We start from the raw sequence: 56,622 nt of genomic DNA, 5'->3' as shown, positions 1-56,622 counted from the left end.
GGAGTATGGGCATGCGCACAACGAAATCCTGGACATGTGGGTCAAGCGCGGGCTACCGGGTCTGATCCTGCTGCTGGCGTTCTATGCCGTGCCTGCCGCCATTTTCTGGCCCACGCCGCGCCGCCTGGCGCTTGCCGATGCGGCTCAGCGCCCCAGGCTGCTGGCTCTGCGTGCAGCAGCCACCCTGCTGCCGCTGGCCTACTTCGGCTTTGGCTGGACCCAGGTATTCTTCGCTCACAACAGCGGAAACATGTTCTACATCTTCAGCCTGGCCGTGCTCTGGGGCGGTATCTGCAGACTGGAAGCCAGGGCTCCCGCAGCGGCTCAGTCCTGAGCCCTGCCCGGCAAACCCAGGGCCAGAGCTCCCAGAGCCCCCTGGCCCAGGGCAAAGACACCATACAAGAGCCCAACCCCGACCGCTAGTACCGCAGGCACTCCGAAGGGAGCCAGAGCTGCCACTGCAGCGGCTTCACGGGTGCCCCAGCCACCCACACTTACAGGCAGCGCAGCCATCAGAAACACAGGGGCGATGACAAAGGCCCATACGGCCAGCGGCAAATGCAGGCCCAGAGCCATGGCCCCACAGGCCAGTGCACCAGCAGACAGCAATTGCACCAATGCCGAGGATGCTGCTTGCACCCACAGTTGCAGCAGAAAGTTCGGGCTGCTTGCTGCCATGCGCACAGGCTCCAGCCATGCACCAGGCAACTTGAGCCAGTTGCTGCGCAAGCCCTGCAAAGCGACCCAAGGCAGCAGCAACCACAGCACGATGACGACAAGCAGCAGCGTGACAAAGATCGCGGTATCCATGTGCACCCAGGGGGCCAGCGTGGAAGCGCAAGCCACCGCACCCAGACCGCCGATCGCGCACAGCATCCACAGGCCGCTGACACGATCCAGAATCACCGACAGATTGCTGGCAGCCTTGGCCTGCCCGGTCTTCTGCAGCGCAATTGCACGATAGACATCGCCGCCCACGACAGCGCCCGGCAGCAGCACATTCAGGCCAATCGCCTGAAAATACCAGCGCATGCCTGAGGCCAGCGACATCTCGGCCCCAAGCCATTGGGCCATGGCACGCCAGCGCCATGCCGACACCGCATTGGAGGCAAAGGAAACCCCCAAGCCCCCCAGAAGCCACCAGGGGTTGGCCTGCTGCAGCCGGCCCCAGAGCTGGACCGGATTCGCGAGATAGACAACGGCGGCCAGCAAAGCGATGCCCATCAGGGCCCGGACAAACGCCTTACGCGCCTTGCTCACAGGAGCGCGGTCTCGGTTTTCGCGGCCTTGTCTGCAGGCTTGTATTCGACAGCGCCGTAATCCTTGGCGTGGTACTGCAGGCCGCTGCCCGACTCGTAATAGATACGCGTCAGCAGCTCGCCGATCAGGCCCGCCGCGATGAACTGCATGCCCATGAGCACCAGCATGACCCCTGCCATCAACAGGGGGCGGCCGCCAATCGCTTCACCCATGATCTTCTGCGCCAGCAGCCACAGCAGAATCAGCACGCCAGGCGTAGCCATCCACAGCCCCATGCCGCCGAAGGCATGCAGGGGACGCTGGCGAAAGCGCATGAAAAAGACAATGAAGATCAGATCCAGGATCACCCGGAAAGTGCGATCTATGCCGTATTTGGAGACACCGCGCGTGCGTGCATGGTGACGCACCGGAATCTCCGTGATGCGCGCACCGGCATCACGCGCCAGTGAGGGGATGAAACGGTGCATCTCGCCATACAGGCGGATGCGGTCGATGATTTCGCGGCGATAGGCCTTCAATGCACAGCCATAGTCGTGCAGCTGCACATTGGTGAATTTGGAAATCAGGCGGTTGGCCAGCACCGAAGGCAGGCGGCGCGACAGCGCCTTGTCCTGGCGATTCTTGCGCCAGCCCGAGATCATGTCCACATCGGGGTCGTTTTCCAGGCGCTCCAGCAGCAGCGGAATATCGCCGGGTTCGTTTTGCAGGTCGGCATCCAGCGTGACCACATAACGGCCACGCACCCGGTCAAAACCGGCTTGCAGGGCACTGGACTGGCCGTAGTTGCGCACCAGACAGACGGCGCGCACCCAGGGATGCTGTTCGGCCAGCTCGCGCAGACGCTTGGCACTGCCATCCGTCGAGCCATCGTCCACTGCAATCAGCTCGTAACTCAGTGCCTGGGTGCGCATGGCCTCGTCAATGCGGGCCACCAGATCGGGCAGATTATCGAACTCGTTATATACAGGAACAACGATGGAGACTTCGGGGTTTGAATCGTGCACGGACGTCATGCTGAATGCTTGGGGATAACAGTCACCTATACTAACTGAATACCCCATGTGCCATTTGCGCCAAGCCCATTGTTTGGCCTGCAAAGCCAAGCGCAATCGTAAGTGCGTACTATCAAAAAATGTGCACTCGCCAAATCCTATGGCATCAAACTCCTCGACTTCTATTCGCCCCGACTGGCAACAAGCCCTGTATGCCAAGCCATGGATATGGCTGGCTCTTTTAATTTGTGCCCATATCGTGTCCCGTATCAGCATTTCTGCGGGCATGAAATGGGATGAGTCCGAACAGATTCTCTGGGCCCAGCAATTGCAGCTGGGCTATGGCCCGCAGCCGCCTCTGTATACCTGGATGCAATGGGCGGCCTGCCAGATTCTCGGCCCTTCGGTGCTGGCTCTGGCTCTGCTCAAACATTTGCTGATTGCCCTGACCTATTGCCTGGCATGGCTGGCTGGCCGGCAGTTGTTGGGGCAGAAAGGGGCCTGGTGGGTTGCCGCAGGTCTGCTGCTGATGCCCCCCTTCGGCTGGGACTCGCTGCGCGACCAGACCCATACGGTGATGGTGACGGCAATGACCATGGGTCTATGGTGGGCTGTGCTGCGCCAGGTGCAAAGGCCGCAAGCCATCAATTTTGTTCTGATCGGCCTCTTCTGCGGTCTGGGCATGCTGTCCAAATACAGCTATGCCATGCTCATTGGCGCCTTGTTCCTGGCCTCCATGACGGTGGCACAGGTGCGTCGCGCCATCTTCGCCAAGGGCTGGTGGCTGGCTCCGCTGGTGGGCTTGCTGGTGTTTGCGCCCCATGGCTTCTGGCTGGCTTCGCACTGGGGCATGGCAACCACCGAAACCGTGCAGAAGATGTCAATCTCCACCGAGGCCTCGCATCTGAAGGGTCTGGGCAATCTGCTCAAGGCCCTGCTTGCGACCTTGGGCCTGTGGCTGATTGCCGTTCTGCTCAGCTACCGCTCCAGACTCTGGAGAACAGGCTGCAATGCGTCTTTGCCGGCCCAGGTCTGGGCCCGGCCTTTGCTGCGCAACTACCTGCTCATCATTGCCATCTGCCTGCTGGCCATGGTGCTGGCAGCCGATGTCACGGACTTCAAGCAGCGATGGATGCTGCCTCTGACGGCCATTGCACCCTTGGCCCTCTATGTCTGGCGTCCGACGCTTCTGGAGCAAGGCGTGGGCCGGATGTTCACCACCTTCGTCGTCGTCTTTGCGCTGATCTTTCTGATCATGGCAACACTGCGCCCCTGGCAGGGTGGTCGCAAGAACGATCCCGACGAGCTCAACCATCCGGTCAAGGCGCTGGCCCAGGAACTGCGCAAGGCCGGTTACGACGGCAAGGGAGTCATCGTGGGCTCGGACCATATGATGGCGGCCATGCTGCATTCGCAGTTCCCACAAACCTACGCCCTGGGCTGCTCTGATGGCGCACAGCTGAGGCAGTGCCTGTCTCAGGCCGACGCCGATACCGCAGGCGGTCTGCTATTGATTACACGCGCCGACAAGCCCGTCGAGGGCTGGTGGACCGGCATCTTCACCACGCAGACAAAAACCGCGGTGCAGACACTGAGCATGCCTTTCGAGAAAATGCCTGCCAGCGCAACACCTGCGCAATACCAATATCTCTGGATTGCCCCATGAATCCCGTTCTGATCACCGGCTGTGCCGGCTTTATCGGCATGCATTGCGCCAAGCGACTGCTTGAGCAAGGCGTGCCCGTGGTTGGCATCGACAACCTCAACAACTACTACGACGTGGCACTCAAGCATGCCCGCCTCGCCGAGTTGCGTCCGCATGCCCACTTCCGCTTTGTGGAGCTCGATGTGGCGGACCGGCAAGGCATGGCCGACCTGTTTGCCCAAGTGGCTCCCGCCAAGGTGCTTCATCTGGCCGCGCAGGCCGGTGTTCGCTACTCCATCGATCAGCCCGACGACTACACCGACTCGAATCTGCTGGGCTTTGGCAATATCTTGCAAGGATGCCGCAAGCACCAGGTCGGGCATCTGGTCTATGCCAGCAGTTCCAGCGTCTATGGCGGCAACACCAAGATGCCGTTTGCCGAAAGCGACGCGGTGGACCACCCCATCAGCTACTACGCAGCCACCAAGAAGGCCAATGAGCTGATGGCTCATACCTATTCGCACCTGTACGGCATACCCACCACAGGCCTGCGCTTCTTCACGGTGTACGGTCCCTGGGGCCGCCCCGACATGGCCTTGTTCAAGTTCACCAGGGCCATACTGGCGGGCGAGCGCATCGATGTTTATGGCGAAGGCAAGCTGATGCGCGACTTCACCTATATCGACGATATTGTCGAAGGCATCATGCGCGTGCTGGACAAGCCTGCCACGCCCGACGCCAGCTATGACAGCCAGAACCCCAACCCTGGCACCAGCACCGCGCCCTATCGCATCTTCAATATCGGCAACAACGCGCCCACCGTGCTGATGGACTACATCGCGGCACTGGAGGGCTCCCTGAAAATTACCGCCCGCAAGCAAATGCTGCCCATACAGCCCGGGGACATGCACAGCACCTCGGCCGACACGCGTGCCCTGCAAGCCTGGGTCGGCTTCTCGCCATCCATGCCCGTGGTCACGGGTGTGCAGCATTTTGTGGATTGGTATCGCTCTTTTTATCGCGTATGAAAGTTACTGTCTTTGGTACCGGCTATGTCGGTCTTGTGCAAGGCGCCGTGCTGGCCGACGTAGGCCACCAGGTGCTTTGCGTGGATGTGGATGAGAGGAAAGTCGCGGCACTCAAGGCCGGCCAGATCCCCATCCATGAACCTGGCCTCGATGCACTCGTCATCAACAACCAGCAGCTGGGCCGTTTGCAGTTCACCACCAATGCCGCCGAAGGCGTGGCACACAGCGAGTTGATCTTTCTGGCCGTGGGCACACCACCCGATGAAGACGGCAGCGCCGACCTGCAATATGTGCTGGCCGTTGCCCGCACCATTGCCAAGCACATGGACGGCCCGCGTATCGTCATCAACAAATCGACCGTGCCCGTGGGCACGGCGGACAAGGTCTCGGCCGTGATCGCCGAAGGCCTTGCACAACGCAATGTGCAATACCCGTTCGACGTGGTGTCCAATCCGGAGTTTCTCAAGGAAGGCGCGGCCGTGGGCGACTGCCAGCGCCCGGACCGCATCATCATCGGCACCGGCAACCCGGCTTCCGAAGCCAAGCTGCGCGAGCTCTACGCCCCCTTCAACCGCAATCGCGACAAGATCGTGATGATGGATGTCCGAAGCGCCGAGCTGACCAAATATGCAGCCAATGCCATGCTGGCGACCAAGATCAGCTTCATGAACGAGATTGCCAACTTGGCGGAAAAGCTGGGAGCCAATGTGGAGGCCGTGCGCCGTGGCATTGGCAGCGACCCGCGCATCGGCTACCACTTCATCTACCCGGGCGTGGGCTATGGCGGCAGCTGCTTTCCCAAGGATGTGAAGGCGCTGATACACACTGCCAGGGAGGTCGAGTTCGAGCCTCTGCTGCTCAATGCCGTAGAGGACCGCAACCATGCCCAGCGCAATGTGCTGTTCGAGCGCATCAGCGCCTTCTACAACGGCCAGCTGGAGGGAAAGACCATCGCCGTCTGGGGCCTGGCGTTCAAGCCCAATACCGACGATATGCGCGAAGCGCCCAGCCGCAATCTGCTGGAGTCGCTCTGGAGCGCCGGTGCCAAGGTGAAAGCCTACGACCCCGTTGCCATGAAGGAAGCCCGCCGCATCTACGGCGAGCGTGCCGACCTGGAGCTGGTGGATAGCCCCCTGGCTGCCGCGCAGGATGCAGACAGTCTGGCCATCGTGACCGAATGGCAGATCTTCCGTGCGCCGGACTTCGACCTGCTGGCTGCAACACTGCACGACAGAATGATTTTTGACGGCCGCAACCTCTACGAGCCTGCCCTGCCTGCCAGCCATGGCCTGGGCTATGTCTCCATAGGCCGTCCCGCCCAGCAGCCGCGCTGATACAAAAAAGCCCCGCGGGCCGAAACCTGCGGGGCTTTTTTCTTGGACTGCGGCTCAGGCCAATGGCAAGCTGATCACGAAACTCGCACCGCTACGGCCGTCGTTGCGTGCTTCACAGTACACCGTACCACCATGTCGCTCGGCGATCGAACGCACCAGCGACAGGCCCAGGCCCACACCACCGGATCGCTCGCTGGCCCCAGGCAGGCGATAGAATTTCTCGAAGATACGCTCGCGCTGCGCCTTGGGAACTCCAGGGCCGTGATCCTCGACACGGATCAATGCCATGCCGTCCTGCTTGGACAGGGACAGCGTGATCTCGCCCTCGCTGTAGCGGCGCGCATTCTCCAGCAGATTGCGCACTGCCCGGCGCAGCAGTTTCGCGATCCCCTGCACCTCAAGCGGGCCATCGGTCTGCATCTCCAGATCGGCATCGATGCGCGCACATTCCTCGGCTGCCAGGCCGATCAGATCGACCGACTCCACCGTGCCCACATCGACCTCGCTGGAGTCCAGCCGGCTGGCCAGCAGAATCTCGTCGACCAGTTGGTCAAGCTCGCCAATATTGCGCTGGATCTCGGCCTTGGCGCGTGCACTGGCCGGATCGTCCCCCATGAACTCCAGGCCCATGCGGATGCGCGTCAACGGCGAACGCAGCTCATGCGAGGCATTGGCCAACAGAGATTTGTGAGACGTCATCAAGGTTTCGATGCGCGCTGCAGCAGCGTTGAACTGGTGCGCCAGATCCGCCACCTCATCGTGACCATGCTCGGGGACACGCACCGACAGATCGCCCTCACCGAAGCGCTTGACACCGCGCTGCAGGTTTTCCAGTCGCTTGAGCAGACGGCGAATGATGGGAAATACGCCCACCACCACCGCCACGCCGACCAGGCCCAGCATCCACAGAAAGCCGAACGGGGGCCGCAGCCAGAAGGCGACGGCACCATCACGCGGGGGAGGGCGACCCTCACGCCACTCGCGCGGCGCCATCCATAGCTCATAGACCTGCCCGTCCCGGGCGGCAATTTCAAAGCGCACGCCATCTACGGGCGAACCGGAGATGCGGTTGCCACGCCCCTCCACCAGAACCTCCCCCTCGGGGCCTTTGAGCACCATCTCGCGCGAAGGAGGCGTGGTGCTGTTCTGGGCGCGCTGCTCTTCGGCAATATTCCAGGCCCAGGCCACGCACAGCGTGAGCACGGCCACGCCGACCACCACCGCCAGCCAGATGCGCAGATACAGGCGCTGGGAGAAAGCATGCAGCAGCTTCATCAGTCTTGTTGCTTGGCAAAAACGTAGCCCACACCACGCACGGTGAGAATGCGCTTGGGAGCCTTGGGGTCGGCCTCGATCGCGGCACGGATGCGGCCCATGTGCACGTCGATGGAGCGGTCGAACGCCTCCAGTTCGCGGCCGCGCACGGCTTCCATGATCTGATCGCGCGTCAGAACGCGACCGGCGCGCTCGGCCAGTGCCACCAGCAGGTCGAACTGGTAGGAGGTGAGGTCGGCCTGCTGCTCGCCCACCGACACGGTGCGGGCATCGCGATCGATTTCCAGACTACCGAAGCGCATGACGGCATTGGCGGGGGCCGCCTGGCTCTCGCTGCCTTTGCGACGCAGGATGGCGCGAATGCGGGCCAGCAGCTCACGCGGCTCGAAAGGCTTGGGCAGATAGTCGTCGGCGCCCAGTTCCAGACCGATGATGCGGTCCATGGGGTCGCCCTTGGCGGTCAGCATCAGCACGGGAACCTGTGCTGGAGTACCAGGCATGGAGCGTATTCGCCGGCAGACTTCAAGCCCGTCCATGTCGGGCAGCATCAGGTCCAGGATCACCAGGTCGGGCAGCTCGACCGAGCCGCCATCGCTGGGCTGCAGCTGTTCCAGGCCGCTCTTGCCGTCAGCCATATGGGTCACTTCCAGGCCGTTATTACCCAGGTAGTCGCTCACCATTTGCGCCAGGCGAACGTCGTCCTCAATCATCAGAAGTTGGTGCGTGCTCATAGGGGGCAGTGTAGTCATGCTCGCGCCTCGGTATTTCTTCAAGACGCCATGCTGCAGCACGCAGGTGACCTGCTCTTGTCTGGTGCGTAAAGTTGGGTAAACGCCGAGCCGCTCAAAAACAATAGCTGTCAGTACTTACCCATCAAGCGTCAGAGCCAATTTTCACTCTGGATGCCAGGAAAATCAGCAACAGCACGGGGAAGCCCATCAGCGCCGTGGTGTGGAAGAACGCCTCGTAACCATAAGCATCGACAAACACCCCCGAGAAGCCCGCCAGCCACTTGGGGGCCAGCAGCATCATGGAGCTGAACAGCGCATATTGCGTGGCCGAGTACTGCACATTGGTCAGGCCCGATAGATAGGCGATAAAGGCCGCCGAGGCGATCCCCCCGGCGAGATTGTCGGCACTGACCACCCAGACCAGCGCCGAGACATCGTGGCCGCGTGTGGCCAGCCAGGCAAACAGCATATTGGTGCCTGCCGACAGCACGGCGCCCAGCATCAGCACACGCATCACGCCCCAACGCACGGCCATGGTGCCGCCCACAAAGCCACCCAGCAGCGTCATGATGACGCCGAACACCTTGGTCACGGCAGCCACCTCTTCCTTGGTGTAGCCCATGTCCACATAGAACGGGTTGGCCATGATGCCCATGACCACGTCGCTCACGCGATACAGGCCGATCAGCGCCAGCAGCAGCAGCGCCTGCCACCGGTAGCGGCCGATGAAGTCGGCAAACGGTGCAATCAACGCGCCATTGATCCATTCGGCGGCATTGCGCGCCGGTGCGATGGGACGGGTTTCAGGCTCGGGCGAGAACAGCACCGTGACCATGCCCACCAGCATGCTCGCCGCCATGGCCGTATAGGCCACATGCCAGGCCTGCACCATATAGCCCTGCACATCCCCTTGCACCTGCGCCGCCACCCACAGCACGCCGGCGCCGGCCCAGATCATGGCCAGGCGATAGCCGGTCTGGTAGGTGGCCGCCAGGGCTGCCTGGTCGTCGACCTTGGCAGACTCGATGCGATAGGCATCCAGCGCAATATCCTGCGTGGCCGAGCCGAAAGCCACCAGCAGCGCGCACCACACCAGCGGCTGCAGGGACTGCTTGGGGTCCATGAACGACATGCCGAGCAGGCCCGCCACGATCAGCAGCTGCGAAAACAACAGCCAGCTGCGGCGCCGCCCCAGCATGCGCGTCAGCGCCGGCAGGGGCAGGCGATCCACCAGCGGAGACCACACCCATTTGAAGGCATAGGCCAGACCCACCCAGCTCAGGAATCCTATCGTCGTGCGATCGATATCGGCCTCGCGCAGCCAGAAGCTCAAGGTGCCAAGCACCAGCAGCAGCGGCAGGCCGGCCGAGAAACCCAGGGCCAGCATGCGCAAGCTGGTGGGCTGGGCATAGACCTTGAAGGCCTGGCTCCAGCTGCGCTTGGGCTTGATGACGACATCTGCGGAAGTGGGGCTGGTGCTTGTTTGGGACGACTCGGTCATGGTCTGGTTCTTTGAGGCAGAGGGCATTATCGGTTGCCCGCGCCAGTCGCCGGGCGCTACCATTACCGCGACCACCGTCTCTTTCTGTAAGCAGGATTGCCCCATGAGCCGTGACACCGCATCTCCGCGCCCTGTGCTTGACCAGGCACAGACCTCGGTGCGCAGCTACAGCGGCGAGCATCAGGAACATGCCCATGACTACGCCCAGATTCTGTTTGCGCTGCAGGGACGCATGGAGCTGGAGGTGGCCGGCAGACCCAGCTTTGTCGACAGCGCCTGCGGCATGGTCATCCCCGCAGGTGCCGACCATGGCTATCTGGCCACACCGCAAACCCAGGTACTGGTGATCGATGCGCCCATGGCCCAGGGGCTGGACAAGCTGCGCCGCTTTGCCGTGCCCCCGGCGCTGCGCTTTCCGCAATCGAGCCTGTCGGCCGCTGCGCAGATGGCGCTGGTGCTGCAGGCTCCCACCTTGCTGCAGCGGCGCGGCCTGGATCTGCTGCGGCTGCAGCAGCAGGTTCAGGCCGCTTTGCATGAGAGCTGGCCCACGGCCAGGCTGGCGGGCCTGATGCACCTGAGCGTGGCTCAGTTCCATGCCCGTTTTGTGGAGCTGACGGACCGCACCCCGCAGGACTGGCTGCGCGGCCTGCGCCTGGACGCTGCCGTGCTGCAGCTCAAGCAGGGGACCGCACTTGAAGCGACCGCGCTGCGCTGCGGCTACGCCTCGGCCAGCGCCCTGGCCTATGCATTGCGGCGCGAGCGCGGCGTGACGTCGCGCCAGCTGCGTCAGCCGCGCTGAGCCGCCCCCTCACTTCAAGCGTTTCTCGACAGATGCGCGGCCCGGGCCCGCGCATGATGGCTCACTCATGTCTATCACTTCTGCTATCTCTTGCTCATCGTCCCGAAGAGCCTTGGGTCCTGTCGGCCTGGTACTGGCCGCCGCCATGCTCTGGGGCACCACTGGCACGGCACAGCATTTCGCGCCCGCACAGCTCTCGCCCTACTGGGTAGGCGGCCTGCGCATGGTCATGGCCGCGCTGTTCTTTGTCGCACTGGCGATGGTGCTGGACCGAGGCCACGCGCACCAACCCATGCGCTGGGCGCGTATCGTGTTCTGCGGCCTCTGCATGGCTATCTACAACCTCAGCTTCTTTGCCGGCGTCAAGGCCAGCGGCGTGGCCCTGGGTACGGCGTTGGCCATAGGCAGCGGCCCCATCTGGGCCGGTCTGATGCAGGCCGTGGTGCAAAAGCGCATGCCCAGCCCTCAATGGTGGCTTGGCACCTGCACCGGCGTGGGCGGAGGCATTGTCATGGCACTGGCTGCCACCGACAGACAGCATCTGCCATGGGCGGGCATGGCCCTGTGCCTGCTGGCCGGTCTGTCCTATGCCGCCTACGCCCTGGTCAACCAGGCGCTGGTGCTTCAGGCGCGTGTGGCCACGGTCAATGCCTGGGTGTTTGCCTGCGCAGCCCTGCTGTCGCTGCCCGTTTCGGCCTGGCTGGGCGGGCCGCTGCAGATCAGCGCCGACGGCTGGGCCGTAGTGATCTATCTGGGCATGGTCGCCACGGGGCTTGCCTATCTGCTGTTCTCCGTGGGCCTGCGCGGCATGTCTGCCGCGACCGGCGTGGCACTGAGCAAGGCCGAGCCGATCACCGCTTTTGCACTGTCTTTGCTGGTGGTCGGCGAGCGCCCCGCCTGGTGGTCCGTGATCGGTCTGCTCGGCGTGATCGGAGGCCTGTGGCTGGTGGTGCAGGCAGAGCGCAAGACTGCAGAAAACGTCTGACCCGAGGCAGACTGCAGCTCGCATAGACTTGGCGCTCATGTACGCCCTAATCTCATCCCTGCGCCTGCCCGCCACCCGCAACTGCCTGCTGCCCGCACTGGCCTGCGCTGCGCTGATGCACGCGCCAGCGCAGGCTCAGGTGGAGGTCGGCAAGGCATCGGTCATGCGCCAGCTGGTGCCGGCCGAGACGCTGGAAAACTCTGCAACCCAGCAGTACCAGGAGCTGCTGCAAAAAGCCAAGGCTCAGGGTGCGCTGGCAGACGCCGGCAACCCGCAGCTGCAACGCCTGCGCGGCATTGCCCAGCGCCTCATTCCCTATGCCGCGCAGTGGAACCCGCGCGCCGGCCAGTGGCGCTGGGAGGTCAATCTCATAGGCAGCAAGCAGATCAACGCGTTCTGCATGCCCGGCGGCAAGATCGCCTTCTACACCGGCATCATCGACCAGCTCAAGCTGACGGACGACGAGATCGCCATGATCATGGGCCACGAGATGGCCCATGCCCTGCGCGAGCATTCGCGCGAGCAGCTGGCCAAGAATCAGGCCACCAGCATAGGCATATCGCTGGGCGCGCAATTGCTGGGTCTGGGCGATATCGGCAATGCCGCGGCACGCCTGGGCGGCCAGTTGCTCAGCCTCAAGTTCAGCCGCAACGACGAAAGCGATGCCGATCTGGTCGGACTGGAGCTCGCGGCCCGCGCCGGCTTCAACCCGCAGGCCGCCGTGAGCCTGTGGCGAAAGATGGGCCAGGCCACGGGCGAAGGCGGCATAGGCTTTCTCTCCACGCATCCGACGGGCCCCGATCGCATACGTCAGCTGGAGGGGAACGTGCCGCGCGTCATGGGCTTGTACGAGCAGGCACGCAGGCGCTGAGCACAGGTGACAAGGCGGTTGAAAACCCGCTTTGCGTCAGCCATGACGCGCTCTATATTGGCCTGTGACGAGCGCACAGCCACAGGAGTGATCGCATGCAGGCCCTGGACACCCATGACGTCTTCAACCAGTTCGATGAGCTGACCGACATCGATCTGCTGCAGGTCGATGCGGCCTTGCAGGAAGTGCTGCAGCGCCAGCAGGCCCAGGGCTTTGTGCCAGCGCTGAGCCGCTTTGCGCAACAGCTTGGCAAGAAGCACCGCTGGGAGCAGGCCGAACTCGCCAACCGTCATACGCCCGAGCTGCAGCGCTTTGACGCACGCGGGCGTGTGCTCGATGCCGTGGAATTCCATCCCAGCTGGCATCGCCTCATGCAGCTGTATCGCGAGCAAGGTCTGATCTCCTTGCCCTTTGAGAGCCCGAGCCGCGGTCGCTGGAGCGCCTGGGCCGCAGGCTTTTACCTGCACGGCCAGGTGGAGCAAGGCACTCTATGCCCAGCCACCATGACCACGGCGGCCATCCCTGTGCTGCAAAAAGAGCCCCAGCTCTGGAGCCAGTTGCAAGCCCAGTTGTTCAGCCACGAGTACGACGCGCGCGACCTGCCCTTGAGCCAGAAAAAATCCATCTGGATAGGCATGGGGATGACGGAGAAACAGGGCGGCTCGGACGTGCGCGCCAACACCACGGTGGCCCATCCCGTGCATGAGGGTGGCCGCGGCGGTGAGTATCTGCTGCGCGGCCACAAATGGTTTTTCTCGGCCCCCATGTGCGACGCCCATCTGGTGGTGGCGCGCATGGCCACGGCCAGCGGCGAACTCGGCGGCCACGCCTGCTTTTTCGTGCCGCGCTGGCGCCCCGATGGCAGCAAGAACCCGGTGCGTGTGCAGCGCCTCAAGGACAAGGTCGGCAACCGCAGCAACTCCAGCTCGGAAGTGGAGCTGCAGGACGCCTGGGGCATTCTCATGGGCGAGGAAGGGCGCGGCATTCCCACCATCATCGAGATGGCCAGCTACACGCGACTGAACTGCGTGTTGGGCAGTGCGGCCATTGTGCGCAGCGCCACCGTGCAGTCGATTGCCTATGCGCGTCAGCGATCGGCCTTTGGCAAACATCTCGCGGATCAGCCGCTGATGGCCACCGTGCTCGCGGACCTGGCACTCGAAAGCGAAGCCTCCATGCAGCTCGCCATGCATCTGGCGCTGGCCTATGAGCTGGAGGCCGAAGGCGATCTGCTGGCTCGCGCCTGGAAGCGCATCATGACTCCGGCCGCCAAGTTCTGGGTCTGCAAGCGCTCGGTGGAGATCACGGGCGAAGCCATGGAGGTCTTTGGCGGAAATGGCTATGTGCAGGACAGCATCGTCGCGCGCCTGTTCCGCGAGGCGCCCGTCAACTCCATCTGGGAAGGCTCGGGCAATGTGATGTGCCTCGATGTGCTGCGCGCCATGGGCCGCGAGCCCGAAGCCGCGCGCCTGCTGTTGCAAGATCTCAGCGAAATGGCTGCCGACCAGCCCCTGCTGACGGCGATGGCGCAATCGCTGGCCCAACGCCTATCTGCAGCCCCCGATGCACTGGAGCCGCAAGCCCGCCGACTGGTGCAGGACTTGTGTCTGCTGGCCCAGGCCTGCCTGATGCACAGGCACGCGCCCCCCCCCATGGCCAATGGCTTCATCCACACCCGCCTGGGCGCGCAGGACGGGGCCATGGTGGTCGGAGCGTTCGACCCGGCTGGGCTCGACATTGCGGCCATACTTGAGCGCGCCCTGCCCGCCTGAATCCGCTCAGGCGGCGACCAGCGCTTTCAGTTGCCTGAAACTTTGCGGCAAGCTCTTGCCGCTGGTGTCCAAGACATGATCGGCCTTGGAATAAAAGGCTGATCGGCCGTCCAGAATCCGGCGCAAATCATCCATGGCCTCGGGGTTGGCCGCCATGGGCCGCGTGTCGCCCTGGGCCACGACACGGCTCATATGCTCATCGGGCTGGGCCTGCAGCCAGACCGTGGTGCAGTGACTAAGCAGTTCGTTGAAGGTTGCGGGGTCTGACACGATGCCGCCCGGGGTGGCAATCACCACATCGCTGTAGATCTGCACGGCCTCTTCCAGCGCGCGGCGCTCGTAACGACGATAGGCGCCAGCTCCATAGAGGTCATAAATCTCGCGCACGCTGCAGCCCGCCACTCGTTCGATCTCCTGGTTCAGCTCGAGAAACGGCACATTCAACTGCTCGGCCAGCATGCGCCCCAGCGTGGACTTGCCCGCGCCGCGCAGGCCTATCAGGGCAATGCGCGAAGCCCGGTGCGGATCGCCGATGGGTGCGGTACCCAGAATCTCTCCGGCGGCCAGTCGCACGCGCTTCAAGTCGGCTTCGCTGCGGCCTTCCAGCAGCTCGCGCAGCAACAGCCATTCAGCACTGCCAGTCGTCACATCGCCCAGCAACTCGGCCATGCTGCACTGAAGTGCATTTGCAATCTGCTGCAGCACCAGGATGGAGACATTGCCCGTGCCGTATTCGAGATTGGCCAGATGCCGCTCCGACACCACGGCGGCAGAGGCCAGCCCACGGCGCGTGAGACCGCGGCGCGCACGCAGATTGCGCACCCTCTCGCCCAAGGCCTGCAGCAGCGGGCTTTTGCCCGCCTCATCCCCTTCCGCAACCAGCGCGGATGCCATGTCTAACTGATCCATAAAGCTCCTCAGAGGCCGTGAATGATAAACAGTCGGGGTTAACGCGAATCATGCAATATATTGCTTGACACTGCATTGTCTCGTATTTATCTTTTGATTGCACGCACAATATTGCATGTTTCGCCGAAGATTTGATGCTGATCAGAACAGCACTTCAGGAGACCCCCATGACTGAGTTACTGGCCAACCATATTGCTGGCCGCTGGCAAACCGGCAGCGGCCGGGGCAGTTTGTTACTCGACCCGGTACTGGGGGTCGAGCTGGTGCGTGTCGATGCCACAGGGCTTGATCTGGGCGCAGCCTTTGCCTTTGCACGCGACACCGGCGGCAAGGCCTTGCGCGCCCTGAGCTACGCCCGGCGCGCCACCCTGCTGGCCGAGATTGCCGCCGTGCTGCAAAGCCGGCGCGACACGTATTACGAGATCTCCACCGCCAACAGCGGCACTGTAAGAAACGATACCGCCGTCGATGTGGACGGCGGCATCTACACCCTGAACCAATACGCCAGATGGGGCGCAGCGCTGGGCGATGCCAGACATCTGAGCGACGGCGAAGCCGTGGCGCTGGCCAAGGACGGCGTTTTCCTGTCACGGCATATCCAGGTTCCGACACGTGGCGTGGCGCTGTTCATCAACGCATTCAACTTCCCGGCCTGGGGGCTGTGGGAAAAAGCGGCTCCAGCCCTGCTCTCGGGCGTTCCCATCATCGTCAAGCCGGCCACGGCCACCGCCTGGCTGACCCAGCGCATGGTCAAGGATGTGATCGATGCCGGCATATTGCCGCCGGGGGCGCTGTCCATCGTCTGCGGCAGTGCCGCCGGATTGCTGGATCGGCTGCAGCCCATGGATGTGGTCTCCTTCACAGGATCTGCGGACACGGCTGCGACCATCCGCTCCCACGCGGCCATTACCCGCCATTCAGTGCGCAGCAATATCGAGGCCGACAGCGTGAACTGCGCGCTGCTGCTGCCCGGCCATGGCCCCGACAGCGAAGCCACCGCCTTGCTGGCGCGTGAAGTGGTGCGCGAAATGACGGTCAAATCTGGCCAGAAATGCACGGCCATACGCCGCGTGCTGGTACCGCAAGCTCTGTACGACGGTGTGGCCCAGGCCATCGGTGCACAACTGGCCAAAATCACCGTAGGCAACCCGCGCAACGAGGCTGTGCGCATGGGATCTCTGGTCAGCCGCGAACAATACGACAGCGTGCAGCAGGGCCTGGGCTGCTTGCTTGAACACACCACGGCCCTGCATGACGGCCGGCGCAACGCGCTGATCGATGTCGATCCGGAGATTGCCGCCTGCGCCCAGCCCGTGCTGCTGGGGACGCAGGACCCCGATGGCAGTGCGCTCGTGCATGACATGGAAGTCTTTGGCCCCGTGGCCACTCTCATGCCCTACCGTGACCTGGCCCATGGCCTGGCACTTGCACATCGCGGACAGGGCTCGCTGGTCTGCTCGATCTACGGCGATGACGACAAGGCACTGGCCGCAGCCGCCACCGATCTCGCAGCCAGCCACGGCCGTGTGCATGTGGTCACCCCCGCTGTCGCCAAGCTGCATACCGGGCACGGCAATGTCATGCCCCAGTCACTGCATGGCGGTCCGGGCCGCGCCGGCGGCGGCGGCGAACTCGGCGGCCTGCGGGCACTGGATTTCTATCATCGCAAAAGCGCCATACAAGCTGCACCGCAGGTTCTGCAGGCACTGGCCGAAACGACGGGAGCATGAGCCATGACCGACTTCAGCCAAGCCTTCAACTTTGCCCAGCATCTGTTCGATCTCAACCAGGCGCGCGGTGACAAGAACGCCTACACCGATGACCAGGGCACCCTCAGCTATGCGCAGTTGCAGGAGCAGGCCCGCCGCCTGGCGCATGGCCTGCTCGCTGCCGGCATCCATCGCGAGGAGCGCGTGCTGCTGGTCATGCACGATATGCGCGAGTGGGTGATCTCCTTTCTGGGAGCCATGTACGCAGGCGTGGTGCCGGTGGCGGTGAATACCTTGCTCACGGCCGCCGACTACGCCTATATGCTCGAGCATTGCCGTGCGCAGGCGATTTTCACCAATGGCGCGCTGGTGCCCGTGGTGCAGCAGGCCCTGGAGCAGGCGCAGCACGAGGTCAACCATATCTGGGTCGCCAGGCCCGATGAAGCACCGCAAGGCCTGCCACCGGCCTTCGAGCCGCTGCAGCCTTGGCTGCAGCAACAAACGCCGCTGGCCCATGCCGCCAGAACCATGGGCGACGACCCCGGCTTCTGGCTGTATTCCTCGGGCTCCACCGGCAAGCCCAAGGGAGCGGTGCATACCCACGCCAACCCCTACTGGACGGCCGAGCTGTATGGCAAGCCGGTGCTGGGCCTGAGCGAAAGCGATGTCTGCTTTTCCGCCGCCAAGCTTTACTTCGCCTACGGTCTTGGCAACGCCCTGACATTCCCCCTGAGCGTGGGCGCCAGCGTGGTGCTGATGGCCGAGCGCCCCACGCCGGAAGCCACCTTCAGGCGCTGGACCGAACACCAGCCCACGGTGTTTTTCGGCGCGCCGACGGGCTTTGCAGGCATGCTGGCTCACCCCGCCTTGCCGCCGCGCGAGCAGGTCAGCCTGCGCATGTGCTCCTCGGCCGGCGAAGCCCTGCCGGCCGAGATTGCCCAGCGCTTCAAGACCCACTTCGGCGCCGATATCGTGGACGGCATCGGTTCCACCGAAATGCTGCACATCTTCATCTCCAACCGCCCGGACGACATACGCTACGGCAGCACGGGAAAGCCTGTACCAGGCTATGTGGTGGAGTTGCGTGGCGAGGACGGCCAGCCCGTGGCCGATGGCGAGATTGGCGACCTCTACATCAAAGGCCCGAGCGCCGCCCTGATGTACTGGGCCAACCGTGACAAGACACGCGACACCTTCCAGGGCGTCTGGCTCAAGAGCGGCGACAAATATGTGCGCGATGCCGAGGGCTACTACACCTATGCAGGCCGCAGCGACGACATGCTCAAGGTCAGCGGCATCTATGTCTCGCCCTTCGAGGTCGAATCCACGCTGCAGCAGCACCCTGCGGTACTGGAGGCTGCCGTGATCGGCGTGACCGACGAACAGGGCCTGACCAAGACCAAATCCTATGTGGTGTGCAAGCCCGGACAGCGCGCCAGCGAGGCCGAGCTCAAGGCCTTTGTGAAGAATCGGCTGGCCGCCTACAAATACCCGCGCTTCATTGAATTTGTCGATGAGCTGCCAAAGACCGCGACTGGAAAGATTCAACGCTTTCGTTTGCGTGAGCTGGAATCCAAGCCACGCTAATTGCTTATCGCAAGGTTGCAAGAAGCTATCAAAACAGTAGTCACAAACTAGGGCAATCGCTGGTATTGCTTTAAACCTAAAGTTGTTAGAGTGCGCTCGTGCATCAGTGCCAACCCCAGCACCACAGCCAGTCATAACCGTTGATCTAAAAGTAAGCCGGCATTCGTCCATCAACCAGCAGGAGACAAGCATGAGCAAGCAATGGGCTATATGGAGCGCAATCGCACTGGCTGCCGCCGCAAGCGGCAGCAGCGCCATGGCGCAGGAGAAGATCAAGGTCGGCTTCATGCTGCCTTTCAGCGGCACTTATGCCGCCCTGGGCGTGGCGATCGAGAACGGCTTTCGCATGCAGGTAGCCGAGCAAGGCGGCAAGCTGGGCGGACGCGAGATCGAATACTTCAAGGTCGACGACGAGTCAGATCCCGCCAAGGCCACGGACAACGTCAACCGCCTCATCAAGCGCGACAAGGTCGACGTGATCGTTGGCACCGTGCACTCCGGCGTGGCCATGGCCATGGCCAAGGCTGCCAAGGAAAGCGGCACTGTGCTCATCGTGCCCAATGCAGGAGCCGATGCAGTCACCGGCCCCATGTGCGCGCCCAATATCTTCCGCAGCTCCTTCAGCAACTGGCAGACGGCCTACCCCATGGGCTTGGTAGCCGCCAAGGAGGGCAAGAAGACGGCCATGACCATCACCTGGAAATACGCGGCCGGTGAAGAAGCGGTGAACGGCATGAAGGAAGGCTTTGAGAAGAGCGGCGGCAAAGTCACAAAACAGCTGACGCTGCCCTTTCCCAACGTGGAATTTCAGGCCTTGCTGACCGAAATTGCAGCCGCCAAGCCCGACGCCGTTTTCTCGTTCTTCGCTGGCGCAGGTGCCGTGAAATTCGTCAAGGACTATCACGCCTCGGGCCTGTCCAAGACCATTCCGCTCTACGGACCGGGTTTTCTGACCGACGGCACGCTGGACGCTCAGGGCGAGGCCGCCCAGGGCATGCTGACCACGCTGCACTATGCCGACGAACTGGGCACGGCGCGCGATCAGGCCTTCCGCACCAACTACGCCAAGAACTACAAGCTGCAGCCCGATGTCTATGCCGTGCAAGGCTATGACGCCGCGCAGATGCTGGCCGTGGGCCTGAAGGCCGCCGGTGGCGACATCGGCAAGAAGGATGTCTTCCGCACCGCCATCGAAAAAGCCACGATTGCCAGCCCGCGCGGCGACTTCACCCTGAGCAAGGCGCACAACCCCGTGCAGGACATCTATCTGCGCAAGGTTGACGGCAAGGAGAACAAGAAGATCAGCGTGGCAGTGAAGGCTCTGGCTGACCCTGCCCGCGGCTGCCGCATGTAATAGACGCGGGCCCTACCGCCCTGGATACGTCGCTGCTCTGCGCTTGCCGCACCTTCGGTGCCGGCCCAGGCAGAGCGCCTCGTCTCCAGCGCGAATCGACGATTCGCCGGACTGTATGCCCCGCTTTGCAGCCTCCTGCTTCAACAAGGATTGCCGTGGATCTCGCCACTTTTCTGGTGCAGTGCCTGAACTCTGTTCAGTACGGACTGCTTCTGTTTCTGCTGGCCTCTGGCCTGACGCTGATCTTCGGCATCATGGGGGTGATCAACCTCGCCCATGGCAGCTTCTACATGATCGGTGCCTATGTGGCGTTCTCGCTCGCACCGTACCTGGGCCAGCATTTCATCGTCATGCTGCTGGTCGGCGTGGTGCTGGCCGTGGTGCTGGGCTATTTTCTCGAATGGGCATTCTTCAGCTTTCTCTACGAACGCGATCACCTGCAGCAGGTGCTGATGACCTATGGCCTGATTCTGGTGTTTGAAGGCCTGCGCGCCATCCTCGTGGGCAACGATGTGCATGGCGTGGAAAAGCCTGCCTGGCTGGCTGGCAGCTTCCCTCTGATGGGCATGATGCAGTACCCCTGGTACAACGTGTTTGCAGCCGCTGCCTGCCTGCTGGTGGCGCTGCTGATGTACTACACCGTCAACCGCACGCGCTTAGGCATGATGATTCGCGCCGGCGCCAGCAATCGCGACATGGTGCGCGGCCTGGGCATCAACATCAAGCGCCTGTACCGCATCGTCTTTGCCGTGGGCGTGGCCCTGGCGGCCCTGGCCGGCATGATCGCGGCTCCCATGAGTTCGGTCTACCCCAACATGGGCTCCAGCGTACTCATCATCTGCTTTGTGGTGGTGGTCATCGGCGGCATAGGCTCGATTACCGGCGCGCTGATTGCCTCGCTGCTGGTGGGCTTTGTGGATACCTTCGGCAAGGTGTTCTTTCAGGAGCTCAGCGGCATGAGCATCTATCTGCTGATGGCCGTGATCCTGGTATGGCGCCCAGAAGGCCTGATGGGAAAGAGATGATGAAGCTCCCCCCTGAGTCGCTTCGCGCCTTCCCCCTCTTTCCCTACGCGGGAGGCGGGCAACACCTTCGCTGCGGGACGGCCCTTGCTCGGTGTCTCCTGCTTGGCACACGCCAGTTTTACAAGCAGTGTCAAGGATCACTGATATGAGCGACACCTCCTATACGCCGCTGCCGCAATCCAACCAGGCTTATGCAGAGGCTCCGGCCGTCACCAGCCAGAGCCGCCCCATTCGCGCAAAAAGCGTGTGGGTAGCTGTGGTGCTGCCGCTGGCCGCCGCAGCGCTGCTGGCGGCCGCACAGCCCTTCTGGTCGGCCTATCTCTCCGATCTGGTCGTCAAGATCATGATCCTGTCCATCTTTGCACTCAGTCTTCACATTCTGGTGGGCGGCGCTGGGCTGGTCAGCCTGGGCCATGCGGCCTACTTCGGCCTCGGCGCCTACGCGGCCGTGAAGGCCGCCGGCCAGGACGGCAGCAACTTTCTCGTCATGCTGGGCGCCGCCGTCGGTGTCTCGGGCCTGTATGCGTTGGTGGTCGGCGCCCTGAGTCTGCGCACCAAGGGCGTGTACTTCATCATGGTCACGCTGGCGTTCGCGCAACTGGCGTTTTTTGTCGTACACGACGTGGGCTACTTTGGCGGCAGCGACGGCATCTACCTGATGCAGCGACCGGCCATTGGAGCACTGGACATGGAGAGCTCCTCCACGCAGTACTACGTGGTGCTGGTCGCGCTGGTGCTGGTCTACGCTTTCATCGCCATGCTGCGTCACTCTCGCTTCGGCCATGCACTGGCCGGTATCCGGGTCAACGAGCAACGCATGCGCGCTGCCGGCTTCACCACCTATGGCTACAAGCTCGCAGGCTTTGTGATTGCCGGTGCGCTGGCGGGGCTGGCGGGCTTTTTGCTGGCCGCACGCGATGCCGTGGTCAACCCCGAGCTGCTGGCCTGGCACCACTCCGGCGAGGTACTGCTGATGCTGATTCTGGGCGGCGTGGGTTCGCTGCGCGGTGCCGTGCTGGGCACCATCACCTTTGTGCTGCTCAAGGAGTTGCTGAGCACCCACGCCATCGTGGGCAATGCCGCGGACCACTGGCAGCTGACGCTGGGCCTTGCCATCATCGCGCTGGTCGCGCTGCTGCCCAAGGGGCTGGTAGGCATCAACGACAAATGGCAGAAGAAGGCAGCAGCGCAGACGGATAAATCGCCAGCAGCTATCGAGCAAGGAGCAGACCGTGGTTGATACAGGCAATGCTCCCAAGATGTCGGTGCGCGGCCTGACGCGGCGCTTTGGCGGGCTGGTGGCAGTGAACAATGTGGACCTGGATCTGCACCAGGGCGAGGTCCATGCCGTCATCGGCACCAACGGCGCAGGCAAGTCCACGCTGATCAACATGCTCTCGGGCGAGATAGCGGCCAGCAGCGGCAGCATTGCGCTTGAAGGACGGGACGTCACGCAGATGCCGCAGCCGCAGCGCGCCAAGGCCGGCATCGGGCGCAGCTATCAGCGCACCACCATCTTCCCCGAGTTCACAGTGCTGGAGAACTGTCGCCTCACGGCACAGGCCCAGGCGCTGCCCAGACCCTGGCGCATCTGGGAATCGGCCCAGCATTGCACGGCCAGCATGTTGCGGGCGAAATCTGCACTGAATCGCGCCGGTCTTGCGCAGCATGCCGAGCGCATTGCCGGCAGCCTGAGCCACGGCGCCAAGCGCCAGCTGGAGGTCGCCATGTGTCTGGCCACAGCACCACGCGTGCTGCTGCTGGACGAACCTCTGGCAGGCATGGGCGCCGAAGAGACAGAACGCATGCTGGAGCTGCTGCAGGAGCTCAAATCCGCGCATGCCGTGCTGCTGGTGGAGCACGATATGGATGCCGTTTTCCGCATCGCCGATCGCATCACCGTCATGGTCAACGGCAGCGTGGTGGCCACAGGTACGCCCGATCAGATTCGCAACGACCCAGTGGTGCGCACCGCCTATCTAGGAGAGCAAGAGCATGCTTGAAACAAGGCATCCCCTGAGCGGCTCTGCCGCTTCCCCCTCTCTCGCTGCGCGGGAGGGGGACGGCACCATCGCTGCGGGGCGGCCCTTGCTTGGTGCCTCTGGCACAGGCACGCGCCCACTTTCCGGGGCTTCGAACCTTGCCATGTTCAGCCTGCAAGAGGTGCACAGCTTTTACGGCGACAGCCATATCCTGCACGGCATCTCCCTGGAGTTGCCCCAGGGCAAGGCCGTGGCCCTGTTGGGCCGCAACGGCATGGGCAAGACCACGCTGATCCGCACGCTGATGGGCTATGTGACGGCGCGCTCGGGCAGGGTGTTTGCCGATGGCAAGGAAGTGACGAATTCCGCCCCCGAACGAATGGCACGTCTTGGCATTGGCTATGTCCCAGAAGGTCGCGGCGTATTCCCCAATCTCTCCGTCAAGGAAAACCTCTTGATGAGCGCCAGAGCCGGCCTGGACGGCAGCCGGGGCTGGACCTACGAGCGCGTGCTTGAAACCTTTCCTCGCCTCAAGGAACGTCTGTCCAACGGCGGCGACCAGCTCTCGGGCGGCGAGCAGCAGATGGTCTCCATAGGCCGCGCGCTCATGACCAACCCGCGCCTCATGATTCTCGACGAAGCCACCGAGGGTCTGGCCCCGCTGGTGGTGGCCGAGATCTGGCGCGTGATTGCCCAGATTCGGGAAACCGGCATCTCCACGCTGATCGTGGACCGCGACTACAAGAAGGTGCTGGCGCATACCGACTATGCGGCGGTGATGGAAAAAGGGCGACTTGCCTTGCAGGCTGAGTCTGCGGATCTATTGCGGCAGCCGGAGAGGTTGTCGGCGTTGTTGGGGGTTTGACTCTCGTCTTGTTTCGATAGCTGTTCAGGTCTGATAGATAAGCATTTGAGACCTGCTCTGTTTGATGTTTGGAGTGACACTGGATACCTGATTTATGGACAGAGGCCGGGACTCGCCCCGGCTGGCGACCTACTTTCTAGCGCGCTAGAAAGTAGGCAAAGAGCGCTATCCGATTGCCTGTGTCCCTGCGCTTCGCTCCGGGTAAACCTGCGTCACACAATTCAGCCTACGGTGCCGCCCAACTCGCTGCGCGGCATGCCGCTGCGCTCAGACAAACGGCGGCAAGTCAGTTCACAAAGCAATGCTGTCCTGCGGCAGCATTGCCCGCAGCCTGAACCGCGTGTCGCAGGCACAGCCAGACGGGAGGGAGCGGACAGCCTGCAAGACTTGTGGCGAAATCAGGCTCAAGCGCTTATATGAATTGCGGTGGCAGCTATCAAATCTATCTCGGAGCTATCCTGTCTCCGGTATTGCCCCTTGTGCCCACGCCTGCGACGGCAGCCTCTTATGGCGCGCGGCTGCACCGTAGAGTGCAGACGCATCGTCATCACTTTTACGGCAATGTGTTTGAACGAAGAGCGAAGCTCGAAGTGAGTTTTGCCGTACAGCCACAAGAGGTTGTCGGCGCAGGTTGCCCACAGGCGAAGCCGGAGGGACGTGGGCAGTAGGGGCCTGCTCTTTGCCTACTTTCTTGCGAAGAAAGTAGGTCGCCAGCCGAGGCGAAACCCGGCCTATATCCTCAAAACAAAGCGGTCTCGCAAACCAAAACCTACTGAACCCCGCCCAGCGAAGCCGCATCCAGCCGCACATTCTTCGCCGCCTCTGGCGGCAGGATAGCCATCGTCAGGCTGCAGTTGCAGGTCAGCTTGCCCTCCTCATCGCGCAGCTCCACCGCCCAGACATGCGTGGTGCGCCCCAGATGCGTGGGCCGCGCCGTGGCCGTAATCCAGCTGCCCTTGCGGCCTGCGCGCACATGGCTGGCGTTCACGCTCAGGCCCACGCAGCGGTAGCCTTCGGGAATGCTGCAGGCCGCGGCCATCGACCCCAGCGTCTCGGCCAGCACCACGCTGACACCGCCGTGCAAAATGCCGTAGGGCTGGCAGGTGCGTTCATCCACATGGATGCGGGCGCGCACATAGTCGTCGCCGTATTCGGTGAACTCAATGCCCAGATGGGAAATTGCAGTGTTTGCGCTGCCTGCGTTCAGCGCTTTCAGATCGAGCTCTCGGGTCCAGATCGCCATACCAGTCCTTGTGGTGCATGAAAAAAGGACGCTCTTTGCAGAGCGTCCTTCGATGCTAAGGACTTGGAGCAGCCAACGCCAGCACCAAGCGGACTAGTACACGGCGAGCAGTTCACCAGCTACCAGATCAGAGACACCAAGCAAGGGCCTAGGCGGCCCCACCGCCCAGCAGCAATGGTGTCGTCCCCTTGAGGGAAGCCGCAAAGCGGCTCAGGGGGTAACTCAGCCCCGCATATCGCCCTTGTCCATGAAGCGCTGATGCCAGGACAGCGCCTCAGTCAGGATGTGCGGCGTGTGCTGCGCACCCTGCTGGCGCGAGCGGTCGAAATAATCCTGCAGCTGGGCGCGATAGTCCGGATGGGCACACTTGTCGATGATGACTTGCGCACGCTGCTTGGGCGACAGGCCGCGCAGATCGGCCAGACCCTGCTCGGTGACGATGATCTGGGTGTCATGCTCGGTGTGGTCCACATGCGAGCACATGGGCACGATGCAGCTGATCTTGCCGTCCTTGGCCACCGAAGGCGTGACGAAGAAGGACAGATAGCCGTTACGTGCAAAGTCGCCCGAGCCGCCGATGCCGTTCATCATGCCCGTGCCCATGACATGGGTGGAGTTGATGTTGCCGTAGATGTCGGCCTCGATCATCGAGTTCATGGCGATGATGCCCAGGCGGCGCACCAGCTCGGGGTGGTTGGAGATTTCCTGCGGGCGCAGGATGATGCGCTCGCGGTAGAAGTCGATGTTGTCCTCGAAATCCTTGTAGGCCGCAGCAGACAGCGAGATGGAGGTGGCCGAGGCCTTGCTCATCTTGCCCGCGCGCAGCAGATCCAGCATGCCGTCCTGCAGCACTTCGGTAAAGCCCAGCAGGTTCTCGAACGGGCCGGTCAGCAGGCCGGCCAGCACGGCATTGGCCACATTGCCCACGCCCGACTGGATGGGCAGCATCTCCTTGGGCAGGCGGCCCATCTTCATCTCGTGGGCCAGGAAGTCGATGATGTAGCCAGCGATCTTCTGAGAGTTTTCGTCTGGAGTGGCAAACACATTGTCGCGGTCGCCCTTGTGGGTCTCGACCACGGCGACGACCTTGGCGGGGTCCACCTTCAGGTAGGCATCGCCGATGCGGTCGTCGGCATGCGTCATGTTGATGGGCATGCGGCGCGGTGGGATGGCCGTGCCGTAGTAGATGTCGTGCATGCCCTCCATCCGGGCGGGCGGCTTGGTGTTGACTTCCAGAATCACCTTGTCGGCGATCTCCAGCCAGGTCTTGTTGTTGCCCACGGCCGTGGACGGGATCAGCAGGCCGTCGGCGGTCACGCCCAGCACCTCGATCACGGCGACATTCATGTGGCCCAGAAAGCCGAACCAGGCATGCTGCGCCACGTGGGACAGGTGCATGTCGATGAAGTCGATCTCACCAGAGTTCACGGCCTTGCGCGCAATGGGATCGGTGTTGAAAGGCAGGCGCTGGCCCAGAGCATGGGCTTCGGCCATCACGCCGTCGCACTCGGCGGCGGTGGACGCGCCGGTCCAGACATTGATCTTGTAGGGCTTGCCCTGGGCATGCTCGGCCTTGGCGCGGGCCGCAATGGCCTGGGGCAATGCCTTGGGGTAACCGGCTCCGGTAAAGCCGCTCATGCCGACATTGACACCGTGGGGAATCAGGGCGGCTGCCTCTTCGGCCGTCATGACGCGCGAGAGGAATTCTGGGTAACGTACGCGATCTGCGATGGACATTGCATGCTCCAACTAAAAAAAACCGCCCGGGTAGGGCGGCATATCTCCAGCGAGAAATGTTACCAGCGCGGAACATTAATACCGGGATTCTCGGCAAAGGCCCCGCGCTGCTGTCAGGGGAATGTTCCCCCGATTACATGTTGGCACTCACTTGGCCTGTACCTTGGTTTCAGATTGGCGCTCGCCCATGGCCAGCAACGCATACAGGATGATGGCGCCAAAGGTGGCACAGCCGATGCCGCCCAGCGCGAATTCGCCGAACCTCAGCGTGAATTCTCCGGTGCCCAGAATCAGGGTGATGGCAGCCACGATCAGATTCTTGGTGTCGGAAAAGTCCACCTTGTTGTCCACCCAGATCTTGGCGCCGGCAATGGCGATCAGGCCGAACACCACGATGGAGACACCGCCCATGACGGGCAGGGGAATGGCCTGGATCAGCGCACCGAACTTGGGCGAGAAGCCCAGCAGCACGGCCAGCAGGGCCGCCACAAAGAACACGGCCGTGGAGTAGATGCGGGTCGCCGCCATCACGCCGATGTTTTCGGCATAGGTGGTCACGCCCGTGCCGCCTGCTGCGCCGGAGACCATGGTGGCCACGCCGTCACCGATGAAGGCACGGCCCATGTACTGGTCCAGGTTCTTGCCCGTCATGGCCGTCACGGCCTTGATATGGCCCAGGTTCTCGGCCACCAAAATGATGACCACGGGCACGATCAGCAGCATGGCGTTGCTGGTGAACACCGGCGCATGGAAGCTGGGAATGCCGAACCAGGCGGCATTGAGCACGCCGCTCAGATCCACGGGCTTGCCCCAGCCCAGGCCGTTGGTGAAGACGGCGTAGAGCACACTGGCAATGATCAGGCCGATCAGAATCAGCAGGCGCTGCAGCATGCCGCGCGTGAACACGGCCACCAGCGCAACAGACACGAAGGTCAGCGCCTGCATCCAGGATTCGAAGTTGTTGGACGCCATGTTCTTGATGGGAATCGAGGCCAGGTTCAGGCCGATGATGGCCACCACGGCGCCCGTCACCACGGGCGGCATGAAGCGCTCGATCCAGGCCGTGCCCACCATCTGCACCAGCAGGCCGACCAGCATGTAGACAAAGCCGCAGGCAATGATGCCGCCCAGCGCCACGCCGATATTGGCGTTGGCAGGGCCCTGGCTGGCCACATAGCCGGTGGCGATGTTGACCACGCCGATGAAGGCAAAGGAAGAGCCCAGATAGCTGGGCACCTTGCCGCCGGTGATGAGAAAGAAGATCAGCGTGCCGATGCCGCTCATCAACACCGCCAGATTGGGATCGAACCCCATGAGAATGGGGGCCAGCACGGTGGAGCCAAACATGGCGATCACGTGCTGGATACCCATCAAACCGGTCTGCGTCCAGGGCAGTCGCTCATCGGGGCCGATGACGCCACCGCCCTGCAAGACATCGGACGATCGCTCCGTCCATTGAAACATTCCCATCCCATCGCTCCTTGGAGATATCAAAAACGGAGCAGATTATGGCAAGCAGTGCTTGCCCGCTGGGGTCGTGCAAGCACTGGTAAACCGGGGACTGTGGTCTCTCGCACACGCGGGAAAACGGCTGCACAAGGGCAAACTATCAAATACATAGCTTGCAGCGCAATACCGTCAATGAATTAATCAATAAACAGATCTACAGTTGTTTATCAGCAAGCGCTAGCAGCTATCAAATTCATTGCTTCTGCTGCAACGCACGTGCAATGCGGTCGCGTTTGACCGTGGGCTTGGGCACCTTGAACGGGAACCACATGCGCACATCCTCCTCCAGCCCGATGCCGTGCATGAAGTTGTAGATGGCCTTCTTGAGCGCCGCGCCCAGTGCGTCGTGATCGACGCCCGTGGGGTCGATGAAGGGGCGGTCGTTCTTGGCAAAGTTGCCCTCTGGCAGCGGCGGCAGCTCGATGCCGTATTCCTCGGGGTTGAGGCCTACGGGCGAATGCACGGTGCAGCTGAAGCGGTGAAAGAAGCCGCTTTGAATGCAGCCGTTGAGAAACAGCTGGCGCACATACTCGAGCGCGTCCACCGTGTCCTGCACGGTCTGCGTGGGAAAGCCGTACATCAGATAGGCATGGACCAGAATGCCGGCCTCCGAGAAGGCCTTGGTCACGCGTGCCACCTGGTCCACGGTCACGCCTTTTTTCATCAGCGCCAGCAGCCGGTCGGATGCCACTTCCAGACCGCCGGAGATGGCGATGCAGCCGCTGTCGGCCATCAGCTCGGCCAGCTCGGGCGTGAAGGTCTTCTCAAAGCGCACATTGCCCCACCAGGAGATGCCGGCGTTGCGCGCAATCAGCTCCTGCGACAAAGCCTTGAGCGCCTTGGGCGGCGCGGCTTCGTCCACAAAGTGAAAGCCGGTCTGGCCGGTCTCGGCGACGATGGCCTCGATGCGGTCGGCCAGCACGGCGGCGCTGGCGCCCTCGTAGCGGCCGATATAGTCCAGGCTCACGTCGCAGAAGCTGCACTTCTTCCAGTAGCAGCCATGAGCCACGGTGAGCTTGTTCCAGCGCCCGTCGCTCCACAGACGGTGCATGGGGTTGAGCATGTCCAGCAGCGACAGGTATCTGTCCAGCGGCAGGCCGTCCCAGGTGGGCGTGCCGACGTCGGCAAACGCGATGTCGGACTCCATCATGTTCACGTACTGCACCTTGCCATCGTCGCCGCGCACAAAGGTGCGCACCAGACGCGATCTGCCACGCTCGCCGCGCAGATGCTCGAGCAGCGCCAGCAGCGGGCGTTCGCCCGCATCCAGCGTCACGAAGTCGAAATAGTCGAAGACGCGCGGCTCGGCCAGCTCGCGCAGCTCGGTGTTGACAAAGCCGCCGCCCAGCACGGTGGCAATCTGCGGAAAGCGCCGCTTGATGGTCTGGGCAATGCGAAACGCTGCATAGGCCGAGCCCGGGAACGGCACGGACAGCAGCACCACCGTGGGCTGGTGGCGCTCGACAGCCTCCAGCGTCAGGCGCTCCAGCACCTCGTCCACCAGATTGGGCTCTGCCGCCAGCGCACCGGCCAGCGGATCGAAGCTGGGCTGGCTGCCGGCCAGCGACTCGGCATAGCGCACGAACTCGAAGCGCTCGTCCACGGCATCGCGCAGCACATCGGCCAGATCGTTGAGGTACAGCGTGGCCAGATGCTTGGCCTTGTCCTGCAGGCCCAGGGCGCCGAAAGCCCAGCCCAGCGGATCGCCGCCCTCTTCGTCCTCATACACATCGAGCGTGGCAAAGCGCGGGCCTTCGGGCAGAAAGTGGCGCCCCGCGATGCGGTGGGCCAGCGTGGAGTCTCGCCCCTGCAAAAACGCAATCGTGGGTGCAATCGTGGCCAGATAGCGCTCCTGCTGCGAGGCAAAGGACTGCACGGCAGGCGTGTGCTGCCTCGCAGGCAGGCTCTGGACGCGCTCGGCCACGGCGCGCAGACCATCGGGCGAGAGCAGCTGCAGCACCAGGGCCAGTGCCAGGTCTTCCTGCATGGCGGTGATGCCGCGCGAGCGCAGAAAGCCGGTCAGATAGGCCGTGGAGGGGTAGGGGGTGTTGAGCTGCGTCATCGGCGGAATGACGGCCAGCACGCGGGTGGGCAAAGCGGACATGGGGTGCGGGTCGCCGGCATGCGCCGTTGACGGTGTAGACAGGCCCCGATTATCGGTTTGACCGCGCATCCGTGCTGCACAGGTGACATCTGCGGGGGCCACCACCAATGACTTGCACGGACTGCAGCGCTAGGCTGAGGCCATGTCCTGTGCCTCCCACAACACCGCCCCCTATATTCCCCAGATCCGGTTGTATCAGAACTGGTTGCGTGAGACGCGCGGCCTGAGCTTCGCCGACTATGACGCGCTGTGGCGCTGGTCGACCAGCGATCTCGATGCCTTCTGGCAAAGCATCTGGGATTACTTCGACCTGCAGTCGCCCACGCCGCACAGTGCCGTGCTGGCCAGCAACATCATGCCCGGCGCGCAGTGGTTCCCGGGCGCGCAGGTGAACTATGTGCAGCAGGTGCTGCGCCATGTCCAGCCGGCCCATGCCGCCGGCATGCCGGCCGTCATCAGCCGCAACGAGCAGGGCCTGCAGCGCGAGCTGAGCTGGCCCGAGCTGCAGCGCCAGGTGGCGGCCCTGGCCCTGCATCTGCGTGCCCAGGGCGTCGCCAAGGGCGACCGCGTCGCGGCCTATCTGCCCAATATTCCCGAGGCCATCGTCGCCTTTCTGGCTTGCGCCAGCCTGGGCGCCATCTGGAGCATCTGCGCACCCGACATGGGCACCCATGCCGTGCTCGACCGCTTGAAGCAGATAGCGCCCAAGGCGCTGATCGCCGTGGACGGCGTGCACTACGCAGGCAAGGACATAGACCGCCGCGAGGTCCTGCAGGAGCTGCGCCAAGGCCTGCCCAGCGTGCTGCATGTGGTGCTGGTGCCCAATCTGAATCCATCCATAAAGATAGCTGACACCGCAGACTACACCAGCGTTACAGCGAGAAATGATGCGGATACCGCTGCCTTTGAGCCCGAATGGCTGGCGTTCGACCATCCGCTGTGGATCGTCTACTCCAGCGGCACCACGGGCCTGCCCAAGCCCATAGTCCACGGCCATGGCGGCATGGTGCTGGTAGCCCTGCAGCTCAAGGGGCTGCACAACGACATCGGCTGCAGCTACGAGCCCAACAGCTGGGGCGAGCGCTATCACTGGTACAGCTCCACGGGCTGGGTGATGTGGAATGCCCAGGTCTCGGGCCTGCTGGGCGGCACGAGCTGCGTGATCTTCGACGGCAGCCCTGGCGGCAGCAAGGACAAGCCCGACTGGGGCACGCTGTGGCGCTTCGCGGCCGAGACCGGCGTGACCAGCTTTGGCTCGGGCGCGGCGTTCTATGCCAACTGCATGAAGGCCGGTCTTGAGCTGTCCAGTTGCGGCGACCTGTCGCGCATACGCGGGTTGGGCAGCACGGGCTCGCCGCTGTCTGCCGAGGTGCAGCAGTGGGGCACGGATCAGTTCCGCAAGATCCGGCAGATGAGCGATGCAGGGCCGTCCCAGGCCGATAAGACCCCCTTGGGTGAGCTTGGGGGCGACATCTGGTGGAACAACCTCTCGGGCGGCACCGACTTCGCGGGGGCCTTCATCGGCGGCAACCGCGATCTGCCCCTGGTGCCCGGCGTCATGCAGTGCCGCCAGCTGGGCGCGGCCGTCGAGGCCTGGAGCGAAGAGGGCCAGCCCGTGATGGACGAGGTCGGCGAGCTGGTCTGCACCCAGCCCATTCCCTCCATGCCACTGTTTCTGTGGGGGGACACGGACGGGACAAGATACCTCTCCAGCTATTTCGACATGTATCCCGCCGGTCATGGCCGCCAACCCGGCGGCGGCGACGGCCCGGCTGAGATGGGGCCGGTCTGGCGTCATGGCGACTGGATCAAGCTGCTTGGTGAGGGCGGCTGCATCATCTACGGCCGCAGCGATGCGACCATCAACCGCCACGGCCTGCGCATGGGCACCAGCGAGATCTACAGCGCCGTAGAAGCCCTGCCCGAGGTGCTGGACAGCATGGTGGTGGACCTCGAATATCTGGGCAAAGACAGCTATATGCCGCTGTTTGTGGCCCTGCGGCCGGGCGTGGAACTCGATGCGGCGCTGCGCGAGCGCATCAACATGGCCATCCGCTCGGCGCTGTCGCCGCGCTTTGTGCCCGACGATATCTTTGCCGTGGCCGAGATTCCGCGCACGCTCAGCGGCAAGAAGCAGGAGCTGCCTATCAAGAAGCTGCTGCTGGGCCAGCCCCTGGCCAAGGTGGTCAACAAGGACGCCATGGCCAACCCCGGCTGCCTGGACTGGTACGAGGGCTTTGCCAGGAAATATCTGGCCAAAGCAGAGACGATGGCCTAGCGCCCGGTAAACAAAGGCTGGCGCTTCTCGCGCCAGGCCTTGCCGCCTTCCTGCAGGTCCGTCGACTCGATCGTCGCCTGCACAGCAGCGTCAATACAGGCCCTGTCATGCACGCCGCGGGCAATGGCGTTGAGGTGTTTCTTCATGCCCAGCAGCGCCAGCGGCGCCATGCCGGACAGCGTGGTCTGCAGCTGCACAACGCGCTCGCAGATATCGGCGCCGTCCACCAGATCGGTCAGAAAGCCGCAGTCCTTCATGGCCTGGGCCTGCAGCTTCTCGCAGCTCAGGAACAGGCGCTTGGCCGTATCCAGGCCCAGCCGGGTCACATAGCGCTCCAGGCCCGAGCGGTAAAAATGCAGGCCCAGCCGCGCGGCAGGCATGAACATCTGGCTGTTGGCCCCGCCGACACGGAAGTCGCAGGCCAGCGCCATATCGGTGGCGCCACCGAACACGCCGCCCTGAATCGCGGCAAGGGTAACGGGACGGCAGTTTTCGATGGCGTCCACCATTTCGCCGAAGGAACTGCCCTCGTTCTGGCTGTTGGCAATCTCGCCAATGTCGTAGCCGCTGCAGAAATGCTTGCCTACCGCCTGCAGCGTCAGCACCAGCACCGCAGGGCTGGCGTTGACCTCATCGATCTGGCGGCGCAGCACGATCAGGTCTTCGGGCAGCAGTTTGTTGGCAACTTCGGGGCGGCGCAAGGTGATGCTGGCACAGGCGCCCTGGATCAAAAGCTCTGGAGACATGACTGTATTTTCATCCAGACCAGCACAAACAGAGGCCTCTGAGGTGCATCAAGTGTTGCAGTGCAAACACTCGGTGACCATATCTTTTGCCGGTAGGCAGGTACACTTTGTCGTCCTCATAGAGCACCTGATGTGCGCTGATCCCATCCATGTCTGTTGAATCGACCGGCGCCGAGCGCCCCAGCTTTGACCTCAAGAGCGCACAACTGCCGGTGCTTTCCGTGGTACTTCGCAGCACCGACATGCAGGCGCTGGCCCAGGATCTGGCACGTCGTCTGGCCGACGACCCCGACTTCTTCGACAACGACCCCGTGCTGATCGACCTCAGCCAGGTGCGCGAAGCAGAGGAAGAAATCGACTTCCCGGCCCTGATCGAGGCCCTGCGCAACCACCGCACAGTGCCCGTTGCCGTGCGCAGCGGCAGCGAGGCCCAGATGGAAGCAGCCAAGGCCCTGGGTCTGAGTGCAGCCCCCGATGCCATGCCGACGCGCCGCGCCGAGCCACAAATCCAAGAAATCATTCGCGAAGTGGAGGTCGAGGTGCCTGCTCCGCTGGCCGATGCCGTCATCGTGGATCGGCCGCTGCGCTCGGGCCAACGCGTCTACGCCAAAGGCACCGACATTGTGGTGCTGGACATGGTCAGCTATGGTGCCGAAGTGATTGCAGACGGCAACGTCCATGTCTATGCGCCTCTGCGCGGCCGCGCCGTGGCCGGAGCCAGCGGCAACACCAGTGCCAGGATTTTTAGCACTTGCATGGAGGCGCAACTGCTTTCCATCGCAGGTATCTACCGCACAATTGAAACCGATCTCCCCAAAGAAGTCGCCGGCAAAGCAGCCAAGGTGCGCCTGGAGGGAGAAAGCATCGTTATCGAGCCGGTATGAGAGACACACCGGACACCCTATCAACCTGCCCCATTTGTCTTAAAGGAATCGTGCAAACATGGCCAAAATCGTCGTCGTGACCTCTGGCAAAGGCGGTGTCGGCAAGACCACCACCAGCGCCAGCTTCGCATCCGGCCTCGCACTGCGCGGCCACAAGACCGCAGTGATTGACTTCGATGTGGGTCTGCGCAATCTCGATCTGATCATGGGCTGCGAACGCCGCGTGGTCTATGACCTCATCAATGTCATCCAGGGCGAAGCCAATCTGAACCAGGCCCTGATCAAGGACAAGCAGTGCGAGAACCTGTTCGTGCTGGCCGCCTCGCAGACCCGAGACAAGGAAGCCCTCACGCAGGAAGGCGTGAAGAAGGTGCTGGACGATCTGTCCGCCATGGACTTCGAGTTCATCATCTGCGACTCGCCCGCCGGCATTGAAAGCGGTGCACTGATGGCCATGCACTATGCCGAAGAGGCCCTGGTGGTGACCAACCCCGAAGTCTCGTCAGTGCGTGACTCCGACCGTATTTTGGGCATGCTCAGCTCCAAGACGGAGCGTGCAGCCAAGGGCGAGCGCATCAAGGAGCATCTGCTGATCACGCGCTACAACCCCAATCGCGTGGAAGACGGCCAGATGCTGTCGCTGGAGGACATCCAGGACATTCTGCGCATCGAGCTGATCGGCGTGATCCCCGAATCCGAAACCGTGCTCCAGGCCTCCAACCAGGGCATTCCGGCCGTGCACATGCAGGGCACGGATGTGGCCGAGGCCTATCAGGATGTGGTGGCACGCTTTCTGGGCGAAGAAAAACCCATGCGCTTTACCGAAGCCGTCAAACCCGGTTTCTTCAAGCGCATGTTTGGCGGGAGGTAAGCCTTATGTCCATGTTGTCGTTTCTGCTCGGAGAAAAGAAGAAGTCCGCTTCGGTCGCCAAGGAGCGTCTGCAGATCATTCTCGCGCGCGAGCGCGTGGGCGGCGAAAGCGGCAAGCCCGACTATCTTCCTGCGCTACAAAAAGAGCTGATGGCCGTGATTTCCAAGTATGTGGACATCAACCCCAATGACATCAAGGTACAGCTGGAGCGCCAGGAAAACCTTGAGGTTCTGGAAGTCAAGATCGAGTTGCCGGACGCCGCACGCGGCTGAAGTCGACTCACTCTTTCAGGCGTATAGCGCTTGATGGATAAGAAATGGGCCTGAAAAGGCCCATTTTTCATTGCGGTGTCGCCCTGCGCGCCCCGCAGTGCGAACGCGCGGAGTCGTGTCTCATTCGCGCACCGGCTCCCGCATGGTCACCAGCTCCTCGGCCACAGTCGGGTGTATGCCTATGGTCGAATCGAACTGCTGCTTGGTCGCGCCGCATTGCAGCGCCACGGCAAAGCCCTGCATGAGCTCGCCCGCGCCTTCGCCCACCATATGCACGCCGCGCACCCGCTGGTCGGCCTTGGAGACGATGAGCTTGAGGAAGACATTCTCGGGCTCGGCCCCCATGCGGTTGGTCAGCGGCCTGAAGCCGGACTGGAAAACCTGCACCGCGCCGAAGCGCTCGCGCGCCACCTCCTCTGACAGGCCCACGGTGCCCACCTGCGGATGGGAAAACACCGCCGTCGGCACCAGCTCGTAGTCGGGAGCGCTCTTGCCGCCCTGGCCGAACAGATGATGGGCGAGCACTGTCCCCTCCGCCAGCGCCACGGGTGTCAGAGCCATGCGATCGACCACATCGCCCACGGCATGGATGGAGGGCACGTTGCTGCAGAAATGCTGATCCACCTCGATGGCGCCCTTGTCGTTGACCTTGACACCCGCAGCCTCCAGCCCCAGGCCTTCGATCAGGGGCACACGACCCGTGGCATACATCACGCAGTCCACGACCAGTTGCTCGCCGCTCTTGAGCTGCAGATGCAGGCCGTCCGCCTGCTTGTCGATGGCCTGAACTTCATCCTCCCAACGGAAGTTCACCCCCAGCTGGGCCATCTCCTGGCCCAGATGCAGACCCAGGTCTGCATCAAAACCGCGCAGCAGCTGCTGGCGGCGGTGCAGCAGGGTCGTCTCGGCGCCCAGACCGTTGAAGATGGAGGCGAACTCCACGGCGATATAGCCTCCGCCCACGACCACCACCCGCCTGGGCAGATGCGGCAGATGGAAGGCCTCGTCAGAGTTGATGGCATGCTCCACACCTGGAATATCGGGCAGGCTGGGCGTTCCGCCCGTTGCAATCAGGATATGGCGGGCGTGGATGGTCTGGCCGTTCACCAGCACGCTATGCGGCCCCAAGAGCGCCGCACGGCCGTGGATAAGGGTAATGCCTGCGCCGGTCAGCATGCGGCCGTAGACACCGTTCAGGCGCTCGATTTCGCGGTCCTTGTTGGCAATCAGCGTGGGCCAGTCAAAGCGCGGCTGCTCCAGCTGCCAGCCAAAGCCCCGGGCCTCCTCGGCCAGCTGGCTGAAGTGCGCGGCATGGCTGAGCAGCTTCTTGGGGATGCAGCCCACGTTGACGCAGGTACCACCCAATTGGGCAGCTTCCACCACAGCCACACGGGCCCCCAGAGCGGCAGCCACACGGCTGGCGCGCACGCCGCCCGAGCCACCGCCTATGACCAGAAAGTCGTAATCAAAGTCTTGTTGCTGCATGTTCTGTCTCGCTGTTTGGGAAGTTCAAAGCAGATGCTTGCTGCTTTGAACTCTACAAGACAAGACTGCCGCAGGTGGTTTAACGCAGCGTTAAACCACCTGCACGACCCAGTTTGATTGGCGGGCGGCTCAGAACGGTTTGTCGCCCACGACCGTGGCGCGGTGCATGCGGCGCACGGCCGGGAAGTAGTCCTGAATCGCGTAATGCTGGGTGGAGCGGTTGTCCCACATGGCGATGGTGTTGGGCTCCCAGTGCAGGCGCATCTGGTATTCCAGAATCGCGGGCTGGCGCAGCAGATAGTTCATCAGATCCTGTTGCTGGGCATGAATTTCGTTGGCCGAACGGAAGCTGTCGAATTTCGAGCTGAAGTTGGCGAAATGCGTGACGAAGGTCTCGTTGACATACAGAATCTTCTGGCCGCTTTCGGGGTGGGTGCGCACCACCGGATGCACCACGGGCGGGTATTTGCCGCGGGCCTGGGCCTGCTGCGCGGGCGTCATGCGCGCGCCGAACGAGGGCAGGATGTCATGCACGGCGTACAGGCCGGCGATCTGCTGCTTGCGCGTCTCGGGCAGCTGCTCATAGGCCTGCTCCATATTAATCCAGACCGTGTCGCCGCCGACCTCGGGGCATTCCACGCAGCGCAGCACCGAGGCCATGGAAGGCGTCTCGCGCCAGGAGACATCGGTGTGATAGACGTTCTCGGTGCCTGGGATCTTGCTGTTGCCGCCCAGCAGCACCAGCTCGGCATGGTCGGAGTGATGTGGAAACACCGGATGCAGCTCCAGCTCGCCGAAGCGGCGCGCAAACGCCACATGCTGGGCAGGCGTGATGTTCTGCCCGCGAAACACCAGCACCTTGTGCGCCACCAGCGCCTGACGCAGCTCTCGCGCCTGCTCCTCACTCACGGGCTGGCGCAGGTCTATGCCCGAAACCTCCACGCCGATGGCGGGGGAGATGCGCTTGAGTTCGATACCCGTGCTGCTTGCCGCGCCCACCTTGAGCTGGGTATGGGCCGGCCTGTCTTCGCAATCGATCATGATGTGTCTCCAAAGCGTTGCAACCACTGTCCTGCGGCCTGACACAGCAGGCCTGGGGGCAATCTAGGGCGGGCCTTGGAGATCGGTATCGTTCAAGCCGACTAGGTAGGGTTCCCAGTCGGCAGCCGGCTTTACCTGACGAAGCCGTGGGCGTGCATATGGCCCGAGTGGTAGAGCAGCGGTGCGCGGTCGGTATGGTGCTCGCAGCGATCCACCTCGCCAATGAAGAGCAGATGATCGCCCTCTTCATGCTGGCGCAGATTGCGGCATTCGAAGACGGCGCTGCAGCCCTCCAGCAGCGGCACGCCATGCTCGGAGTCATGATGCGGCGTATGGCTGAAACGGTCCGCACCCTTGCGCGCAAACAGCTCGGCCAGCGGCTTTTGCGAAGCCGCCAGCACATGAATCGCGTAATGCGTGCAGTGACGGAACACGGGCAGCGAGTTGGCCTTCAGACCCAGGCTCCATAGCACCAGCGAGGGCGCCAGCGACAATGCGTTGAAGGAGCTGACCGTGGAGCCCACCGCATGGCCCTCTGCACTGCGCGCCGTGATGATGGTCACGCCGGTGGCAAATTGCCCCAGCGCATCGCGAAATTCGCGCTGCGAGAAAGGCAAGGCCGAACGCAAGACGGAGGTAGGCAAGGCGGAGTTCACGAAATTCAGAGCTCAAGTCAGCGACCACAACGGTGCGCCACGGTTCAAGATCAGCAGATCCAAAGAGCATCTGCAGGACTTGATCAATTATCAACTTGAACCTTGCCGGTCACAATCCGTAAGGGCTTAAGGCCAGAATCATCAATTTTGATAGCGTCTTGCGCAGGAATACAAGGCCTGCAGGCCAAAATCTTCATCAATACCGGGTCTGAGCTGCCAGCAGTCCTTGACCGGCCTGCTGCGCCAGCCAGCCGCCGACCTTGGCCTTGCTGCAGCGCTGCAGCTGCATCAGCAGCTCATGCTCTGGCCAGGGCAAGGCATGGCGCTCGCACAGGTCCTGCTGCATGCGGGCCAGCAGGGCCGCCGCCATCTCGGCATCGGCCAGCGCCCGGTGGGCACGGCCCGTGGAGGGCAGTTGCAGATAGCGCGCCAGATTGCCCAGGCTGTGGCTGGGCGCCTGCGGGTAGATGCGGCGCGACAGCAGCACGGTGCAGGCAAACAGCTGGGGTGCGGCTTCGCCCGCCAGCGCCAGCTCGGCCTGCCAGAACTTGCTGTCGAACGATGCGTTGTGGGCCACCATGGGCGCAGCACCCACAAAGCGGGCCGCATCGCGCATCACCTCGGCGGCGGGCGGCGCCGTGCGCAGCATGGCATTGGTGATGCCTGTGAGTTCGGTGATGAAGGGCGAGACCCAAGCCCCGGTCTGCATCAGGCTCTGGAAGCGGTCCACCACGCGGCCCTGCTCCAGCAGCACGATGGCCACCTCGGTGGCCCTGGCGCCCTGGGCGGGCGTCATGCCCGTGGTTTCAAAGTCGATGACGGCAATCGCAGCACTCATGACTGCATTGTGCCGTGGCCGGCGCCTCAGTCCGTGCCCAGCTCGTCTTCGCCGGGCAGGCCCAGACTTTGCACCACATGCTCGAGGATGCGAAACAGCTGCTCGCTCTCGGCGCTGCCAAGCTGCTCCTCGATCTCGGTGTAGATGGTCTCGAAGTGCGGCACGATCTGCGCCACCATCTCCTGGCCGGCAGGCGTGAGGGCGAACTCTGAGCCCCTCAGATCGGCCACATGGCGGCCGCGCTTGATGAGCAGGCGCCCTTCCAGTGTCTTGAGCAGGCGCGAGAGGCTGGGCATGCTGATGAAGGTCAGCTGCGACAGCTCCATGGGACGCAGGCGCTTGTCGGCCACCCACATGATGCGCAGCACGCGCCATTGCTGCTCGGTCAGGCCGTGCGCACGCAGCGAGGGGCGAAAGCGCACCATGACCGCCTCGCGGGCCTTGAGCAAAGCCATGGGCAATGAGCGCGCAAAGGAACGTGAGGTTTCAAGGGCTGGAGTGATGTCGTGCTGGGTCATGGCATGGACGAGTTGCTGGCGTGATTGTATGTAAGAGCCTCACGCAGCGATACCGTCAATCCGGGCAAAAGTGTCGCCCATCCAGGCCCTGCGGCCTGCTGCCCGTCTCAGGCCGATGCAATCCGCGCGCCGCGCAGCATCTCGTCGGCGCGCTCGCCCCAGAACCTGAAGTCCAGCGCCGGGCGCTCGCCGCTCATCAGCGCCGCCATGGCCTTGCCCGAACCCGCACCATGTGTCCAGCCCAGGGTGCCATGCCCGGCATTGACCCAGATGCCTCTTGCCTGCGTGGCCCCGATGCAGGGAATATTGCTGGGCGTGGCGGGCCGCAAACCGCACCAGAACTGCGGATCGCCGCCCTGCTCGGGCAGCCGCGTGTCGCAGACGCCGGGCATCAGCTCCTCCACGCGCCTGACCAGCATCTCGCAACGCGCTGTGGCCGTTGGCGTGTCCAGACTCAGATCGAAGCCACCGAGCTCTATGGTGCCGGCCACACGCAGGCGGTTGCCCAAACGACTCATGGCGACCTTGCGGCTGTCGTCGATGGTGGAGACCATGGGGGCTTTTTCAGGCTGCAGCAGCGGCAAGGTAGCGCTATAGCCCTTGCCCGGATAGATGGGAACCTTCACGCCCAGAGGCTTGAGCAGCAGCGGCGTGTATGAACCGCAGGCGACCACCACGGCGTCCGCGCTCAGCATGCGTGGGGCGCCATCGCTGCAGTCGCGAATCTGCACCCGGGCAGGCTTGCCCCGGCGCGCCGGCTGCAGGCTCAGGATGTCGTGGCCGTAGAGGAACTGCACACCGGCCTGGGCACAGAGATCGGCCAGCTTTTCGGTGAACAGACGCGCATCACCGGACTCATCGGTGGCGGTGAACGTGCCACCCGCAATCTGCGCCGCATAGGGCGTGAATGCGGGCTCGATGGCAAGCAGCTCGTCGCGGCTGACCAGACGGCGCTGCACGCCGTATTGCCGCATCAGCTCCACGCCTTCGGCGGCTTCGGCAAACGCCTGCCGGCTGCTGTAGAAATGGGCAATGCCGCGCTCCAGCCGCTCGAACTCGATACCGGTCTTCTGGACCATGTCCTTGAGCGCCACATGGCTGTAGGCGCCCAGCGCCACGATCTGCTGCACATTGCGCGCAAAGGCGCGGTCATTGCACTGGGCCAGGAACTGCAGGCACCAGCGCCATTGCGCGCTGTCGAGCCGGGGCCGCAGCAGCAGCGGAGCCTCTTTGTCGAACATCCATTTCAGCGCCTTCCAGGGCGCCTGGCGATTGGCCCAGGGCTCGCAGTAGCTGACCGAGATCTGGCCGCCATTGGCATAGCTGGTCTCCAGGGCCGGACCGCTCTGGCGGTCCACCACGGTGACTTGGTGACCGCGCTCGCGCAGATGCCAGGCGGTGCTGATGCCGATGATGCCGGCGCCCAGGACGATGATGTTCATGCGGCCAGTGTCTGCACTCTTGCGGGCGAACAAAAGCAGCATTAAATTTTCAGCAGTTTCATCAGAAAGGCTAATGAAATTGCCATGAGCTCCTGGGACCCTGTTGCGCTTGAATGCCTGGCCGCCATCGTGGAAGAAGGCGGCTTCGAGCGCGCGGCGCAAAAGCTGCACATCACCCAGTCGGCCGTGTCCCAGCGCCTGCGCGCGCTGGAGGCTCAGGTGGGCTCGGTGCTGGTGGAGCGCACGCGCCCCGTCAAGCCCACCAGCGCCGGTCGGCTGCTGCTCAAGCATGCCAAACAGCTACGCCTGCTGCGCGCCGATCTCGCGCATGAGCTGCAGGAGCTGGCACCGCAGACCGGACAGAGTCTGGCCGGAGAAATCGTCTCCATCGCCATCAATGCCGACAGCATTGCCACCTGGGCCATGACGGCTCTGGACGAGCTGGTAAAGAGCGGCCTGCCGCTGGAGGTGGTGGTCGACGACCAGGACTTCACGCAGGAGCTGCTGCGTTCGGGCCAGGTCATGGGCTGCGTCACCACGCTGAGTCAGGCCATGCGCGGCTGCGCCGTGCAGCCCCTGGGCGCCATGCGCTATGTGGCCGTGGCCTCTAGCGAGTTTGCGCAGCAAAGACTGCCGCAGGGGCTGACGCGCAAGAACTTCAACCAGCTGCCCTATCTGTCCTTCAACCGCAAGGACGATATGCAGGCCGAGTTCGTGGCGCGTTGCCTGGGTCTGCGCAATGTGTCGCTGCAGCATCAGATTCTGCTGCCCAGCTGCGAGGCGCAGGTGCGTGCCGTGCGTGCCGGCTGGGGCGTGGGCGTGCTGCCGCAGCTGCTGGTGCAGCCCGCGCTGGATGCCGGCGAGATGATCGACGTGGCAGCAGGCCATGTGCTGTCCATCGCGCTGTTCTGGCATTGCTGGAATCTGGAGTCACGCGTGCTGGCCCGTGTCAGCCAGGCCTTGCTCGGCAAGGCCCGGCAACTGCTGCAAGCATGATTGATGCAGCCAAGAAAAAAGGCCGTGCTTTGCAGCGCGGCCTTGAGAGCTTGAAGTCAAACGGAGGTACTTTGGTTTTTGTAGCTGTGGACGCTCATCTATCTTTGATTTGAAACTGATTTATGCCTGATACGTATGTAGATAAAGCACAAGCAGCTATGAAAATCAGCGAATCAGCAGCACGGGGATGGTGCAGCCCGCCAGCACCTGCGAGCTGACCGAGCCCATGACCAGACGACCCAGCGCACCGTGACCGTGCGTGCCCATGGCGATCAGGTCGAACTTGCCGTCCTGGGCAGCATGGATGATGGTGTCGGCAATGGGGCCGACCTTGGAGATGCTTTGCGCCTCGACGCCACGCCCCTTCAGGAACTCCAGCACGGGCTGCAGGATCTTGGCGGATTCTTCGTCGTAGTACTGCTCCACCACTTCCTTGCCCAGCGCAGCGCGTGCACGAGGCGGCAGCAGCGGCTGCACGGTGATGATGGTGTACTCGTGGCCCGTGCCCAGCATCTCCTGATGCGAGGTCAGATAGGCCAGCATTTTCTGGGTGTAGGCACTTCCGTCCACAGCGAGCAAGATCTTCATACCAAATTCTCCTTGTTGATGTCTCAAGCCTAAGGGCTGGGGACAGTCAGCATCTTGACTTGGCTCAAGTCAATTGTCGATGCTGGCAGAAAGTCATCCTGCTCTCCCTTGCGGGCATAACCAAGAGGGTTGGCCACCACACGGCATTGCCATTCGCTGCCGTCCTCGCGCTGGCCGCGTGCGATGTAGTCGCTGGCGCAATGCAGATGACCGTGCAGCCAGAGCTGGGCATGGGGCAGAAAGTCGTCCATCACATTGCAGAAACCGGCCGTGCCGGGCACCAGCCCGTAGCGCGGATCGGCACTGCGCAGGCTGGGCGCAAAGTGGGTCACGGCCACCGTGGGCCCGTCAAAAGGCTGCTGCAGCGCGGCGCGCAGCCAGTCCTGGCAGAGCAGGCTTTCCTCGCGCATGGGCGCGGCCAGAAACGGCTCGCCCTGGCGACTGCCGCCGGTCTTTTGCAGATAGAAATTGGCGGCGCGAAAGGCCTTCTCGCGCAGCTTGTGCAGGCGCGTGGCATCGCTCACGCCTTCATGCATGGCCATGGCGTCGAAGTCGCTCCACAGCGTGGTGCCGATGAAACGCACCCCGTCCATGACCACGGTTTCACGGTCGAGCCAGATCAGGCCCAGCCTGTCGCACACACGCCGCAGGCGCAGCCGAGCCTCATCGAAGTCCTGCATGTCGTACTCGTGATTGCCGGGCACGAACAGCACGGGCGCGGGCCAGGCCGCGTATTGCGGCAGCGGCGAAAAACGCTCCAGCCCGAAGTTCTCGCCATCGACCTGGGTGCTGCTCTGATAGGAGCCGATGTCGCCGGCCAGCACCAGCACATCGGCGCCCGCGGCAGGCTGGGCCACGAATTGGGGGTGGACTTCGAGGTGCAGGTCGGACAGCAGCTGGATCTTCATGTGGCTAGTTTAGTCAACCATGGTGAGTGACCTGGGCCGAACCGTTGGCAAAAGTGATCTCGGCCGAACGCGTCAGCGTTTTCAGCAGCCAGTCATAGGCCTGCGGGTGCGGGCCGCGCCGACGCCACAGTGCATCCACATGCACGGGCGTGACATCGAACGGCAGATCGCGCAGCTCCAGCTGCTCGCTCATGCCGGTCACGGGCACAAAATGGCGCGGCAAGATGGTCAGCAGATCGGAGTTGATCACCACGCGCGCCGCGGTGAAGAACTGGTTGACGGTGAGCACCACTTCGCGCGAGCGCCCCAGCGAGGCCAGGGCCTCGTCGATGAAGCCGAAGGAGCGGCCCGAGAAGCTGACCAGCATATGGCGTGCCGCGCAATAGTTGTCCAGCGTCAACGGCACATGCGCCAGCGGATGGCCCTTGCGCATCACACACAGGTACTCGCCCTCATACAGGCGGCGGCTGTCAAAGGCCACCAGACCGCCGGCCTGCGCACGCGCCGTCAGATCGGCCAGTACGGCGGGGAAATAGCCCACGGCCATGTCGGCCTCGCCATCGTCGAGCAAGTGCCTTGGATCGCGCGTGGTCAGCGGCAGCAGACGTATGCCCAGGCCCGGTGCCTCGCGCGCCAGAATCGGGTACAGCGGTGGAATCAGCGTGGCGGCCGTGGCATCGGCCATGGCGATCACGAATGTGGTGGCGGCCGTCTCGGGGTCGAACTCATCGGGAGCAAGTGCACCTTCCAGATGCTGCAGGGCCTCGCGTATCACCGGCCACAGGGCCTGGGCGCGCGGCGTGGGCTCCACGCCCTGCCCCTGGCGCACCAGCAGCTCGTCGCCCAGGACCTCGCGCAGCCGACGCATGGCATTGCTGACCGCCGGCTGAGTGATGCTGAGCTTGTGCGCCGCGCGCGTGAGGCTGCGCTCGGACATGACCTCATCGAAGACGCGCAGCAGGTTGAGATCCAGAGAACGAAAGTTCAAAGACATGGCATCACCCAATACATCACTGCTGTGAATGCTACAGATTCAAAATATAAATTTGAACACACCTAGGGTAATCCCTATAGTTACACCTATTCCCCGGGCAATTCGCCAAAAGCGTGGGTCAAAGGGTTAACTGCCATGAGCAACTTTATTTACAACTCCTACTGTGTCGAGCACCCTGGTGTGGTGCGTATCTATCAAGCCAGCGATGAACGCATGGCCTCCATTGCCGCCGAACATGAAGCGCAATCCCAGTCCAGGTCGTCCTGGATGGTGCTGGCCGTGGTGCTGGCAGCCCTGGCCGCCGGCGTCTTCCAGGCCACCGAGACCTGGAGCGACGGTCATATGATGGCCGCCTGGATGGTTCTGTGGGCCATGGCTTTCGCCAGCATCGCCCTGTTCTCCCAGCCTGCCCGCCGCGCCATCAATCTGGTGCGCACCGGCTACCGCGCCTGGGTCAAGAGCCGCCAGCAAGCCGCTGCCGATGAACGCGTCTGGAACGCTGCGCTGCAAGATGCCCGCCTGATGGCTGATCTGGCCCGTGCCATGGATCGCCAGAGCCGCTGAGCTCCGCGCCTCTCCGAAGAAAGCCGCTGCCCACAAGGCCAGCGGCTTTTTGCATGGGGGAATAGAGTCAAACAAGCCTCTATCTCAGATTCAGAAAGCGCTTACAGCTACAAAAATAAAAGCAAACAAAAAGCCCTGCTGAAAAAAATCAGCAGGGCTTTTTTAATGTGCACAGTCTCAGTCAGGGACACCGCGCAAGGGCCGCACCGCCGCGCTGGTGTCGTCCCCCTCCCATAGCGCGAAGTGCGTAGAGAGAGGGGGAAGCCGCGCAGCGGCTCAAGGGGGGAATCAAGCGCTCAAGCGCTTTTCCAGCTCAGCCTTGGTGTCCAGCATGGACTTGGGCAGGTTGTATGCCAGCTTGTCGAAATGCTCGCCGTGCAGCTGCATTTCCTCGGCCCAGGCTGCCTTGTCGATATTGGTCACGCTGTCGAACTGAGCTTCATCGAAGTCCAGACCGTTCCAGTTGATTTCGGCGTACTGGGGAGCAATACCGAAAGCGGTTTCCTGACCCTGAGCCTGGCCTTCCAGGCGGTCGATCATCCACTTCAGCACGCGCATGTTTTCGCCGTAGCCGGGCCAGACGAACTTGCCTTCGGCGTTCTTGCGGAACCAGTTGGTGGTGAAGATCTTGGGCAGGGTTGCGCCCTGGCCTTCGATCTTGGCGCCCAGATCCAGCCAGTGCTGGAAATAGTCGCTCATGTTGTAGCCGGCGAAAGGCAGCATGGCGAAGGGATCGCGACGCACCACGCCTTGCGCGCCAAAGGCGGCGGCAGTAGTTTCGGAGCCCATGGTCGCAGCCATGTACACGCCTTCGGTCCAGTCACGCGCTTCGGTCACCAAAGGCACGGTGGTGGAGCGGCGGCCGCCGAAGATCATGGCATCGATCTTCACACCGGCAGGATCGTCCCAGGCTTCGTCCAGCGCGGGGTTGTTGGTGGCAGCCACGGTGAAGCGGGCATTGGGGTGAGCGGCCTTGGCACCGGTTTCCTTGGCGATCTGGGGCGTCCAGTCCTTGCCTTGCCAGTCGATCAGGTGATCGGGCAGCTTGCCCTGATCCTTTTCCATGCCTTCCCACCACACGTCGCCGTCATCGGTCAGTGCGACGTTGGTGAAGATCACGTTCTTGTCCAGGCTCAACATGCAGTTCGGGTTCGTGAGCATATTGGTGCCGGGAGCCACGCCGAAGTAACCGGCTTCGGGGTTGATGGCACGCAGCGAGCCGTCGGCCTGGGGCTTGATCCAGGCGATGTCGTCGCCGATGGTCGTGACCTTCCAGCCGTCGAAGGCCTTGGGCGGCACCAGCATGGAGAAATTGGTCTTGCCGCAGGCCGAGGGGAAGGCCGCAGCCACGTGGTACTTCTTGCCTTCGGGGTTGGTGACGCCCAGGATCAGCATGTGCTCGGCCAGCCAGCCCTGGTCGCGACCCATGGTGGAGGCGATACGCAGTGCAAAGCACTTCTTGCCCAGCAGCGCGTTGCCGCCGTAGCCCGAGCCGTAGGACCAGATTTCGCGGGTTTCGGGATAGTGGACGATGTACTTGGTCTTGCTGCAAGGCCAGGTGGTCTCGTCCTTCTGGCCCGCGGCCAGAGGTGCGCCGATGGTGTGCACGCAGGGCACGAACTCGCCGCTGGTGCCGATCACGTCATACACGGCCTTGCCCATGCGGGTCATGATCTTCATGTTGACGGCCACATAGGGGCTGTCGGAGAGTTCGATACCCACGTGGGCGATGGGCGAACCCAGCGGGCCCATGGAGAAGGGCACCACGTACATGGTGCGGCCAGCCATGCAGCCGTCGAACAGCGGGTTCAGCGTGGCGCGCATTTCCGCAGGTTCCATCCAGTTGTTGGTGGGGCCTGCGTCTTCCTTCTTGGCCGAGCAGATATAGGTGCGGTCTTCCACGCGGGCCACGTCCGAAGGATCGGTCCAGGCCAGGAAGGAGCCTGGGCGCTTGGCCAGGGGCTTGAAGGTGCCGGCGTCCACCAGCTGCTGGCACAGCGCGTCATATTCGGCTTGCGAGCCGTCGCACCAGTGGATCTGGGCGGGCTTGCACAGCGCAGCCATTTCGGCAACCCAGGCAATGAGCTTGGGGTTCTTGACGTAGTCGGGAGCCTGGATGTTCAGGCTTTGCACAGCGGCGTTCATGGGGGAAGTCCTTCAATTAAAAAACCAATTTTTCAAAGAAGCATCCTCTGCAGTCCGTGCCGGCTGCGTCTTTGAAAAAAGGCTTTTGAAGGTGTCTCGCTTGCTTTCCCTAGCGCTTGTTGGCGCCTGAAATCCGTCTGAAATAGTCAAAACAACCTTGTTTTGAATAGCAGCGGGAGATCGATTTTAGGGAGGAGCCTTGAATTTGTCAGCAAATCACTGGCAATATCTATGCATTCTGCGCATCACAATATGCATGCAACACTCATTCATAACCTGCGCAGACGTAAAAAAACCCCGCGTCGCGGGGTTGGGCTCGAGAAGGTTGGAATGCCTAGGCCATGTTCACGGCGATAAAGGCCAGCAGGAACATCATCACGGCGCCAGCGGCGGGAATGATGATGGGAATATAGGGCACAACGGCTTCGGCCGCATCCTGTGCCTCGTGGTTCACTGCGGAATCATCTGACATGTGATCAATGCTCCTCCTGAAAGCAGGCGGTGAAACAAGCAAGCTCTGCAGCCATTCTAGGCACAGCCCTGGCGACATGGCTCAGGGAAAGCCATAGCAGCTCTTGGCGCTCAGACCCGCCTCTCATGCGCCGCCAATGGCGAACAGCACTTCTTCAATGTCGACCATGCGCAGATAAGTTCGCACTCGGAGTGCAGCAGCATATGCTGGGCTTGCGGACGACCCGGCGCCGATTGCGAAATCGATGTGCACCGTTCCGCGTCAGATCGCAGCGCCGAAGTTCCTCGCTGAAAGGATGGCTTCTATGGTTAGCGCTTCTTTCTTGTTCTGGCTGATCCTGCTGATGCTGTTGATTGGCCTGGGGACGGCGTCGATCCGGATTTTTCGCGAGTATGAGCGCGGCGTGGTCTTCACGCTGGGGCGCTTCTGGAAGGTCAAGGGGCCGGGACTGATCTTCATCATTCCCGCCATTCAGCAGGTGGTACGGGTGGATCTGCGCACCGTGGTCCTGGAGGTCCCGGCGCAGGATGTGATCTCGCGCGACAACGTCTCGGTCAAGGTCAATGCCGTGATCTATCTGCGCGTGGTGGATGCGGAAAAGGCGGTGATCCAGGTGGTCAACTATCTGGAAGCGACCAGTCAGCTCGCGCAAACCATGCTGCGCTCCGTACTGGGCAAGCATCAGCTCGACGAAATGCTGGCAGAGCGCGAATCGCTGAACCTGGACATCCAGCAGGCGCTGGATGCTCAAACCGACACCTGGGGCATCAAGGTCTCGAACGTGGAGATCAAGCAGGTCGATCTGACCGAATCCATGATCCGGGCGATCGCGCGCCAGGCCGAGGCCGAGCGCGAACGCCGCGCCAAGGTGATTCATGCCGAGGGTGAATTGCAGGCATCTGAAAAACTGTTCCAGGCAGCCAAGGTGCTGGCGCAGGAGCCTCAGGCCATCTTGCTGCGCTATCTGGAGACGCTGACCGTGATCGGCGCAGACAAGAACACGACCGTGGTATTTCCCTTGCCCATGGATCTGGTGGCGCCGCTCTTGAAGAAAGCAGCATCCTTGCCGGCCTGAACCCCGCCGCCGGCCCCACTTTCACACCAGGGCTGCCTCCATGCCTGCGGCCCGCAAGGCCATCAGCACCTGCTCCACATGGGGCTGGTTGCGGGTCTGCAGCACAAATTCGATTTCAACGTTCTGTGCGGCCAACATGGTGAAGGCACGCTGATGGTGCACTTCCTCGATATTGGCACCGGCACCGGCCACGGTGGCGGTGATCTGGGCCAGCACGCCGGGCACGTCGCGCGCGCTGACGCGGATGCGCGCCAGACGCCCGGAGCGCACCATGCCGCGCTCGATGATGGCGGCCAGCAACAGCGGATCGATATTGCCGCCCGACAGCACCAGCCCCACCTTCTTGCCCTTGAAACGCTCAGGATTGCGCAGCAGCGCCGCCAGGCCTGCCGCACCCGCGCCTTCGACCAGCGTCTTCTCGATCTCCAGCAGCATGAGCACGGCCTGCTCGATATCCCCTTCGTCCACCAGCAGCAAGTCATCCACGCAGCGCTGCACCACCTCCTGGGTGATGACGCCGGGCTGGGTCACGGCAATGCCCTCGGCAATCGTCGATGTACCCATGGGCAGATCGGTGTGGCGCAGCGCGTTGACCATGGAAGGAAAGCGCAGAGTCTGCACACCCACGATTTCGATCTCGGGCTTGATGGCCTTGGCCGCCGTGGCAATGCCCGCAATCAGGCCTCCGCCGCCAATGGCAATGACCAGCACATCCAGATCGGGCTGGGCCTGCAAAATCTCCAGCGCCAGCGTGCCCTGACCGGCGGCGATCGCCTCGTCGTCATAGGGATGGACAAAGGTCAGCTGCTGCTCCTGCGCCAGCTGATAGGCATGGGCACGCGCCTCGGCCAGGGTATCGCCATGCAGCACCACCTCGGCACCGAAGCCGCGCGTGCGCTCCACCTTCACGCCAGGCGTGAAGCGCGGCATGACGATGACGGCACGCAGGCCCAGACGTTGCGCGTGATAGGCCACGCCCTGGGCGTGGTTGCCCGCACTCATGGCGACCACGCCGCGTGCGCGCTCGGCATCGCTGAGCATGAGCAGCTTGTTGAGCGCGCCACGCTCCTTGAAGGATGCCGTGAACTGCAGGTTCTCGAACTTGAGATAGACCTGCGCCCCCGTGATCTGCGAGAGCGTGCGTGATTCCACAAAAGGAGTTTGAAGGACGGCGCCATTCAGGCGCACAGCGGCGGCTTGGATATCTGCAAAGGTCAGCATGGTGAAGCCATTTTGCAAGCAGCCCATCACCCCGCGCCGGTGCTGGGTTTGCGAATCAGCGGCTTCTGGCCCACTCGCTCTGCAATTGATAGCTTCAATCCTTTTATTTGAAAAGGCCTGTTGGCAAAAAAAGCTGGATTTCAGCGTCATGCTGCGATGGACGAACCGCTAAGGATTTCCCTTAGTTATCGCAAAACATGCAACATAGTGCCTAAAACAGCGTGCATTTTTTTGAGTCATCTGCATAATTGTGCCTACACCCAGTCAATAACTGCACTATCTTTCATCTCAGCAGGAGCCGAGCATGCAGCAGCAAACCGTCGTCGATTACCGCACCGACCCCAGCCAGTACCGGCACTGGTCGTTTGAAGTGGATGGCAATATCGCCCGGCTCAAGCTGGACATTGCCGAGGACGGCGGCATACGCCCCGGCTACAAGCTCAAGCTCAACAGCTATGACCTGGGCGTGGATGTGGAACTGCACGATGCGCTCAACCGCATCCGCTTCGAACACCCGCAGGTACGCTCCGTCATCGTCACCAGCGGCAAGGAACGCATCTTCTGCTCGGGCGCGAACATCTTCATGCTCGGTGTCTCGTCCCACGCCTGGAAGGTGAACTTCTGCAAGTTCACCAACGAGACGCGCAACGGCATGGAGGACAGCTCCCGGCACGACGGACTCAAGTTCGTTGCCGCCGTCAACGGCGCCTGCGCAGGCGGCGGCTACGAGCTGGCTCTGGCCTGCGATGACATCGTGCTGATTGACGACCGCTCCTCCTCGGTATCGCTGCCCGAGGTTCCGCTGCTGGGCGTGCTGCCCGGCACGGGCGGGCTGACGCGCGTGACCGACAAGCGCCATGTGCGCCACGACCTGGCCGACATCTTCTGCACCAGCGTGGAAGGCGTGCGCGGCCAGCGTGCCGTGGACTGGCGACTGGTGGATGCGATCGCCAAGCCCGCGCAGTTTGCCGAGGTGGTGCAGCAACGTGCCGCCGCACTGGGCCAGAGCAGCCCGCGCCCGGCTTCGGCCCAGGGCATACAGCTTGCCAGACTGCAGCGCGAGCAAAGCCCGGACGGCTTGCACTATCGCCACGTCAGCGTGCAGATCGATCGCAGCAAGCGCAGCGCCACCATCACGGTCAAGGCCCCCAGGGGTGAACAGCCCGGCAGCCTTGAAGCCATAGAAAGCGCAGGCGCCGCCTGGTGGCCGCTGGCCATGGGCCGCGAGCTCGACGACGCCATCCTGCACCTGCGCACCAACGAGCTCGATGTGGGCACCTGGATTCTCAAGACCGAGGGCGATGCGCGCGCCGTACTGGCCGCAGGCCAGGCCCTGGTGGCACACCGCGATCACTGGCTGGTGCAGCAAACCACAGGCCTGCTGCGCCGTACCTTTGCACGCCTTGATGTCTCGTCGCGCTCGCTGTTCGCACTGATCGAGCCGGGCTCCTGCTTTGCCGGCATGCTGGCCGAGCTGGTCTTCTGCGCCGATCGCGCCTATATGCTGGTGCTGCCCGACGAGCCCGAGCGCGAGCCCGTCATCGAGCTCGATGCCTTCAACTTCGGCCTGCTGCCGCTGGTCAACGATCAAAGCCGTCTGCAGCGACGCTTCTACGAGGAGTCCGGGCCGCTTGAGGCCGCGCGCGCTGCCGTGGGCAAGCCGCTCAACGGCGATGCGGCGCAGCAGCTCGGGCTGGTCACCGCCGCGCTTGACGATATCGACTGGGAAGACGAGATCCGCATCGCCATGGAAGAGCGCGCTGCGATGTCGCCCGATGCACTCACGGGCCTGGAAGCCAATCTGCGTTTTGCCAGCCAGGAAAACATGGTCACGCGCATCTTCGGGCGCCTGTCCGCCTGGCAGAACTGGATCTTCAACCGCCCCAACGCGGTCGGAGAAAAAGGGGCTTTGAAGCTTTACGGCACCGGACAGAAAGCCGGCTTCGATTTCAACCGGGTATGAGCAACCTCCCCCTGAGCGGCTGCGCCGCTTCATGAATCGGCAAAACATCACAGGAGACATCCCATGAGCAGCATCGACTACAGCCAAAAAATCCCCAACAACGTGGACCTCAGCGGCGACCGCACGCTGCAGCGCGCCCTGGAGAGCTGGCAGCCCAGCTTCATCCGCTGGTGGGACGACGTGGGCCCCGAAGGATCGACCAACCACGAGGTCTATCTGCGCACTGCGGTGAGCGTGGATCCGCAGGGCTGGGCGCAGTTCGGCTACGTCAAGATGCGTGACTATCGCTGGGGCATCTTCCTGAACCCGGCGGATCAGGAACGCAGCATTCATTTTGGCGATCACAAGGGCGAGAAAGCCTGGCAGGACGTCCCCGGCGAGCACCGCGCCAACCTGCGCCGCATCATCGTCACGCAAGGCGATACCGAGCCCGCATCGGTGGAGCAGCAGCGCCACCTGGGCCTGACCGCGCCGTCCATGTACGACCTGCGCAATCTGTTCCAGGTCAATGTGGAAGAAGGCCGCCATCTCTGGGCCATGGTCTACCTGCTGCACAAGCATTTCGGACGTGACGGACGCGAGGAAGCCGAGGCACTGCTGGAGCGCCAGAGCGGTGACGAAAACAACCCGCGCATTCTGGGCGCATTCAATGAAAAAACGCCGGACTGGCTGGCGTTCTTCATGTTCACCTACTTCACCGACAGAGACGGAAAATTCCAGCTCGCAGCGCTGGCCGAATCCGCGTTCGACCCGCTGGCGCGCACCACCAAATTCATGCTGACCGAAGAGGCCCACCACATGTTTGTCGGCGAGTCCGGCGTCTCGCGCGTGCTGGCCCGCACCTGCCAGGCCATGAACGAGCTCAAGACCGACGATGTGAACAAGCTGCGCAACGCGGGCGTCATCGATCTGCCCACGATCCAGCGCTATCTGAACTTCCACTACAGCGTGACCATCGACCTGTTCGGCGCCGATCAGTCGAGCAATGCCGCCACCTTCTACAGCTCGGGCCTCAAGGGCCGCTACGAAGAGGGCAAGCGCGAGGACGACCACAAGCTGCACGACCAGAACTACAAGGTGCTGGAAGTGGTGGACGGCAAATTGCAGGAGAAGGAAGTGCCCATGCTCAACGCCTTGAACGAGGTGCTGCGCGACGACTACATCAAGGACAGCAATGCCGGTGTGGGCCGCTGGAACAAGGTGATGGAAAAGGCCGGCATCGACTTTCGCCTGACGGTGCCGCACAAGGCCTTCAACCGGCAGATCGGCGCGCTGGCAGGCGTGCGCGTCAGCCCCGACGGCCGCCCCGTGAGCGAGCAGGAATGGCTGGCCAGAAAGAACGAGTGGCTGGCCACCGACGAGGACCGCAACTTTGTCGCATCGCTGATGAAGCCATGCCTGGAGCCGGGCAAGTTTGCCGGCTGGATTGCGCCCCCCGTCATGGGCATCAATCGCCAGCCCGTGGACTTCGAGTACGTGAAGTTTGGGTGACCCCTGAGCCGCTACGCGGCTTCCCCAAGGGGACGGTGCCTTCGCCGCGAGGCGGCTCTTGCTCGGCACCTCTCACTTGGTGCAGTGCCAGTTTTAGGCCATGCCAGTCTGGAGAAAGAAATGAGCACCATCACGCTGATTGAAAACGGCATCCTGAAGCAGCATCTGATCGACCCGGAAATCTGCATCCGCTGCAACACCTGCGAGGCGACCTGCCCCGTGGATGCCATCACGCATGACGACAACAACTACGTGGTCATGGCGGACAAGTGCAACGGCTGCATGGACTGCATCTCGCCCTGCCCTACCGGCTCCATCGACAACTGGCGGCTGGTGGCAGCCAGCAAGCCCTACAGCGTGGCCGAGCAGCTGGGCTGGGAGAGCCTGCCCGAAGAGCTTGGCGCCGATGTGCTGGCCGCCGCGCAGACGGCCGAGAATGCTGGCGATGTGCAGGATCTGAGCCAGGCCCAGGCCGTGATCGCGGCTGCTGCGGGCCTGCCCGAAGGAGGCGCTGCGCAAGTCTTTCGCGCAGCCAGCTATGGCGCCACCACGCCGCCCTGGTCTGCCGCCCATGCCTACACCAACCTGCATGGTCCCAAGGCTGCGGTGACGGCCACGGTGGTGGGCAATCTGAACTGCACGGAAGCCGGCTTCGACAACGAAACCCACCATATCGTGCTGGACTTCGGTGCCATGCCTTTCCCGGTGCTCGAAGGCCAGTCGCTGGGCATTGTTCCGCCCGGTGTGGACGCGGGCGGCAAGCCCCATGTGGCACGCCAGTACTCGATTGCCAGCGCCCGCAACGGCGAGCGCCCCGGCTACAACAATCTGGCCTTGACCGTGAAACGCGTGGTCGAGGATCACCAGGGTCAGCCCGTGCGCGGCGTGGCCAGCAACTATCTCTGCGATCTGCAGGTGGGTGACAAGGTGCAGGTCATAGGCCCGTTCGGCAGCAGCTTTCTCATGCCCAACCACCCGCGTTCTCACATCGTGATGATCTGTACCGGCACGGGCAGCGCGCCCATGCGCGCGATGACGGAATGGCGCCGTCGCCTGCGCAAGAGCGGCAAGTTCGACAGCGGCAAACTGCTGCTGTTCTTCGGTGCGCGCACGCCTCAGGAGCTGCCTTATTTCGGCCCCCTGCAAAACCTGCCCAAGGATTTCATCGACATCAACTTCGCCTTCTCGCGCGTGGCCGGCCAGCCCAGGCGCTATGTGCAGGACGCCATGCGCGAGCGCTCGGCCGACCTCATGGAGCTGCTGCGCGACGACAACACGCACATCTATGTCTGCGGTCTCAAAAGCATGGAGGACGGCGTGGTACTGGCCCTGCGCGACGTGGCCCAGCAAGCAGGCCTGGGCTGGGAGGAGCTGGGCGCAAGACTCAAGCGCGAAGGACGTCTGCACCTGGAAACCTACTGACGCCTCAAGCCCTCGCGAACCCTGTGGGCGACAGACAGGATTCGCGCATCAACGCAGCGGCTGCATGTCATGCCCTTGACAGCGCAGCCCCTGCCAGCGCCCTACAGTGCAGCACACCACAACCCACGAAAGACATGGCATGAATGCACGGGCGAAATTTCTGCGCATGCAAGACAGCACGCGTGAAGACTGGCAGTTGATCGGCGGAGAATTTGCACACTTCACCAGCGGTCTGCCCGACAGGGTGATGGCCCACCTGAAGCTGCTGGAGGGCGACTATGGCGGCTTTCCGGTGGACCGCTATACGCACTCCCTGCAAACCGCCACGCGCGCGCTGCGCGACGGCCGCGACGAGGAGTATGTGGTGTGCGCGCTGCTGCACGACATTGGCGATACCCTGGGGTCCTTCAACCACCCCGACATTGCCGCCGCGATTCTCCAGCCCTTTGTGAGCGAGGCCAACCACTGGATGGTCCAGCATCACGGCATCTTCCAGGGCCACTATTTCTTCCATCACATCGGCATGGACAGGGACATGCGCGAGCAGTTCCACGAGCACCCGCACTACCAGCGCACGGCCGAGTTCTGCGAGCTCTATGACAACCCGGCCTTCGATCCCCGGGCCGAGACCTTGCCGCTTGGCGAGTTCGAGCCCATGCTGCGCCGCCTGATGGCCAGCCCCAAGCAAAGCATCTACAAGCAGGCAATGGCGCGCTGAGAACCAGGAATCGATTGTCTTCAGGACTTACGCAAACAAGGATGCACAACGGCATTTCTGTTGACCAAGCCCATGCCTAATCCGAATTTGCGTAAGTCGTGGCCTGCTCGCTATCGATCGATGAGCAGCTAGCGCTTTTTCTTCCTGGATATCAGGTGCATTTGTTGCTGATATCGTTGCATGACAAGCGCTGCATGCTCCTGATTTCACCTCAGCATTTCAGGCATCTGGTGCCTGCGCGTCCTCGGCCTGACTGCGGGCCAGGCGTTCGCTCTTCCAGTACACATCGTCGCCGCCGTCGATGCGGTTGAGCACGCGAGCCAGCACGAACAGCAGATCGGACAGGCGATTCAGATACTGGCGCGCAGCGGCTCGCATGGTCTCGGCCTGCTCCAGCGCCACCACCTGGCGCTCTGCACGGCGCGCCACGGTGCGGCACACATGGGCCTGCGCAGCAGCGCGCGTGCCGGCCGGCAATATGAACTCCTGAAGACGCGGCAGCTGCGCGTTGTAGTGGGCCAGCGCGTTGTCGAGCTGCAGCAGTGCATCGTCCTTGAGCAGCTCATAGCCCGGCATGGACAGCTCGCCGCCCAGGTTGAACAGCTGGTGCTGGATGTCGATCAGCAGGTCGCGCACCTCCTGGGGCATTGGCTCGCACAGCAGCAGGCCGATATGCGAATTCAGCTCATCCACATCGCCCATGGCATGCGGGCGGCCGCTGTTCTTGGAAACGCGGGTGTTGTCTCCCAGGCCGGTGGTTCCGTCATCTCCGGTGCGGGTGGCAATTTGCGTGAGGCGGTTGCCCATGGGTCATCCC

Annotated in this window: 50 protein-coding genes (1 of these 50 cut by a window edge); 26 read left to right on the top strand and 24 right to left on the bottom strand. The window is 62.9% G+C overall.

Features of this window, described 5'->3' with window-relative positions; translation table 11 throughout:
- Nucleotides 1–334, top strand: partial view of an O-antigen ligase family protein gene (locus tag P353_RS23560; protein WP_034375075.1) — the 3' portion only. Its footprint begins 971 nt before the window's first position; only the last 334 of its 1,305 coding nucleotides appear in the window; the start codon falls outside the window, past its left edge; the stop codon is at nt 332–334.
- Here P353_RS23560 and P353_RS23555 read toward each other — a convergent pair.
- Together P353_RS23555 and P353_RS23550 are read right to left on the bottom strand one after the other, a co-directional pair.
- Nucleotides 325–1,224 (bottom strand): lysylphosphatidylglycerol synthase transmembrane domain-containing protein, encoded by a 900-nt coding sequence (locus P353_RS23555; protein WP_196354130.1) that lies wholly within the window; start codon nt 1,222–1,224, stop codon nt 325–327. The genes P353_RS23560 and P353_RS23555 overlap by 10 nt on opposite strands.
- A 32-nt stretch (nt 1,225–1,256) precedes the next feature.
- On the bottom strand, nt 1,257–2,273 hold the full coding sequence (locus tag P353_RS23550) for a glycosyltransferase family 2 protein (protein WP_034375069.1): 1,017 nt from the start codon (nt 2,271–2,273) through the stop codon (nt 1,257–1,259).
- A 238-nt stretch (nt 2,274–2,511) separates the two neighbouring features.
- Between P353_RS23550 and P353_RS23545 the strand changes: the two genes are divergently transcribed.
- The 3 genes from P353_RS23545 to P353_RS23535 are packed head-to-tail and all read left to right on the top strand — an operon-like array spanning nt 2,512 to nt 6,259.
- A complete protein-coding gene (locus tag P353_RS23545; protein ID WP_232776837.1) occupies nt 2,512–3,918 on the top strand; it encodes an ArnT family glycosyltransferase in 1,407 nt (468 codons plus the stop codon).
- Nucleotides 3,915–4,925 carry an NAD-dependent epimerase gene (locus P353_RS23540; RefSeq protein ID WP_034375064.1) on the top strand — a complete coding sequence of 337 codons (1,011 nt, stop codon included), beginning with the start codon at nt 3,915–3,917 and terminating at the stop codon, nt 4,923–4,925. Before P353_RS23545 ends, P353_RS23540 begins: the two co-directional genes overlap by 4 nt.
- Complete coding sequence (locus P353_RS23535) at nt 4,922–6,259, top strand: UDP-glucose dehydrogenase family protein (protein ID WP_034375061.1); 1,338 nt, start codon at nt 4,922–4,924, stop codon at nt 6,257–6,259. Before P353_RS23540 ends, P353_RS23535 begins: the two co-directional genes overlap by 4 nt.
- A gap of 54 nt (nt 6,260–6,313) precedes the next feature.
- Here the strand turns inward: P353_RS23535 and P353_RS23530 are convergent, their stop codons facing one another.
- The 3 genes from P353_RS23530 to P353_RS23520 form a co-directional block, all read right to left on the bottom strand.
- Nucleotides 6,314–7,534, bottom strand: a complete 1,221-nt coding sequence (locus P353_RS23530; RefSeq protein ID WP_034375060.1) for a HAMP domain-containing sensor histidine kinase — start codon at nt 7,532–7,534, stop codon at nt 6,314–6,316.
- Nucleotides 7,534–8,283 carry a response regulator gene (locus P353_RS23525; protein ID WP_034348012.1) on the bottom strand — a complete coding sequence of 250 codons (750 nt, stop codon included), beginning with the start codon at nt 8,281–8,283 and terminating at the stop codon, nt 7,534–7,536. Before P353_RS23525 ends, P353_RS23530 begins: the two co-directional genes overlap by 1 nt.
- 124 nt (nt 8,284–8,407) lie before the next feature.
- Complete coding sequence (locus tag P353_RS23520; RefSeq protein WP_034375057.1) at nt 8,408–9,766, bottom strand: AmpG family muropeptide MFS transporter; 1,359 nt, start codon at nt 9,764–9,766, stop codon at nt 8,408–8,410.
- Between the two features lie 103 nt (nt 9,767–9,869).
- Between P353_RS23520 and P353_RS23515 the strand changes: the two genes are divergently transcribed.
- The 4 genes from P353_RS23515 (at nt 9,870) to P353_RS23500 (ending at nt 14,193) form a co-directional block, all read left to right on the top strand.
- Nucleotides 9,870–10,565 carry a helix-turn-helix domain-containing protein gene (locus P353_RS23515; RefSeq protein ID WP_052084986.1) on the top strand — a complete coding sequence of 232 codons (696 nt, stop codon included), beginning with the start codon at nt 9,870–9,872 and terminating at the stop codon, nt 10,563–10,565.
- Between the two features lie 67 nt (nt 10,566–10,632).
- On the top strand, nt 10,633–11,550 hold the full coding sequence (locus P353_RS23510) for an EamA family transporter (protein WP_052084985.1): 918 nt from the start codon (nt 10,633–10,635) through the stop codon (nt 11,548–11,550).
- 37 nt (nt 11,551–11,587) lie between these two features.
- Entirely contained in the window at nt 11,588–12,421 is an 834-nt protein-coding gene (locus P353_RS23505; protein ID WP_034375051.1) for a M48 family metallopeptidase, read from the top strand.
- 95 nt (nt 12,422–12,516) lie between these two features.
- Nucleotides 12,517–14,193 carry an acyl-CoA dehydrogenase family protein gene (locus P353_RS23500; protein ID WP_034375049.1) on the top strand — a complete coding sequence of 559 codons (1,677 nt, stop codon included), beginning with the start codon at nt 12,517–12,519 and terminating at the stop codon, nt 14,191–14,193.
- 6 nt (nt 14,194–14,199) lie between these two features.
- Here P353_RS23500 and P353_RS23495 read toward each other — a convergent pair whose 3' ends face one another.
- A complete protein-coding gene (locus P353_RS23495) occupies nt 14,200–15,102 on the bottom strand; it encodes a helix-turn-helix transcriptional regulator (protein ID WP_034375046.1) in 903 nt (300 codons plus the stop codon).
- A 167-nt stretch (nt 15,103–15,269) separates the two neighbouring features.
- On the opposite strand from P353_RS23495, the gene P353_RS23490 reads away from it, so the two are divergent.
- From P353_RS23490 to P353_RS23460, 7 genes are all read left to right on the top strand, one after another.
- Nucleotides 15,270–16,832, top strand: a complete 1,563-nt coding sequence (locus tag P353_RS23490) for a 3,4-dehydroadipyl-CoA semialdehyde dehydrogenase (RefSeq protein ID WP_034375210.1) — start codon at nt 15,270–15,272, stop codon at nt 16,830–16,832.
- 3 nt (nt 16,833–16,835) lie between these two features.
- Nucleotides 16,836–18,398, top strand: coding sequence for a benzoate-CoA ligase family protein (locus P353_RS23485; protein WP_034375044.1), 1,563 nt, complete (start codon nt 16,836–16,838; stop codon nt 18,396–18,398).
- 190 nt (nt 18,399–18,588) lie between these two features.
- Nucleotides 18,589–19,752, top strand: a complete 1,164-nt coding sequence (locus P353_RS23480; protein WP_034375041.1) for an ABC transporter substrate-binding protein — start codon at nt 18,589–18,591, stop codon at nt 19,750–19,752.
- A gap of 155 nt (nt 19,753–19,907) precedes the next feature.
- Nucleotides 19,908–20,777 (top strand): branched-chain amino acid ABC transporter permease, encoded by an 870-nt coding sequence (locus P353_RS23475; protein WP_034375039.1) that lies wholly within the window; start codon nt 19,908–19,910, stop codon nt 20,775–20,777.
- Between the two features lie 145 nt (nt 20,778–20,922).
- A complete protein-coding gene (locus P353_RS23470; protein WP_034375036.1) occupies nt 20,923–22,017 on the top strand; it encodes a branched-chain amino acid ABC transporter permease in 1,095 nt (364 codons plus the stop codon).
- A 19-nt stretch (nt 22,018–22,036) separates the two neighbouring features.
- Nucleotides 22,037–22,780: an ABC transporter ATP-binding protein gene (locus tag P353_RS23465; RefSeq protein WP_034375033.1), complete on the top strand. Its 744-nt coding sequence runs from the start codon at nt 22,037–22,039 to the stop codon at nt 22,778–22,780.
- 142 nt (nt 22,781–22,922) lie between these two features.
- Entirely contained in the window at nt 22,923–23,624 is a 702-nt protein-coding gene (locus P353_RS23460; protein WP_034375030.1) for an ABC transporter ATP-binding protein, read from the top strand.
- Between the two features lie 769 nt (nt 23,625–24,393).
- On the opposite strand, the gene P353_RS23455 is transcribed toward P353_RS23460, so the two are convergent.
- The 4 genes from P353_RS23455 to P353_RS23440 all read right to left on the bottom strand — a co-directional run bounded on the left by P353_RS23455 (nt 24,394) and on the right by P353_RS23440 (nt 30,217).
- Nucleotides 24,394–24,867: a PaaI family thioesterase gene (locus tag P353_RS23455; protein WP_034375028.1), complete on the bottom strand. Its 474-nt coding sequence runs from the start codon at nt 24,865–24,867 to the stop codon at nt 24,394–24,396.
- A 222-nt stretch (nt 24,868–25,089) separates the two neighbouring features.
- Nucleotides 25,090–26,604, bottom strand: a complete 1,515-nt coding sequence (locus P353_RS23450; RefSeq protein ID WP_034375026.1) for an acetyl-CoA hydrolase/transferase family protein — start codon at nt 26,602–26,604, stop codon at nt 25,090–25,092.
- A gap of 147 nt (nt 26,605–26,751) precedes the next feature.
- On the bottom strand, nt 26,752–28,074 hold the full coding sequence (locus P353_RS23445; RefSeq protein ID WP_034375024.1) for a solute carrier family 23 protein: 1,323 nt from the start codon (nt 28,072–28,074) through the stop codon (nt 26,752–26,754).
- 232 nt (nt 28,075–28,306) lie between these two features.
- Nucleotides 28,307–30,217 carry a B12-binding domain-containing radical SAM protein gene (locus P353_RS23440; RefSeq protein WP_198529128.1) on the bottom strand — a complete coding sequence of 637 codons (1,911 nt, stop codon included), beginning with the start codon at nt 30,215–30,217 and terminating at the stop codon, nt 28,307–28,309.
- Between the two features lie 142 nt (nt 30,218–30,359).
- On the opposite strand from P353_RS23440, the gene P353_RS23435 reads away from it, so the two are divergent.
- On the top strand, nt 30,360–32,495 hold the full coding sequence (locus P353_RS23435) for an acetoacetate--CoA ligase (RefSeq protein ID WP_034375021.1): 2,136 nt from the start codon (nt 30,360–30,362) through the stop codon (nt 32,493–32,495).
- On the opposite strand, the gene P353_RS23430 is transcribed toward P353_RS23435, so the two are convergent.
- Complete coding sequence (locus P353_RS23430; protein ID WP_034375019.1) at nt 32,492–33,241, bottom strand: enoyl-CoA hydratase/isomerase family protein; 750 nt, start codon at nt 33,239–33,241, stop codon at nt 32,492–32,494. The two genes, P353_RS23435 and P353_RS23430, sit on opposite strands and share 4 nt — an antisense overlap.
- A gap of 149 nt (nt 33,242–33,390) precedes the next feature.
- On the opposite strand from P353_RS23430, the gene minC reads away from it, so the two are divergent.
- The 3 genes from minC to minE are packed head-to-tail and all read left to right on the top strand — an operon-like array spanning nt 33,391 to nt 35,268.
- Entirely contained in the window at nt 33,391–34,125 is a 735-nt protein-coding gene (gene minC / locus P353_RS23425) for a septum site-determining protein MinC (RefSeq protein WP_034375017.1), read from the top strand.
- A gap of 58 nt (nt 34,126–34,183) precedes the next feature.
- Nucleotides 34,184–34,996: a septum site-determining protein MinD gene (minD, locus tag P353_RS23420; RefSeq protein ID WP_034375015.1), complete on the top strand. Its 813-nt coding sequence runs from the start codon at nt 34,184–34,186 to the stop codon at nt 34,994–34,996.
- Nucleotides 34,997–35,001: 5 nt separating this feature from the next.
- Nucleotides 35,002–35,268 carry a cell division topological specificity factor MinE gene (minE, locus tag P353_RS23415; RefSeq protein WP_003071985.1) on the top strand — a complete coding sequence of 89 codons (267 nt, stop codon included), beginning with the start codon at nt 35,002–35,004 and terminating at the stop codon, nt 35,266–35,268.
- 120 nt (nt 35,269–35,388) lie between these two features.
- Here minE and gorA read toward each other — a convergent pair whose 3' ends face one another.
- The 6 genes from gorA to P353_RS23385 form a co-directional block, all read right to left on the bottom strand.
- Nucleotides 35,389–36,753, bottom strand: coding sequence for a glutathione-disulfide reductase (gorA, locus tag P353_RS23410; RefSeq protein WP_034375013.1), 1,365 nt, complete (start codon nt 36,751–36,753; stop codon nt 35,389–35,391).
- Between the two features lie 129 nt (nt 36,754–36,882).
- A complete protein-coding gene (locus tag P353_RS23405; protein ID WP_034375012.1) occupies nt 36,883–37,794 on the bottom strand; it encodes a TauD/TfdA dioxygenase family protein in 912 nt (303 codons plus the stop codon).
- 131 nt (nt 37,795–37,925) lie between these two features.
- A complete protein-coding gene (locus tag P353_RS23400; RefSeq protein WP_003071989.1) occupies nt 37,926–38,450 on the bottom strand; it encodes a flavin reductase family protein in 525 nt (174 codons plus the stop codon).
- A gap of 196 nt (nt 38,451–38,646) precedes the next feature.
- Entirely contained in the window at nt 38,647–39,288 is a 642-nt protein-coding gene (locus P353_RS23395) for a PolC-type DNA polymerase III (RefSeq protein ID WP_034375010.1), read from the bottom strand.
- 26 nt (nt 39,289–39,314) lie between these two features.
- Nucleotides 39,315–39,806 (bottom strand): homoprotocatechuate degradation operon regulator HpaR, encoded by a 492-nt coding sequence (gene hpaR, locus P353_RS23390; RefSeq protein ID WP_034375007.1) that lies wholly within the window; start codon nt 39,804–39,806, stop codon nt 39,315–39,317.
- Nucleotides 39,807–39,913: 107 nt separating this feature from the next.
- Nucleotides 39,914–41,290: a D-amino acid dehydrogenase gene (locus tag P353_RS23385; RefSeq protein WP_034375005.1), complete on the bottom strand. Its 1,377-nt coding sequence runs from the start codon at nt 41,288–41,290 to the stop codon at nt 39,914–39,916.
- A gap of 42 nt (nt 41,291–41,332) precedes the next feature.
- Between P353_RS23385 and P353_RS23380 the strand changes: the two genes are divergently transcribed.
- Nucleotides 41,333–42,244, top strand: coding sequence for a LysR family transcriptional regulator ArgP (locus tag P353_RS23380; protein ID WP_034375002.1), 912 nt, complete (start codon nt 41,333–41,335; stop codon nt 42,242–42,244).
- Nucleotides 42,245–42,409: 165 nt separating this feature from the next.
- On the opposite strand, the gene P353_RS23375 is transcribed toward P353_RS23380, so the two are convergent.
- From P353_RS23375 to P353_RS23365, 3 genes are read right to left on the bottom strand one after another with little or no spacing between them, the layout of a single operon-like run.
- Nucleotides 42,410–42,832, bottom strand: a complete 423-nt coding sequence (locus P353_RS23375) for a universal stress protein (RefSeq protein WP_034375000.1) — start codon at nt 42,830–42,832, stop codon at nt 42,410–42,412.
- A 29-nt stretch (nt 42,833–42,861) separates the two neighbouring features.
- Nucleotides 42,862–43,740: a metallophosphoesterase gene (locus P353_RS23370; protein ID WP_034374998.1), complete on the bottom strand. Its 879-nt coding sequence runs from the start codon at nt 43,738–43,740 to the stop codon at nt 42,862–42,864.
- Nucleotides 43,741–43,753: 13 nt separating this feature from the next.
- On the bottom strand, nt 43,754–44,734 hold the full coding sequence (locus P353_RS23365; RefSeq protein ID WP_034375207.1) for a LysR family transcriptional regulator: 981 nt from the start codon (nt 44,732–44,734) through the stop codon (nt 43,754–43,756).
- A gap of 135 nt (nt 44,735–44,869) precedes the next feature.
- On the opposite strand from P353_RS23365, the gene P353_RS23360 reads away from it, so the two are divergent.
- Complete coding sequence (locus tag P353_RS23360) at nt 44,870–45,298, top strand: hypothetical protein (RefSeq protein ID WP_034374996.1); 429 nt, start codon at nt 44,870–44,872, stop codon at nt 45,296–45,298.
- 288 nt (nt 45,299–45,586) lie between these two features.
- Here P353_RS23360 and P353_RS23355 read toward each other — a convergent pair whose 3' ends face one another.
- Both P353_RS23355 and P353_RS29685 read right to left on the bottom strand, forming a co-directional pair.
- Nucleotides 45,587–47,443 (bottom strand): phosphoenolpyruvate carboxykinase (GTP), encoded by a 1,857-nt coding sequence (locus tag P353_RS23355; protein ID WP_034374994.1) that lies wholly within the window; start codon nt 47,441–47,443, stop codon nt 45,587–45,589.
- Nucleotides 47,444–47,777: 334 nt separating this feature from the next.
- The gene (locus tag P353_RS29685) at nt 47,778–47,915 is read right to left on the bottom strand and encodes a hypothetical protein (protein WP_003059912.1); all 138 of its coding nucleotides are present in this window, start codon (nt 47,913–47,915) and stop codon (nt 47,778–47,780) included.
- 304 nt (nt 47,916–48,219) lie between these two features.
- Between P353_RS29685 and P353_RS23350 the strand changes: the two genes are divergently transcribed.
- Nucleotides 48,220–48,990 carry a slipin family protein gene (locus P353_RS23350; protein ID WP_034374992.1) on the top strand — a complete coding sequence of 257 codons (771 nt, stop codon included), beginning with the start codon at nt 48,220–48,222 and terminating at the stop codon, nt 48,988–48,990.
- Nucleotides 48,991–49,011: 21 nt separating this feature from the next.
- Here P353_RS23350 and P353_RS23345 read toward each other — a convergent pair whose 3' ends face one another.
- On the bottom strand, nt 49,012–50,211 hold the full coding sequence (locus P353_RS23345) for a threonine ammonia-lyase (protein ID WP_034375205.1): 1,200 nt from the start codon (nt 50,209–50,211) through the stop codon (nt 49,012–49,014).
- A 304-nt stretch (nt 50,212–50,515) separates the two neighbouring features.
- Here P353_RS23345 and boxC point away from each other — a divergent pair, with 304 nt between their 5' ends.
- From boxC to P353_RS23325, 4 genes are all read left to right on the top strand, one after another.
- Nucleotides 50,516–52,174 carry a 2,3-epoxybenzoyl-CoA dihydrolase gene (boxC, locus tag P353_RS23340; protein ID WP_034374990.1) on the top strand — a complete coding sequence of 553 codons (1,659 nt, stop codon included), beginning with the start codon at nt 50,516–50,518 and terminating at the stop codon, nt 52,172–52,174.
- 63 nt (nt 52,175–52,237) lie between these two features.
- The gene (boxB, locus tag P353_RS23335) at nt 52,238–53,665 is read left to right on the top strand and encodes a benzoyl-CoA 2,3-epoxidase subunit BoxB (RefSeq protein ID WP_034374988.1); all 1,428 of its coding nucleotides are present in this window, start codon (nt 52,238–52,240) and stop codon (nt 53,663–53,665) included.
- A 120-nt stretch (nt 53,666–53,785) separates the two neighbouring features.
- Nucleotides 53,786–55,087: a benzoyl-CoA 2,3-epoxidase subunit BoxA gene (gene boxA / locus P353_RS23330; RefSeq protein WP_034374986.1), complete on the top strand. Its 1,302-nt coding sequence runs from the start codon at nt 53,786–53,788 to the stop codon at nt 55,085–55,087.
- A gap of 139 nt (nt 55,088–55,226) precedes the next feature.
- Nucleotides 55,227–55,805: an HD domain-containing protein gene (locus P353_RS23325; protein ID WP_034374984.1), complete on the top strand. Its 579-nt coding sequence runs from the start codon at nt 55,227–55,229 to the stop codon at nt 55,803–55,805.
- A gap of 219 nt (nt 55,806–56,024) precedes the next feature.
- On the opposite strand, the gene P353_RS23320 is transcribed toward P353_RS23325, so the two are convergent.
- On the bottom strand, nt 56,025–56,612 hold the full coding sequence (locus P353_RS23320; protein ID WP_034374982.1) for a cob(I)yrinic acid a,c-diamide adenosyltransferase: 588 nt from the start codon (nt 56,610–56,612) through the stop codon (nt 56,025–56,027).
- Between the last annotated feature and the right edge of the window lie 10 nt (nt 56,613–56,622).

The organism is Comamonas testosteroni, from assembly GCF_000761245.1.
Taxonomy (GTDB): Bacteria; Pseudomonadota; Gammaproteobacteria; order Burkholderiales; family Burkholderiaceae_C; genus Comamonas; species Comamonas testosteroni_C.
This window is presented reverse-complemented; position numbering and strand designations above follow the sequence as displayed.

Excerpts from the sequence above, each read along its gene's own strand:
- P353_RS23555 (WP_196354130.1), bottom strand. The coding sequence starts at position 1,224 with ATGGGCATCGCTTTGCTGGCCGCCGTTGTCTATCTCGCGAATCCGGTC.
- P353_RS23550 (WP_034375069.1), bottom strand. The coding sequence starts at position 2,273 with ATGACGTCCGTGCACGATTCAAACCCCGAAGTCTCCATCGTTGTTCCT.
- P353_RS23540 (WP_034375064.1), top strand. The coding sequence starts at position 3,915 with ATGAATCCCGTTCTGATCACCGGCTGTGCCGGCTTTATCGGCATGCAT.
- P353_RS23535 (WP_034375061.1), top strand. The coding sequence starts at position 4,922 with ATGAAAGTTACTGTCTTTGGTACCGGCTATGTCGGTCTTGTGCAAGGC.
- P353_RS23530 (WP_034375060.1), bottom strand. The coding sequence starts at position 7,534 with ATGAAGCTGCTGCATGCTTTCTCCCAGCGCCTGTATCTGCGCATCTGG.
- P353_RS23525 (WP_034348012.1), bottom strand. The coding sequence starts at position 8,283 with ATGACTACACTGCCCCCTATGAGCACGCACCAACTTCTGATGATTGAG.
- P353_RS23520 (WP_034375057.1), bottom strand. The coding sequence starts at position 9,766 with ATGACCGAGTCGTCCCAAACAAGCACCAGCCCCACTTCCGCAGATGTC.
- P353_RS23515 (WP_052084986.1), top strand. The coding sequence starts at position 9,870 with ATGAGCCGTGACACCGCATCTCCGCGCCCTGTGCTTGACCAGGCACAG.
- P353_RS23510 (WP_052084985.1), top strand. The coding sequence starts at position 10,633 with ATGTCTATCACTTCTGCTATCTCTTGCTCATCGTCCCGAAGAGCCTTG.
- P353_RS23505 (WP_034375051.1), top strand. The coding sequence starts at position 11,588 with ATGTACGCCCTAATCTCATCCCTGCGCCTGCCCGCCACCCGCAACTGC.
- P353_RS23500 (WP_034375049.1), top strand. The coding sequence starts at position 12,517 with ATGCAGGCCCTGGACACCCATGACGTCTTCAACCAGTTCGATGAGCTG.
- P353_RS23495 (WP_034375046.1), bottom strand. The coding sequence starts at position 15,102 with ATGGATCAGTTAGACATGGCATCCGCGCTGGTTGCGGAAGGGGATGAG.
- P353_RS23490 (WP_034375210.1), top strand. The coding sequence starts at position 15,270 with ATGACTGAGTTACTGGCCAACCATATTGCTGGCCGCTGGCAAACCGGC.
- P353_RS23485 (WP_034375044.1), top strand. The coding sequence starts at position 16,836 with ATGACCGACTTCAGCCAAGCCTTCAACTTTGCCCAGCATCTGTTCGAT.
- P353_RS23480 (WP_034375041.1), top strand. The coding sequence starts at position 18,589 with ATGAGCAAGCAATGGGCTATATGGAGCGCAATCGCACTGGCTGCCGCC.
- P353_RS23470 (WP_034375036.1), top strand. The coding sequence starts at position 20,923 with ATGAGCGACACCTCCTATACGCCGCTGCCGCAATCCAACCAGGCTTAT.
- P353_RS23465 (WP_034375033.1), top strand. The coding sequence starts at position 22,037 with ATGTCGGTGCGCGGCCTGACGCGGCGCTTTGGCGGGCTGGTGGCAGTG.
- P353_RS23460 (WP_034375030.1), top strand. The coding sequence starts at position 22,923 with ATGTTCAGCCTGCAAGAGGTGCACAGCTTTTACGGCGACAGCCATATC.
- P353_RS23455 (WP_034375028.1), bottom strand. The coding sequence starts at position 24,867 with ATGGCGATCTGGACCCGAGAGCTCGATCTGAAAGCGCTGAACGCAGGC.
- P353_RS23450 (WP_034375026.1), bottom strand. The coding sequence starts at position 26,604 with ATGTCCATCGCAGATCGCGTACGTTACCCAGAATTCCTCTCGCGCGTC.
- P353_RS23445 (WP_034375024.1), bottom strand. The coding sequence starts at position 28,074 with ATGGGAATGTTTCAATGGACGGAGCGATCGTCCGATGTCTTGCAGGGC.
- P353_RS23440 (WP_198529128.1), bottom strand. The coding sequence starts at position 30,217 with ATGTCCGCTTTGCCCACCCGCGTGCTGGCCGTCATTCCGCCGATGACG.
- P353_RS23435 (WP_034375021.1), top strand. The coding sequence starts at position 30,360 with ATGTCCTGTGCCTCCCACAACACCGCCCCCTATATTCCCCAGATCCGG.
- P353_RS23430 (WP_034375019.1), bottom strand. The coding sequence starts at position 33,241 with ATGTCTCCAGAGCTTTTGATCCAGGGCGCCTGTGCCAGCATCACCTTG.
- minC (WP_034375017.1), top strand. The coding sequence starts at position 33,391 with ATGTCTGTTGAATCGACCGGCGCCGAGCGCCCCAGCTTTGACCTCAAG.
- minD (WP_034375015.1), top strand. The coding sequence starts at position 34,184 with ATGGCCAAAATCGTCGTCGTGACCTCTGGCAAAGGCGGTGTCGGCAAG.
- minE (WP_003071985.1), top strand. The coding sequence starts at position 35,002 with ATGTCCATGTTGTCGTTTCTGCTCGGAGAAAAGAAGAAGTCCGCTTCG.
- gorA (WP_034375013.1), bottom strand. The coding sequence starts at position 36,753 with ATGCAGCAACAAGACTTTGATTACGACTTTCTGGTCATAGGCGGTGGC.
- P353_RS23405 (WP_034375012.1), bottom strand. The coding sequence starts at position 37,794 with ATGATCGATTGCGAAGACAGGCCGGCCCATACCCAGCTCAAGGTGGGC.
- P353_RS23395 (WP_034375010.1), bottom strand. The coding sequence starts at position 39,288 with ATGAGTGCTGCGATTGCCGTCATCGACTTTGAAACCACGGGCATGACG.
- hpaR (WP_034375007.1), bottom strand. The coding sequence starts at position 39,806 with ATGACCCAGCACGACATCACTCCAGCCCTTGAAACCTCACGTTCCTTT.
- P353_RS23385 (WP_034375005.1), bottom strand. The coding sequence starts at position 41,290 with ATGCTGCTTTTGTTCGCCCGCAAGAGTGCAGACACTGGCCGCATGAAC.
- P353_RS23380 (WP_034375002.1), top strand. The coding sequence starts at position 41,333 with ATGAGCTCCTGGGACCCTGTTGCGCTTGAATGCCTGGCCGCCATCGTG.
- P353_RS23375 (WP_034375000.1), bottom strand. The coding sequence starts at position 42,832 with ATGAAGATCTTGCTCGCTGTGGACGGAAGTGCCTACACCCAGAAAATG.
- P353_RS23370 (WP_034374998.1), bottom strand. The coding sequence starts at position 43,740 with ATGAAGATCCAGCTGCTGTCCGACCTGCACCTCGAAGTCCACCCCCAA.
- P353_RS23365 (WP_034375207.1), bottom strand. The coding sequence starts at position 44,734 with ATGTCTTTGAACTTTCGTTCTCTGGATCTCAACCTGCTGCGCGTCTTC.
- P353_RS23360 (WP_034374996.1), top strand. The coding sequence starts at position 44,870 with ATGAGCAACTTTATTTACAACTCCTACTGTGTCGAGCACCCTGGTGTG.
- P353_RS23355 (WP_034374994.1), bottom strand. The coding sequence starts at position 47,443 with ATGAACGCCGCTGTGCAAAGCCTGAACATCCAGGCTCCCGACTACGTC.
- P353_RS29685 (WP_003059912.1), bottom strand. The coding sequence starts at position 47,915 with ATGTCAGATGATTCCGCAGTGAACCACGAGGCACAGGATGCGGCCGAA.
- P353_RS23350 (WP_034374992.1), top strand. The coding sequence starts at position 48,220 with ATGGTTAGCGCTTCTTTCTTGTTCTGGCTGATCCTGCTGATGCTGTTG.
- P353_RS23345 (WP_034375205.1), bottom strand. The coding sequence starts at position 50,211 with ATGCTGACCTTTGCAGATATCCAAGCCGCCGCTGTGCGCCTGAATGGC.
- boxC (WP_034374990.1), top strand. The coding sequence starts at position 50,516 with ATGCAGCAGCAAACCGTCGTCGATTACCGCACCGACCCCAGCCAGTAC.
- boxB (WP_034374988.1), top strand. The coding sequence starts at position 52,238 with ATGAGCAGCATCGACTACAGCCAAAAAATCCCCAACAACGTGGACCTC.
- boxA (WP_034374986.1), top strand. The coding sequence starts at position 53,786 with ATGAGCACCATCACGCTGATTGAAAACGGCATCCTGAAGCAGCATCTG.
- P353_RS23325 (WP_034374984.1), top strand. The coding sequence starts at position 55,227 with ATGAATGCACGGGCGAAATTTCTGCGCATGCAAGACAGCACGCGTGAA.
- P353_RS23320 (WP_034374982.1), bottom strand. The coding sequence starts at position 56,612 with ATGGGCAACCGCCTCACGCAAATTGCCACCCGCACCGGAGATGACGGA.